Source organism: Pseudomonas caricapapayae (assembly GCF_001400735.1).
Classification (GTDB): domain Bacteria; phylum Pseudomonadota; class Gammaproteobacteria; order Pseudomonadales; family Pseudomonadaceae; genus Aquipseudomonas; species Aquipseudomonas caricapapayae.
The window spans coordinates 1-57,671 of record NZ_LJPW01000035.1 but is presented as its reverse complement, the minus strand read 5'-3'; the positions used below and the strand labels follow the sequence as shown (position 1 = coordinate 57,671).

At 59.4% G+C, this 57,671-nt stretch carries 50 protein-coding genes and 1 pseudogene (1 of these 51 running past the window's edge); 21 read left to right on the top strand and 30 right to left on the bottom strand.

Features of this window, described 5'->3' with window-relative positions; genetic code table 11:
- From ALO80_RS04300 to ALO80_RS04270, 7 genes are all read right to left on the bottom strand, one after another.
- Nucleotides 1-1,940, bottom strand: partial view of a sarcosine oxidase subunit alpha gene (locus tag ALO80_RS04300; RefSeq protein ID WP_055008061.1) — the 5' portion only. It extends 1,081 nt beyond the left edge of the window; the window shows 1,940 of its 3,021 coding nt (coding positions 1-1,940); it begins with the start codon at nucleotides 1,938-1,940; its stop codon lies beyond the left edge, outside the window.
- On the bottom strand, nucleotides 1,937-2,233 hold the full coding sequence (locus tag ALO80_RS04295; protein WP_054985721.1) for a sarcosine oxidase subunit delta: 297 nt from the start codon (nucleotides 2,231-2,233) through the stop codon (nucleotides 1,937-1,939). The genes ALO80_RS04300 and ALO80_RS04295 overlap by 4 nt, the downstream gene beginning before the upstream one ends.
- Before the next feature lie 15 nt (nucleotides 2,234-2,248).
- Complete coding sequence (locus tag ALO80_RS04290) at nucleotides 2,249-3,499, bottom strand: sarcosine oxidase subunit beta family protein (RefSeq protein ID WP_002555602.1); 1,251 nt, start codon at nucleotides 3,497-3,499, stop codon at nucleotides 2,249-2,251.
- A 17-nt stretch (nucleotides 3,500-3,516) separates the two neighbouring features.
- Complete coding sequence (glyA, locus tag ALO80_RS04285) at nucleotides 3,517-4,770, bottom strand: serine hydroxymethyltransferase (protein ID WP_055008060.1); 1,254 nt, start codon at nucleotides 4,768-4,770, stop codon at nucleotides 3,517-3,519.
- 269 nt (nucleotides 4,771-5,039) lie between these two features.
- Nucleotides 5,040-6,218: a choline ABC transporter ATP-binding protein gene (gene choV, locus ALO80_RS04280; RefSeq protein ID WP_055006002.1), complete on the bottom strand. Its 1,179-nt coding sequence runs from the start codon at nucleotides 6,216-6,218 to the stop codon at nucleotides 5,040-5,042.
- The gene (gene choW / locus ALO80_RS04275; RefSeq protein WP_174518942.1) at nucleotides 6,215-7,063 is read right to left on the bottom strand and encodes a choline ABC transporter permease subunit; all 849 of its coding nucleotides are present in this window, start codon (nucleotides 7,061-7,063) and stop codon (nucleotides 6,215-6,217) included. Before choW ends, choV begins: the two co-directional genes overlap by 4 nt.
- A 64-nt stretch (nucleotides 7,064-7,127) precedes the next feature.
- Nucleotides 7,128-8,075, bottom strand: coding sequence for a choline ABC transporter substrate-binding protein (locus ALO80_RS04270; protein WP_054985689.1), 948 nt, complete (start codon nucleotides 8,073-8,075; stop codon nucleotides 7,128-7,130).
- Nucleotides 8,076-8,856: 781 nt separating this feature from the next.
- On the opposite strand from ALO80_RS04270, the gene gbdR reads away from it, so the two are divergent.
- Nucleotides 8,857-9,960, top strand: a complete 1,104-nt coding sequence (gene gbdR, locus ALO80_RS04265; RefSeq protein WP_055005999.1) for a choline metabolism transcriptional regulator GbdR — start codon at nucleotides 8,857-8,859, stop codon at nucleotides 9,958-9,960.
- A gap of 187 nt (nucleotides 9,961-10,147) precedes the next feature.
- On the opposite strand, the gene ALO80_RS04260 is transcribed toward gbdR, so the two are convergent.
- Nucleotides 10,148-11,278, bottom strand: coding sequence for a methyl-accepting chemotaxis protein (locus tag ALO80_RS04260; RefSeq protein WP_408003273.1), 1,131 nt, complete (start codon nucleotides 11,276-11,278; stop codon nucleotides 10,148-10,150).
- Nucleotides 11,279-11,707 (bottom strand): annotated as a pseudogene (locus ALO80_RS32430) (MCP four helix bundle domain-containing protein); the annotation flags it as partial.
- A 486-nt stretch (nucleotides 11,708-12,193) separates the two neighbouring features.
- Between ALO80_RS32430 and ALO80_RS04255 the strand changes: the two are divergent.
- Complete coding sequence (locus ALO80_RS04255; protein WP_005763699.1) at nucleotides 12,194-12,427, top strand: hypothetical protein; 234 nt, start codon at nucleotides 12,194-12,196, stop codon at nucleotides 12,425-12,427.
- A complete protein-coding gene (locus ALO80_RS04250; RefSeq protein ID WP_055008058.1) occupies nucleotides 12,424-12,726 on the top strand; it encodes a cell division protein ZapA in 303 nt (100 codons plus the stop codon). Before ALO80_RS04255 ends, ALO80_RS04250 begins: the two co-directional genes overlap by 4 nt.
- Before the next feature lie 13 nt (nucleotides 12,727-12,739).
- On the opposite strand, the gene ALO80_RS04245 is transcribed toward ALO80_RS04250, so the two are convergent.
- Together ALO80_RS04245 and ALO80_RS04240 are read right to left on the bottom strand one after the other, a co-directional pair.
- Nucleotides 12,740-13,453, bottom strand: a complete 714-nt coding sequence (locus ALO80_RS04245; protein WP_055008057.1) for a 3'-5' exonuclease — start codon at nucleotides 13,451-13,453, stop codon at nucleotides 12,740-12,742.
- Nucleotides 13,450-15,384: a putative nucleotidyltransferase substrate binding domain-containing protein gene (locus tag ALO80_RS04240; RefSeq protein ID WP_055008079.1), complete on the bottom strand. Its 1,935-nt coding sequence runs from the start codon at nucleotides 15,382-15,384 to the stop codon at nucleotides 13,450-13,452. The genes ALO80_RS04245 and ALO80_RS04240 overlap by 4 nt, the downstream gene beginning before the upstream one ends.
- Nucleotides 15,385-15,616: 232 nt before the next feature.
- Between ALO80_RS04240 and ALO80_RS04235 the strand changes: the two genes are divergently transcribed.
- Nucleotides 15,617-16,063, top strand: coding sequence for a response regulator (locus ALO80_RS04235; RefSeq protein ID WP_054985684.1), 447 nt, complete (start codon nucleotides 15,617-15,619; stop codon nucleotides 16,061-16,063).
- Between the two features lie 77 nt (nucleotides 16,064-16,140).
- On the opposite strand, the gene ALO80_RS04230 is transcribed toward ALO80_RS04235, so the two are convergent.
- The 6 genes from ALO80_RS04230 to ALO80_RS04205 all read right to left on the bottom strand — a co-directional run bounded on the left by ALO80_RS04230 (nucleotide 16,141) and on the right by ALO80_RS04205 (nucleotide 25,492).
- Nucleotides 16,141-19,875, bottom strand: a complete 3,735-nt coding sequence (locus tag ALO80_RS04230) for a coiled-coil domain-containing protein (protein WP_174518941.1) — start codon at nucleotides 19,873-19,875, stop codon at nucleotides 16,141-16,143.
- Nucleotides 19,876-20,578: 703 nt separating this feature from the next.
- Complete coding sequence (locus ALO80_RS28985; protein WP_083493136.1) at nucleotides 20,579-21,016, bottom strand: hypothetical protein; 438 nt, start codon at nucleotides 21,014-21,016, stop codon at nucleotides 20,579-20,581.
- Nucleotides 21,013-21,465: a hypothetical protein gene (locus tag ALO80_RS04220; protein WP_162491659.1), complete on the bottom strand. Its 453-nt coding sequence runs from the start codon at nucleotides 21,463-21,465 to the stop codon at nucleotides 21,013-21,015. The genes ALO80_RS28985 and ALO80_RS04220 overlap by 4 nt, the downstream gene beginning before the upstream one ends.
- Nucleotides 21,456-22,382, bottom strand: a complete 927-nt coding sequence (locus ALO80_RS04215; protein WP_055008055.1) for a DUF6402 family protein — start codon at nucleotides 22,380-22,382, stop codon at nucleotides 21,456-21,458. The genes ALO80_RS04220 and ALO80_RS04215 overlap by 10 nt, the downstream gene beginning before the upstream one ends.
- Before the next feature lie 6 nt (nucleotides 22,383-22,388).
- A complete protein-coding gene (locus ALO80_RS28980; protein ID WP_083493135.1) occupies nucleotides 22,389-22,955 on the bottom strand; it encodes a PAAR domain-containing protein in 567 nt (188 codons plus the stop codon).
- Nucleotides 22,956-23,314: 359 nt separating this feature from the next.
- Nucleotides 23,315-25,492 carry a malate synthase G gene (locus tag ALO80_RS04205; protein WP_055008053.1) on the bottom strand — a complete coding sequence of 726 codons (2,178 nt, stop codon included), beginning with the start codon at nucleotides 25,490-25,492 and terminating at the stop codon, nucleotides 23,315-23,317.
- Between the two features lie 322 nt (nucleotides 25,493-25,814).
- Between ALO80_RS04205 and ALO80_RS04200 the strand changes: the two genes are divergently transcribed.
- Nucleotides 25,815-26,333 (top strand): glycine cleavage system protein R, encoded by a 519-nt coding sequence (locus ALO80_RS04200; RefSeq protein ID WP_055008052.1) that lies wholly within the window; start codon nucleotides 25,815-25,817, stop codon nucleotides 26,331-26,333.
- A 222-nt stretch (nucleotides 26,334-26,555) separates the two neighbouring features.
- On the opposite strand, the gene rarD is transcribed toward ALO80_RS04200, so the two are convergent.
- A complete protein-coding gene (gene rarD, locus ALO80_RS04195) occupies nucleotides 26,556-27,443 on the bottom strand; it encodes an EamA family transporter RarD (RefSeq protein WP_055008051.1) in 888 nt (295 codons plus the stop codon).
- Between the two features lie 199 nt (nucleotides 27,444-27,642).
- The gene (locus tag ALO80_RS04190; protein WP_055008050.1) at nucleotides 27,643-28,617 is read right to left on the bottom strand and encodes a serine/threonine protein kinase; all 975 of its coding nucleotides are present in this window, start codon (nucleotides 28,615-28,617) and stop codon (nucleotides 27,643-27,645) included.
- A gap of 194 nt (nucleotides 28,618-28,811) precedes the next feature.
- Here ALO80_RS04190 and ALO80_RS04185 point away from each other — a divergent pair, with 194 nt between their 5' ends.
- From ALO80_RS04185 to ALO80_RS04160, 6 genes are read left to right on the top strand one after another with little or no spacing between them, the layout of a single operon-like run.
- Nucleotides 28,812-29,831 (top strand): LacI family DNA-binding transcriptional regulator, encoded by a 1,020-nt coding sequence (locus ALO80_RS04185; RefSeq protein ID WP_054985675.1) that lies wholly within the window; start codon nucleotides 28,812-28,814, stop codon nucleotides 29,829-29,831.
- Nucleotides 29,815-30,816, top strand: a complete 1,002-nt coding sequence (locus ALO80_RS04180; protein ID WP_055008049.1) for an ABC transporter substrate-binding protein — start codon at nucleotides 29,815-29,817, stop codon at nucleotides 30,814-30,816. Before ALO80_RS04185 ends, ALO80_RS04180 begins: the two co-directional genes overlap by 17 nt.
- Nucleotides 30,816-31,685 (top strand): ABC transporter permease, encoded by an 870-nt coding sequence (locus tag ALO80_RS04175; protein ID WP_055008048.1) that lies wholly within the window; start codon nucleotides 30,816-30,818, stop codon nucleotides 31,683-31,685. Before ALO80_RS04180 ends, ALO80_RS04175 begins: the two co-directional genes overlap by 1 nt.
- Nucleotides 31,682-32,476, top strand: coding sequence for an ABC transporter permease (locus ALO80_RS04170; protein WP_055008047.1), 795 nt, complete (start codon nucleotides 31,682-31,684; stop codon nucleotides 32,474-32,476). Before ALO80_RS04175 ends, ALO80_RS04170 begins: the two co-directional genes overlap by 4 nt.
- Nucleotides 32,473-33,516: an ABC transporter ATP-binding protein gene (locus tag ALO80_RS04165; RefSeq protein ID WP_055008046.1), complete on the top strand. Its 1,044-nt coding sequence runs from the start codon at nucleotides 32,473-32,475 to the stop codon at nucleotides 33,514-33,516. The genes ALO80_RS04170 and ALO80_RS04165 overlap by 4 nt, the downstream gene beginning before the upstream one ends.
- Nucleotides 33,517-33,540: 24 nt before the next feature.
- Nucleotides 33,541-34,374 (top strand): phosphodiesterase, encoded by an 834-nt coding sequence (locus ALO80_RS04160; RefSeq protein WP_055008045.1) that lies wholly within the window; start codon nucleotides 33,541-33,543, stop codon nucleotides 34,372-34,374.
- Between the two features lie 195 nt (nucleotides 34,375-34,569).
- Here the strand turns inward: ALO80_RS04160 and ALO80_RS04155 are convergent, their stop codons facing one another.
- The 3 genes from ALO80_RS04155 to ALO80_RS04145 all read right to left on the bottom strand — a co-directional run bounded on the left by ALO80_RS04155 (nucleotide 34,570) and on the right by ALO80_RS04145 (nucleotide 38,303).
- Nucleotides 34,570-36,486, bottom strand: coding sequence for a PhoX family protein (locus ALO80_RS04155; protein ID WP_055008076.1), 1,917 nt, complete (start codon nucleotides 36,484-36,486; stop codon nucleotides 34,570-34,572).
- A gap of 81 nt (nucleotides 36,487-36,567) precedes the next feature.
- A complete protein-coding gene (locus ALO80_RS04150; protein WP_055008044.1) occupies nucleotides 36,568-37,332 on the bottom strand; it encodes a TOBE domain-containing protein in 765 nt (254 codons plus the stop codon).
- Nucleotides 37,333-37,568: 236 nt separating this feature from the next.
- Complete coding sequence (locus tag ALO80_RS04145; RefSeq protein ID WP_055008043.1) at nucleotides 37,569-38,303, bottom strand: ComF family protein; 735 nt, start codon at nucleotides 38,301-38,303, stop codon at nucleotides 37,569-37,571.
- Nucleotides 38,304-38,393: 90 nt separating this feature from the next.
- Here ALO80_RS04145 and bioB point away from each other — a divergent pair, with 90 nt between their 5' ends.
- From bioB to ALO80_RS28975, 10 genes are all read left to right on the top strand, one after another.
- Nucleotides 38,394-39,452, top strand: a complete 1,059-nt coding sequence (gene bioB / locus ALO80_RS04140; protein WP_002555574.1) for a biotin synthase BioB — start codon at nucleotides 38,394-38,396, stop codon at nucleotides 39,450-39,452.
- 64 nt (nucleotides 39,453-39,516) lie between these two features.
- On the top strand, nucleotides 39,517-40,707 hold the full coding sequence (gene bioF, locus ALO80_RS04135; protein WP_055008042.1) for an 8-amino-7-oxononanoate synthase: 1,191 nt from the start codon (nucleotides 39,517-39,519) through the stop codon (nucleotides 40,705-40,707).
- Nucleotides 40,700-41,431: an alpha/beta fold hydrolase gene (locus ALO80_RS04130; RefSeq protein WP_055008041.1), complete on the top strand. Its 732-nt coding sequence runs from the start codon at nucleotides 40,700-40,702 to the stop codon at nucleotides 41,429-41,431. Before bioF ends, ALO80_RS04130 begins: the two co-directional genes overlap by 8 nt.
- Nucleotides 41,424-42,236, top strand: a complete 813-nt coding sequence (gene bioC / locus ALO80_RS04125; protein ID WP_055008040.1) for a malonyl-ACP O-methyltransferase BioC — start codon at nucleotides 41,424-41,426, stop codon at nucleotides 42,234-42,236. Before ALO80_RS04130 ends, bioC begins: the two co-directional genes overlap by 8 nt.
- A 28-nt stretch (nucleotides 42,237-42,264) precedes the next feature.
- On the top strand, nucleotides 42,265-42,945 hold the full coding sequence (gene bioD / locus ALO80_RS04120) for a dethiobiotin synthase (RefSeq protein ID WP_055008075.1): 681 nt from the start codon (nucleotides 42,265-42,267) through the stop codon (nucleotides 42,943-42,945).
- 134 nt (nucleotides 42,946-43,079) lie between these two features.
- Nucleotides 43,080-43,376: a hypothetical protein gene (locus ALO80_RS04115; protein ID WP_054985662.1), complete on the top strand. Its 297-nt coding sequence runs from the start codon at nucleotides 43,080-43,082 to the stop codon at nucleotides 43,374-43,376.
- A gap of 348 nt (nucleotides 43,377-43,724) precedes the next feature.
- Nucleotides 43,725-45,530, top strand: a complete 1,806-nt coding sequence (locus tag ALO80_RS04110; RefSeq protein WP_055008039.1) for a phenylacyl-CoA dehydrogenase — start codon at nucleotides 43,725-43,727, stop codon at nucleotides 45,528-45,530.
- A gap of 415 nt (nucleotides 45,531-45,945) precedes the next feature.
- On the top strand, nucleotides 45,946-47,244 hold the full coding sequence (locus ALO80_RS04105; protein WP_055007161.1) for a GGDEF domain-containing protein: 1,299 nt from the start codon (nucleotides 45,946-45,948) through the stop codon (nucleotides 47,242-47,244).
- Nucleotides 47,245-47,412: 168 nt separating this feature from the next.
- Nucleotides 47,413-49,191 (top strand): acyl-CoA dehydrogenase C-terminal domain-containing protein, encoded by a 1,779-nt coding sequence (locus ALO80_RS04100; RefSeq protein ID WP_055008038.1) that lies wholly within the window; start codon nucleotides 47,413-47,415, stop codon nucleotides 49,189-49,191.
- Between the two features lie 399 nt (nucleotides 49,192-49,590).
- Complete coding sequence (locus tag ALO80_RS28975; RefSeq protein WP_002555565.1) at nucleotides 49,591-49,752, top strand: YqaE/Pmp3 family membrane protein; 162 nt, start codon at nucleotides 49,591-49,593, stop codon at nucleotides 49,750-49,752.
- A gap of 56 nt (nucleotides 49,753-49,808) precedes the next feature.
- Here ALO80_RS28975 and ALO80_RS04095 read toward each other — a convergent pair whose 3' ends face one another.
- The 8 genes from ALO80_RS04095 to ALO80_RS04065 all read right to left on the bottom strand — a co-directional run.
- Nucleotides 49,809-51,635, bottom strand: coding sequence for a S9 family peptidase (locus tag ALO80_RS04095; RefSeq protein WP_055008037.1), 1,827 nt, complete (start codon nucleotides 51,633-51,635; stop codon nucleotides 49,809-49,811).
- Nucleotides 51,598-52,767 carry a pyrroloquinoline quinone biosynthesis protein PqqE gene (gene pqqE, locus ALO80_RS04090; RefSeq protein WP_055008036.1) on the bottom strand — a complete coding sequence of 390 codons (1,170 nt, stop codon included), beginning with the start codon at nucleotides 52,765-52,767 and terminating at the stop codon, nucleotides 51,598-51,600. Before pqqE ends, ALO80_RS04095 begins: the two co-directional genes overlap by 38 nt.
- A complete protein-coding gene (pqqD, locus tag ALO80_RS04085; RefSeq protein ID WP_055007157.1) occupies nucleotides 52,760-53,044 on the bottom strand; it encodes a pyrroloquinoline quinone biosynthesis peptide chaperone PqqD in 285 nt (94 codons plus the stop codon). Before pqqD ends, pqqE begins: the two co-directional genes overlap by 8 nt.
- Complete coding sequence (gene pqqC / locus ALO80_RS04080) at nucleotides 53,041-53,796, bottom strand: pyrroloquinoline-quinone synthase PqqC (protein WP_055007156.1); 756 nt, start codon at nucleotides 53,794-53,796, stop codon at nucleotides 53,041-53,043. The genes pqqD and pqqC overlap by 4 nt, the downstream gene beginning before the upstream one ends.
- Nucleotides 53,797-53,804: 8 nt before the next feature.
- Complete coding sequence (gene pqqB, locus ALO80_RS04075) at nucleotides 53,805-54,716, bottom strand: pyrroloquinoline quinone biosynthesis protein PqqB (RefSeq protein WP_054985654.1); 912 nt, start codon at nucleotides 54,714-54,716, stop codon at nucleotides 53,805-53,807.
- An 88-nt stretch (nucleotides 54,717-54,804) separates the two neighbouring features.
- On the bottom strand, nucleotides 54,805-54,879 hold the full coding sequence (pqqA, locus tag ALO80_RS28970; RefSeq protein WP_003422658.1) for a pyrroloquinoline quinone precursor peptide PqqA: 75 nt from the start codon (nucleotides 54,877-54,879) through the stop codon (nucleotides 54,805-54,807).
- Between the two features lie 135 nt (nucleotides 54,880-55,014).
- The gene (pqqF, locus tag ALO80_RS04070) at nucleotides 55,015-57,327 is read right to left on the bottom strand and encodes a pyrroloquinoline quinone biosynthesis protein PqqF (protein WP_055008035.1); all 2,313 of its coding nucleotides are present in this window, start codon (nucleotides 57,325-57,327) and stop codon (nucleotides 55,015-55,017) included.
- A gap of 93 nt (nucleotides 57,328-57,420) precedes the next feature.
- The coding region (locus tag ALO80_RS04065) for a nitrilase-related carbon-nitrogen hydrolase (RefSeq protein WP_328586925.1) at nucleotides 57,421-57,671 on the bottom strand (251 nt) is incomplete at its 5' end.

Sequence of the window (57,671 nt, the reverse complement as noted above, 5' to 3'; positions counted from 1 at the left end):
CCGTTTTTCGGAAAGTACCAAGGGCGTTTCCACTGTCCGACATCCTCGAATTCGGCACCGTTTTTGACATGCCAGGCGTGCAGTGCAGTGAAACGCACCGGTTCGAAGATGTGCTTGCAATGACGTCCGGCGATTGCGCCGAAGGTCACCGGTGTGTAGTTGGGCCGAAACATGGTGGTGCCCATTTCCGGGATCGACACGTTCAGCGAACGGGCGGCGATGGCCAGGCCGTTGACGTTGCCCAGCTTGCCTTGGTCGGTGCCGAAACCCAGTGCGGTGTAGCGCTTCACGTGCTCGACCGACTCGAAGCCTTCGCGGGTTGCGAGCTCGATGGCGGCAGCGGTCACGTCGTTCTGCAGATCGACGAATTGCTTGGGAGCCCGTGCGGTGCCTTTTTCATGCGGCACCTGGAACAGCGCCAGCGTCGGCTCCTCGGTACGCACAAGCGCTTTGGGCATTACGCCTTCGACAACCTTGAAGCCCGCTTCGCTGGCAGCGCGCACGCCTCCTTCGAAACCATCGGCCAAGCTGTCAGCCAGGTTGTAGACACCGTTGACGCCGCCCACGCACACGCGTTTCTGTGGTGCTTCGCCCGGTACGAAACCCAGGATGTCTTCACGCCATACAGGCTTGCCGCCCAGGTGTGAGGCCAGATGCACAATCGGGCTGTAGCCACCGGAGCTGGCAATCAGATCGCATTCAAGCCATTCGCCAGGACTGGTCACGGCATGCGCCTTGACGTCGATGGCCGCGACACGGGCAGCACTCACGCGCTTGCTGCCACGGGCTTCGATCACTGCACTGCCGGTCAGGATGCGAATGCCTTTGGCCCGCGCCTCCTCCACCAGCGGACCGCGAGGGTTGTGCCGCGCATCGGCAATCGCGACCACTTGCAGGCTGGCGTCGAGCCAGTCCAGAGCGACGCGGTAGGCGTGGTCGTTATTGGTGGAAAGCACCAGTTTCTTGCCGGGCGCTACGCCGTAACGGCGAACATAGGTTGAAATGGCACCGGCCAGCATGTTGCCCGGCACGTCGTTGTTGCCATAAACCAGCGGCCGCTCGTGAGTACCTGCGGCCAGTACCACACGTTTGGCGCGCACGCGGTGCATGCGCTGGCGAACCATGCCGATGGGCGCACGATCACCGAGGTGGTCGGTCAGGCGTTCGTGAATGGTCAGGAAATTATGATCGTGATAGCCGTTGACCGTGGCACGGGGCAGCAGTGTCACGTTGCGCAGGCTTTTCAGTTCGGCCACCACCGTGGTCACCCACTCGGCAGCAGGCTTGCCGTCCAGGCTTTCACGACTGTCCAGCAGGCTGCCGCCGAACTCTTCCTGTTCATCGGCAATGATCACTCTGGCACCGCTGCGGCCTGCTGCCAGTGCGGCTGCCAGACCTGCAGGGCCTGCGCCGACGATCAGTACGTCACAGTGCTGGTTCATCGCGTCGTAGCTGTCCGGATCGTTCTCTGTCGGCGAGCGCCCCAGGCCTGCGGCCTTGCGGATGTACTTTTCGTAAGTCATCCAGAACGATTGCGGGTACATGAAGGTTTTATAGTAGAAACCCGGTGGCATCAGCTTGCCGCCGACTTTGCCCAGAATACCCATGACGTCGGTGTTGACGCTTGGCCAGCCATTGGTGCTGGTCGCCACCAGTCCCGGGTAGAGTGCCTGTTGAGTCGCACGTACGTTGGGGATTTGCGTCGCTTCGGTCGCGCCTATCTGCAGCACTGCATTGGGCTCTTCCGAACCCGCCGCGAAGATGCCGCGCGGGCGAGAGTATTTGAAGCTGCGCCCGATGATATCGACGCCGTTGGCCAGCAAGGCGGAGGCCAGCGAGTCGCCCTCAAAGCCCTGGTAGGTCTGGCCGTTGAAGGTGAAGTTGAGCACCTTGCTGCGATTGATGCGGCCGCCGTTGGGCAGGCGATGGGTCTGGCTCATACCATGTCTCCCCGGTCCGTGAACTGCGGCTTGGTACCAATCGGATAGGTTTCGAGAATCTCGTAGGTCACGGTATTGCGTGTCATGTTGAAGTACTGGCGGCAACCAGCGGCGTGTATCCACAGCTCGTGGTGCAGGCCGCGCGGGTTATCGCGGAAAAACATGTAATCGCCCCATTGCTCGTCGGTGCAGGCGGAAGGGTCCAGCGGACGCGGAATGTGCGCCTGGCCGGATGGATGGAATTCCTCTTCGGAGCGCAGTTCGCCACAGTGAGGACAGAAGATATGCAGCATGGTCGGGTTCTCCTGTTAGTGGGCTACGGCTGCAGCGCCGTGTTCGTCGATGAGCGCGCCGTTGTGGAAACGGTCGATGGAGAATGGCTTGGCAAGCGGGTGCATTTCACCCTTGGCCAGGCTGGCCGCAAACACGTTGCCCGAGCCCGGCGTGGCCTTGAAGCCGCCTGTGCCCCAGCCGCAGTTGAAGAACATGTTCGGCACCGGTGTTTTGGAAATGATCGGGCAGGCGTCCGGCGTGGTGTCGACGATGCCTCCCCACTGGCGGTTCATGCGCACGCGGGAAAGCACCGGAAACATTTCTACGATGGCCTGGATGGTGTGCTCGATCACCGGGTATGAGCCGCGCTGGCCGTAACCGACCCAGCTGTCGATACCGGCACCGATCACCAGGTCACCCTTGTCCGACTGGCTGATGTAGCCGTGTACGGCATTGGACATGATGACGCTGTCGATAATCGGCTTGATCGGTTCGGAGACCAGCGCCTGCAACGGGTGCGACTCGATCGGCAGACGGAAGCCTGCGAGTTTTGCCATGTGCCCGGAGTTGCCGGCGGTCACTACGCCGACACGTTTTGCACCAATGAAACCCTTGTTGGTTTCGACGCCGATGCACACGCCGTTTTCCTTGCGAAAGCCGATGACTTCCGTCTGCTGGATCAGGTCTACGCCCAGCGCATCAGCGGCACGCGCAAAACCCCAGGCCACCGCATCGTGACGAGCGACACCACCCCGGCGCTGGACCGTTGCGCCGATGATGGGGTAACGGGTGTTCTTCGAGCAGTCCAGATACGGGATTTCCTCCGCGACCTGTTTGCCGTTGAGCAATTCGCCATCCACGCCGTTCAGACGGTTGGCGCTGACCCGGCGTTCGGAGTCACGCATGTCCTGCAAGGTATGGCACAGGTTGTAGACGCCGCGCTGGGAAAACATGACGTTGTAGTTCAGGTCCTGTGACAGGCCTTCCCACAGCTTCATTGCGTGTTCATAAAGGTGGGCCGACTCGTCCCACAGGTAATTGGAGCGCACGATGGTGGTGTTGCGCGCAGTGTTGCCGCCGCCCAGCCAGCCTTTCTCGACCACGGCCACATTGGTGATGCCGTGCTCCTTGGCCAGATAGTAGGCCGTCGCCAGGCCGTGTCCGCCGCCGCCGACGATGACCACGTCATAGACCTTCTTCGGGGTCGGCGTGCGCCACATGCGCTGCCAGTTTTCGTGATGGCTGAGGGAATGCTTGAGAAGGCCGAAGCCTGAGTAATGCTGCATGTAAGGCTACTCCTGACTCAGCGATAAACCGGGAAATCGGCGCACAGGGTTGCGACCTGACTGGCGACGTTGGCCTCGACATCGGCGTCGCCGAGATTATCGAGAATGTCGCAGATCCAGCCTGCCAGTTCGACGCACTGGGTCACCTTGAAGCCGCGGGTAGTGACGGCCGGGGTGCCGATACGCAGGCCCGAGGTTACGAAGGGCGACTGCGGGTCATTGGGCACCGAGTTCTTGTTGACGGTGATGTGCGCACGGCCCAGTGCTGCGTCGGCGTCCTTGCCGGTCAGGCCCTGACGGATCAGGCTGACCAGAAACAGATGGTTGTCGGTGCCGCCGGAGACCACATCGAAGCCACGGTCGATAAATACCTGGGCCATGGCCTGAGCGTTGTCGATGACTTGCTGTTGATAGGCTTTGAAACCCGGCTCCATTGCTTCCTTGAAACATACGGCCTTGGCGGCGATGACGTGCATCAGCGGGCCGCCCTGACCGCCGGGGAACACAGCGGAATTGAATTTCTTCTCCAGCTCTTCATTCGCTTTGGCGAGGATCAGCCCGCCACGTGGGCCGCGCAGGGTCTTGTGGGTGGTGGTTGTGACCACGTCTGCATAAGGCACCGGATTCGGGTAGAGACCGGCGGCAACCAGACCGGCGACGTGCGCCATGTCGACAAACAGGTAGGCCCCCACCTTGTCGGCGATTTCACGGAAGCGCGGGAAATCCAGGGTCTTCGAGTAGGCCGAGAAGCCGGCAATGATCATTTTCGGCTGGCATTCGACGGCGATGCGTTCGACTTCATCGTAATCGATCAGCCCGTTTGCGGTGTCGATGCCGTACTGCACGGCGTTGTAGAGTTTGCCCGAGAAACTGACCTTGGCACCGTGGGTCAGGTGACCACCGTGGGCCAGGCTCATGCCCAGTACGGTGTCTCCCGCCTGGAGCAGGGCCAGATAGACCGCCGCATTGGCCTGGCTGCCGGAGTGCGGCTGGACGTTGGCATAGTCGGCACCAAACAACTGTTTTGCGCGTTCGATGGCCAGTTGTTCGACCTTGTCGACGTGCTCGCAGCCGCCGTAATAGCGCTTGCCGGGATAGCCTTCGGCATACTTGTTGGTCAGGCCGCTGCCTTGGGCCTGCATCACGCGTTTGCTGGTGTAATTCTCCGAGGCGATCAGCTCGATATGGTCTTCCTGACGCTGCTCCTCGGCGTTCATCGCCGACAACAGTGCGTCGTCATAACCCTGAATCTGGTCTTGCTTGCTGAACATCGCGGATCTCCCAGCGGCGGCGCGGCGCCTGACTTGTCGTTAGGGCCGAACAGAGCCCTCTGAGAGCGATGGTAGGGCCGGACCGAAGACGCCAAATGCCTATGGACGCCACACAAAGGTGCGTTTACGACATGGGGGACGGGGGAGCAGAAATAGCGAAAGAAGAGTGGCGCAATGACCAGGCCACAAACGAAAAAGCCCGCTCCCGTCTGGTGTCAGTCCAGAGCAGGGGAGCGGGCTTGCCGGTTTCAGGCGTTAACCTTCAGGCCTCAGCCGTGGTTTTTGCCCAGCAGGGCGTGATACAGCTCGGTGTCACCGAGAATGCCCACCACTTTATTGCCGTCCTGCAAAACCAGCTTGTTGCCGGTCTGGTAGCGGATCTGCAATGCGTCGCGCATGCCGATGTTGGAGTGCACAAGAGTGGGGCGTCTTTCCAGGGTGCCGACGTCCTGACCGGGGGCCCAGTTCTGCAGATCAAGTGGCGTGGCACCTTGCCGTGCACCTTTGATCACATTGCCCTCGGCCAGATCGAGCCACGAATCGCCGCTCGGGTCCAGGCATACCGATCCGTTGAGGTGTGTGCACTCATCGACCGTGCGCATCAGGCTGCGACCGCACAGCACATTCAGTGGATTGGTATGCGCAACGAAGGTCCGGACGTATTCGTCTGCCGGGTTGAGAACGATCTGCTCCGGCACGCTGTACTGAACAATGCGGCCGTCCTTCATGATCGCGATCCGGCTGCCGAGCTTGAGCGCTTCATCCAGATCGTGGCTGACGAAGACGATGGTCTTGCTCAGCTTGCTTTGCAGGGCGAGCAGTTCATCCTGCAAACCCTGGCGGATGAGTGGGTCGAGCGCCGAAAACGGTTCGTCCATCAGCAGAATGTCGGCGTCCATTGCCAGCGCACGGGCCAGCCCCACTCGCTGCTGCATGCCGCCAGACAGCTCGTCCGGCTTCTTGTTGCGCCACTGGGTCAGGCCCACCAGTTCGAGCTTTTCATCCACCAGCTTGCGTCGTTCCTTTTCGGGACGACCCTGCATCTCCAGGCCAAAGCTGATGTTCTCGCGCACTGTCAGCCAGGGCATCAGGGCGAATTTCTGAAAGACCATGGCAATGCGTTTGGTACGCATCATTTTCAGCTCGGCGGCGCTGCAGTTGGCAATGTTGATCTGCGAGCCTTCATGCTCGACGAACAACGAGCCGCGGCTGACGGTATTGAGGCCGTTGATACAACGCAACAGGCTGGATTTTCCGGAGCCAGACAGCCCCATCAGGACGCAGATTTCGCCTTTCTCGATGTCCAGGCTGGCGTTCTCGACGCCGACGATCTGTCCTGTCTTCTTGAGGATCTGGTCACGCGTGAGGCCTTCGTCCAGCAATTTCAGGGCTTCACGCGGGTCCTTGGCGAAGATGACGTCTACCTTGTCGAATTTGATGATGCTCATGCGTCGGACCCTACCTTGGCTTCAGGTTGTTTGCAGATACGGTCGAGCATGATTGCCAGCAATACGATTGCCAGACCGGCTTCGAAGCCGAGCGCGATATCGGCCGTGTTGAGTGCATTGACCACCGGTTTGCCCAGGCCGTCGGCACCGACCAGCGCGGCAATCACGACCATCGACAACGACAGCATGATGCACTGGGTAATCCCGGCGGCAATGCTGGGCATTGCGTAGGGCAGTTCGATGCGCGTCAGCAACTGGCGGCGCGACGAGCCGAAGGCCTTGCCGGCATCCAGCAGTTCGTGAGGCACATCGCGGATGCCCAGATACGTCAGGCGAATCGGTGCCGCAATGGCGAAAACCACTGTCGAGATCAGACCGGGCACCACACCCAGGCCGAACAGCGTAAGGGTCGGAATCAGATAGACGAACGTGGGAACGGTCTGCATCAGGTCCAGCAGCGGCCGGATGATGGTGTAGAACAGCGGCTTGTGCGCGGCAATGATGCCCAGCGGCACGCCGATGACGACACATACCAGCGTGGCGAAGAGCACCTGCGCCAGGGTTTCCATGGTCTCCTGCCAGTAATGCAGGTTGAGGATCAGCAGAAACGAAAGGATGACGAAAACCGTCAGGCCCCACTTGCGCTGGATGAAATGCGCGAGGGCGGCGATAAGGCCGATCAATACCAGCGGGTTGAACCAGGTCAGCGCGAAGGTGAACCCGTGGATCATCATTTCCAGTGTCGAGGCAATCGCGTCGAAGTAGTCGGCACCGTTTGCCGTCAACCAGTCGACGAATGAGGCGATGTACTCGCCCAGAGGGATTTTTTGATCAGTCAGCATGATATCGGGTGTCCGCTTGCGGGAGGTGAAGAGGGCAGCAGGCGGGCCAGGCCCGCCTGCTGTCGGCTTACTGGGTCAGCTTGGCCCGGGCTGCCTCCAGGCCTGGCTTGCCATCAACTGTGGTCACGCCTGCGAGCCAGGTGTCGAGCACTTGCGGGTTCTTCTTGATCCACGCCTTGGCGGCGGCATCAGGCTTCATCTTGTCGTCCAGCACATTGCCCATCAGGGTGCTTTCCATGTCCAGTGTGAAGGACAGGTTCTTGAGCAACTGGCCTACGTTGCCGCATTCCTGACTGTAGCCTTTGCGAGTATTGGTGTAGATAGTCGCCTGACCATAGTTGGGGCCGAAGAAGTCATCACCGCCGGTAAGATATTTCATCTTGAAACGGGTGTTCATCGGGTGCGGTTCCCAACCCAGGAACACGACATCGTTTTTGCGTTTCACGGCGCGATCGACCTGCGACAGCATGGCCGCTTCGCTGGATTCGACGACCTTGAAGCCTGCGTCTTTCAGGCCGAAAGCGTTCTTGTCGATCATGCTCTGGATCAGGCGATTGCCATCATTGCCGGGCTCGATGCCGTAGATCTTGCCGCCCAGTTCCTTCTTGAACCTGGCGATGTCGGCGAAGTCATGCAGACCCTTGTCGTAAAGCGCTTCCGGCACTGCCAGGGTGTACTTGGCGTTCTCCAGGTTGGCACGCACGGTTTCGACAGTGCCAGCTTCGCGATACGGCTTGATGTCGTTTTCCATGGTCGGCATCCAGTTGCCGAGGAAAACGTCCATGTTCTTGCCGTCCGCCAGCGACTTGTAGGTCACCGGTACGGAAATCATGGTGGTCTTGGTCTTGTAGCCCAGTGACTCGAGTACAGCGCTGGTGACCGCAGTGGTGACGGTGATGTCAGTCCAGCCTACATCGGAGAAGTTGACCGTATGACAGGCCTCTGGCTCGGCTGCCTGAGCGAGCACCGGCATACAGAGCGTGGCGGCCAACAGCAACGATTTGGAACCTTTCATGGGTGGACTCCTGTGAAGTTTTTTCTAGTCATCAGCAGGTGAGCGCTGACGCGGCTTATGGTTGGCGAGGCTTTTCGCGAAGCTCCATCACTGCGCCGGGCGATCGAGTCGGAACCGATCATGTAACAGGGAAAATCAAACGCCTACAGGGGGCGTCGTATCCAGTGCAGGCGGCGTCGTATCCAGTGTGCGCAAGGTCGCTTACAGATTCGTTGCATCGTACGCACGCCCGGTTGCAGTGTCGGAACTACTGAAAAACGGCCAGTACGTTACACAGTCGCTGCGCAGTTCGGCAGCGGTCGGTTGGCAGGTCGGTGCCTGCGCGAACGCGGTCTTTTGGAGGGGGGTAACGCCGACAAGTTCATTATCGGGTCGGATCTGGCAGTGGTTACGCGAGGTCGGGTGCCATTTCTGGTGGCTGCGCGTTTTTCGATCACGCTTCCTTCCAGCCGCCACTTTTTAGCGCGAACGCCTGCCCTCGGCCGGGTTTCCTTGGCATGTGCCTTGAGTAGCACTCGGCGTGCGAGGACCCCCTGGTCGTTTCCGTCGAGTGCTACCGAACTGCTCATCGAACTGCCCATGCTGCGGCCTCGCCGTCGCAAACAGGTACGTGGGTCGCAGCCGGTTAGACGCTTCGCGACGTCGTTTTCAGGTGTTCTTGAATGAGCGATCAAATTCCGGCATGGGATTTGCGACTGCATCACAAAGCCCTGCAATGACGAGGGCTATAAGAAGAGCCTGTCCTGGGGCCAACCATTGCCATATGTGAGGAGATAGTGTGATGACATCGTTCAATCAAGGGACTCAACCCCAGAACCGCGCGCCACAGTCCATCGGCTTTCTGCTGCTGGATAACTTCACCCTGATCTCCCTCGCATCGGCGGTAGAACCTCTTCGCATGGCCAACCAGTTATCGGGCCGCGAGCTGTATCGCTGGACCACGCTGAGCGTGGATGGCGGTCAGGTCTGGGCCAGCGACGGTCTGCAGATCACGCCGGATGCTGCGATGCACAAAGCCCCGGCACTCGATACCGTAATTGTTTGCGGTGGCGTCGGCATTCAGCGCACCGTGACGCGAGAGCATGTGAGCTGGCTGCAGGGCCAGGCGCGTCAGTCCCGTCGTCTGGGCGCAGTGTGCACCGGCAGTTGGGCGCTGGCGTGCGCCGGTTTGCTGGATGGTTTCGATTGCAGTGTGCATTGGGAATGTCTGGCGGCGATGCAGGAAGCGTTTCCACGTGTATCCATGAGCACCCGGCTGTTCACGCTGGACCGCAATCGTTTCACCAGCTCTGGCGGCACCGCGCCACTGGACATGATGCTGCACCTTATCAGTCGCGATCATGGCCGTGAGTTGTCGGCAGCCATTTCCGAAATGTTCGTCTACGAGCGCATTCGCAACGAACAGGATCATCAGCGCGTGCCGCTCAAGCACATGCTCGGCACCAATCAGCCGAAGCTGCAGGAAATCGTGGCACTCATGGAGGCCAATCTCGAAGAGCCGATCGACCTTGATGAGCTGGCAGTTTACGTTGCCGTCTCACGCAGGCAACTGGAGCGGCTGTTCCAGAAATACCTGCACTGCTCGCCGTCGCGCTACTACCTGAAACTGCGTTTGATCCGCGCCCGTCAACTGCTCAAGCAGACACCGATGTCGATCATCGAAGTGGCGTCGGTGTGCGGCTTCGTGTCGACGCCGCACTTTTCCAAGTGCTATCGCGAGTACTTCGGCATTCCGCCGCGTGACGAGCGCGTCGGCTCCAACACCGCCCAACAGGTTGCCATGATGCCAATCCCGCAGGCGCTGGTGCTTGCCCCGTTGTCCGGGCCTATGTCGGCACTGAGTCAGGCGCGTAACGAGTCTACGTTTGCGAGTGTGAGGCTTTAGTCGCCCTACGCCACAAGAGGACGCAGAGCGTCCAGAAAGGCATGCGGCGCGGAGCGCCGCACGATAGGGGTCATACAACTCTGGCGTGGTAATGCTGGTTGCGGCGCTCTGCGTCGCAAGAGGACGCAGAGCGTCCAGAAAGGCATGCGACGCGGAGCGCCGGCACGCTAGTTGAGTTTTCGCGTGTTTAAAGCGCGAAGCGCGACACCATGCTGTTGAGGTCCACGGCCAGGCGTGAAAGTTCGGTGCTGGCCGCGCTGGTCTGATTGGCACCGTTGGTGGATTGCGCCGACAGGTCGCGAATGTTCACCAGGTTACGGTCCACTTCGCGGGCGACTTGCGCCTGTTCCTCGGCGGCGCTGGCGATGACCAGGTTACGTTCGTTGATCTCTTCGACAGCGCTATTGATGGTATTCAGTGCCAGGCCCGCGCCTTTGGCGATATTCAGGGTCGATTCCGCACGTTCGGTGCTGTTGCGCATCGAGCCGACCGCCTGTTCGGTACCGCTCTGAATGCTGCTGATCATGCGCTCGATTTCGCTGGTCGATTGCTGGGTGCGGTGTGCCAGGGCGCGTACTTCATCGGCAACCACCGCAAACCCACGCCCGGCCTCACCGGCGCGTGCCGCTTCAATGGCCGCGTTGAGTGCCAGCAGATTGGTCTGATCGGCCAGGCCACGAATCACGTCGAGCACCTTGCCGATATCACGCGACTCATTGGCCAGGCTGATGATCAGTTCGGCAGTGCCTTTCACATCGCCGCTCATACGCTCGATAGCGCTGACAGTTTCCTGAACCAGATCGCGGCCGTCGCCAGCAGACGTCGCTGCATTGCGAGACGCTTGCGACGTGCTCACTGCGTTGCGGGCAACTTCTTCCACGGCGCTGGTCATTTCGTTGACCGCGGTGGCAGCCTGTTCGATTTCGTTATTCTGCTGCACCAGCCCGCGTGCGCTTTCGTCGGTAACGGCATTCAGCTCTTCAGCAGCAGAAGCCAGTTGTGTCGCAGATCCGGAAATACCCTGCAGGGTATCGCGCAGCTTGTTCTGCATGGTTTTCATGGCCAGCAGCAAACGACCGGCCTCATCGGTGCCGTCGACCTCGATGGGCCGGGTCAGGTTGCCTTGTGCGATGGTTTCCGCTGCATGCAGAGCTGTGGCAATCGGTGTGGTAATACTCTTGATCAGCATCCAGGCAAACACGATGGTCAGCAGGGTGGCAGCGATCAACAGTCCGATGACCAGATTGAATGCCGAGTCGTACTCGCTGGACGCGTCCTTCTTCACCTGATTCAACTGAGCCGTATTGAACTCAACCAGTTTGCTGAGCACAACATTCATCTGGTCGGAGTTGCTGAGCATCTCGTTGTTGAGCAAGCCCTGCAATTCATCGATTTTGTTGGCGCGGGTCAGCGTCTTCAGGCGCTCTTCGAGCTGGCGATACTGTCCCAGCAGTTGCACATACTGGTTGTACAGGTTTCGCTCATCGGGATCGCTGATGAGCTTCTCGTAAATCGTCTGGGCGTCACTGATCTGCTTGTTGCGCATTGCCATCAGCTCGATGGTCTTCTGCTGGGTTTCCGGATCCCGGTTGACGAGCAGCCGGTAAGACAACACCCGCAAACGAATACTCACTTCAGCGAATCGGTCGAGGCTCTTGATGCTCGGCACATTGTTGTCGGCCAGCACTTCGGTAGCGCTACGGATCTTGCTCATTTGTGACAGCGCAAAGATACCCAGAATCAGCATGAGTGTGCCGATCGTGGCAAATCCAAGAAACGCTCGAGGCGCTATGTTCATATTTCGCAGGGACATAGAAAGTTTCCAGGGTCAGGTACGCGATCCATGCGATTTAAAGACGGGGATAAAGCCGTGAATGGGGGGCCTATCGGTCATGCGACTAAAGTCTTGAGGCGGTAGGCACTTAAAACGCGTGACTTAATGATGACGGTCTTTCAGCAAGGGCCAGGCAATCTGCGCAAACCATTGAAAAGACTGGACGACGGCTTTTTTCGGATGGCAGTTTGCCCAGCAGCTGTGCGCATTTGTCGCAGTTCCGGGCTGTCTGACGAACAGCAGGAACCGGATTCCGAATACGTAGTCACAAGCCCCCTACGCGTTTACGTTATCGACATGTCAATGTGATGACAGATTAGTATCAAAGCCTGAGCGCTGGCATGCGCAGCGACTTTTCTTTATCGTACGCGCCCGTTGAAATTTGCTCGAGAAATCAAAATGTTGGAAGCCTCCCTTAGCCAATTGGAACAACTTGTCGGTGACCTGGTACAGCAGAACCAGACCCTTCAGGACACAAATGCGCAGCTCGGTGCCGAGCTGGCAAAAGCCAAGGACGAGAACGAGAACTTGCAACTGAGTCTGATGGAGCAGGAAGAGAAGCAGGGCAGCACTGCTGCGCGCATCCAGGCACTGGTTGACCGCGCGACCAGCGCAAGTGCTGTTGGCGCATGAACGTCGATGGCAGCGGTGTAACCGTTCTCACCATTCTGGGTAATGAGTACTCGGTCAAGGCCCCGGCTGGCGAAGACCTGACTCTCATGAAGGCCGCAGCGATGCTCAATGCGTCGCTGGCTGACACAAAGCGCAAATACCCCACGTTGATCGGTGACCGTCTGCTGGTCCTGGCCGCGCTGAACCTCTGTTCACAACAGATCGAGCTTGAGCAATTGCATAAGGTCGAGCTCAAGCGTTACCGCGAGCAGGTTGATGCGACGGTGGATGTGATCAGCAAGACCATTTCCCAGAACTGAGCGCAGTTCGCAGTCAAAACGAATGCGATTGTTTGCGTCTGCGCCATTGCCCAAGGCGCTCCTCCAGTAGCCGCGGGCTGTCGATCTGCTGGCGGCGGGCATGGCTGAACAGGATCAGCGCCAGTTCTGCGGTGACCAGTGCATCGGCACTGGCGTTGTGACGTTCTTCGGCATGCAGGCCAAAAAAACACGTCCAGTCGTCCAGCCCGGCATGGCGCAGGTTGGCGTGTTCGCACAGCATCGGGGCGATTTCGGCGGCGTCGAAGAACGGATGCTGCAAGCGATAGCCCAGGCTTTCTTTGAGTGCGCGTGACAGCATGTGCTGATCGAATGGCGCATGAAAGCCAAGAATCGGGCTATCGCCGACAAACTCCATGAAGTCCAGCAACGCTTCGGCCGGTTCGCTGCCTGCGGCAATCGCGCTGGGTGCCAGCCCATGAATCAGAACGGCCGGGCTGACCTTGTGGTCGACGCGCAACAGTGTGCGCTCGAACTGCTGGCCCAGATCGATGGCGCCGTCTTCAATCACCACCGCGCCGATAGACAACACCTGATCCCGGTTCATGTTCAGGCCACTGGTTTCAAGGTCCAGCACGACCCAGCGCTGTTGACGCAACGGCTTGTCGCTGAGGCTCGCGCAGACCGGCAACCTCTTGAGCCGATCCAGTTGATGCACGTGCAAGGGTGTTTTTTTGGGGCGTGGCTTGAGCCATTCGAACAGGTTCATAGCTGGTAACGCAGAGTCAGGCTGGTTTGCAGTCGCTGCGCCTGGCGAAACGATTCGCGCAGAATGCGCCGGTCCAGGTGGTTGAGTGTGTCCGGATCGATGCGGTTCGAGTAAGGAAGATTCTGGCGGCTCTGCAGCTGGTGTTGCTGCATACGGGTCTGCTGAATGAAGTGATATGCCTCCTCGTACGCTGCGCCATCCAGCGGGTCGATCACTTCACGTTCGACCAGCTGGCGCAGGCGCTCCTGGGTGTTGTTGACCCCGACGCCATTGGCCAGTGCCAGCAGGCGCGCGCCGTCGACAAAGGGCGTCAGGCCTTCGGTCTTGAGGTCCAGGGTATCTTTTTCACTGCCTTTGCGGGCCAGTACGAAGTCCTTGAAACGACCCACCGGTGGACGCTGGCGCAGCGCATTTTCGGCCATCATGCGCTGAAACAGCTTGTTGTCTGCCACCTGGTCAAGAATGCCGCGGCGCAGTTGCTCGCCGCCGCTTTCGTCCCCCCAGACCACGCGCAGATCGAAATAAATACTCGATGCCAGCAGGTTTTCCGGGGTCGCCTCGCGGATAAAGGCTGCGAAGCGCTGTGACCATTCCAGCCGGGACAGGCACAGGTCGGGGTTGCCGGCCATGATGTTGCCTTTGCACAGAGTAAAACCGCACTGCGCCAGGCTCTGATTGATGCGTTCGGCAATCGGCAGCAATAAGGTGCGGATCTGCTCTGCCTCTGCGGCATCGCGGGCTTCAAACAGGATGCCGTTGTCCTGATCGGTATGCAGTGTCTGTTCGCGACGGCCTTCACTGCCAAAGCACAGCCAGCTGAATGCAATGCCAGGGTCGCCTTTCTCGGCAAGCGTCAGCTCGATCACCCTGCATACGGTGTGGTCGTTGAGCAGGGTGATGATCTGCGTTATCTGTGTCGAAGAGGCACCGTGGGCGAGCATGCGGTCGACCAGTTGGACAATATCGCCCCGCAAGCCTGCGAGCGCTTCGATGCGTGGCGCATTGCGGATGGTTCGCGCCAGATGCACCAGATCGACCCGCTGCAAGGAAAACAGATCGCGCTCCGACACCACGCCGCACAATCGCCCGTCTCTGACCAGGCACACGTGGGCGATATGCCGTCCGGTCATGGCGATGGCTGCGTCGAACGCGCTGGCGTCCGGGCTCAGATGGAAGGGCGACAGGCTCATGGTGTGCCTGACCGGTGCGCTGAAATCGGCATTCACATCGGCAACCGCCTCACGCAGGTCGCGCAGGGTAAAAATCCCCAGTGGAGCCTGCCGCTCATCGACAATCACGATGCTGCCGACCTGCTGCTCATGCATCAGTTTCACCGCGTCGCGCATGGGGGTTTCAGGACTGCACATCACTGGATGACGCATGGCCAGTTCACCCAGCCGGGTGTTCAGGGAATACTGCGTGCCCAGGGTTTCTGCGGCACGTTGCTGGACCTGTTGATTGACTTGATCCAGCAGGCTGCTGACACCGCGCAGGGCAAAATCGCGAAAGGTTGTGGAGAGCGCGAACAACTTGATGAATGCCTGTTTGTTGAGTTGCAGGCAAAAGGTGTCTTCGCCAGCCAGATGCTCGGTGCGAGTGGCACGTTCGCCGAGCAGGGCGGCCAGCGGAAAACACTCGCCGGTGGTGATTTCAAATGTCGTTTCTGTGCCGCCTTTGGCAGAATGCGGGCGTTCACCGACGATTCGACCCTGCTTGACGATGTAAAAATGCTCCACCGGGCCATCGCCAGGCTTGATGATGCTTTCATCTGCCGCGTAGAACCGGAGCTGACATTGCTCGACAAGGTACGCCAGATGAGCGTTTTCCATCTGGTTGAACGGCGGGAATTTTTGCAGAAACTGCATGGTGCCGTGTATGTTCTGTAGCACGGCTGTCTTGCCTGCCTGGGTAAAAGCATCTGCCTTGCTCATGGCCTGTTCCGCGTTCTTGTTATTGGTGCTCATGGTCGGCCGCTTGCAGCCAGGTGCCCATTGGACGTAAGTCTTACGCATGAACCAGGTGACGGGGCCATGCCTGCCAGGGTGTAACTGATTTGACGAGCGCAATGGACTGCGAGCGAATACCGGCCAGGATGCCGACGAAATGCATCGCAGATTGACCCGTATCTGCGGTCGGATTAGTTCAGGGAATGATGAGACTGCAATGATTGACCACGATATTCTGAGCGATGACGAGCGCGATGCCCTCCATGAGGTCATGATCACGCCCGCCCGCGATGCACCGCAACGGGTCCTGATCGTCGATGACGACAGCGACGCGCGTGAGTTGCTGGCTGAAATTCTCAGCCTCAATGACATCAGCTGCATGACTGCACCCGGTGGTGACAGCGCACTCGCAATGATCCAGACGCGTCAGTCCATCGGACTGCTGATTACCGACCTGCGAATGGCTCCTTTCGACGGGCTGGATCTGATCCGCAAGGTCCGCGAATCAGATCGCGCCGAACTGCCGATCATTATCGTGTCCGGCGACGCCAATGTGCGCGACGCCATCGATGCCATGCACCTGAACGTGGTGGACTTCCTGCTCAAACCGCTTAATACCAAGCAGTTGGTAAAACTGGTGAAGCGAGAGCTGGGGATTGGTTGAAGCGCCACCGCCCAACCTGGTCGCTCGGATGCCAATGCCTGCATTGGCATGCCGACCAGCGGTGAGCGACCCTTGTTTCAAGGCGGCGGAAACTGCGCGGCGGTGCGTTGACCGTCGACATTGGAGAGCTTCTGCCAACGGAGCAGGTTACGCCAGCCGATAACGGTGGAGTCCCGGGCCCGCTCCCGGACGATCAATACCAGCGGCCGCCAGGTCTCTTTGGTCAGCAAAATATCGTCGATAGCCTGCCGGGCCTTTTCTGCAGCCTGCAAGTCCCCGCGCTGCAAAGCCAGTGCCTGAATGCCGCGGTAGCCGTCTATCTCGGCCCCGGCCCGGCCCTTCATCGAGTAGTTGACGTTGTATTGGCAATACTTGCTTTCCTTGCCCAGACGCTTGATCGTCGCTTCGAAGGTATCAAGCAGCATGGCTGCACGCAGGCGATTGTCCGGGGTGTTTTTATTGCCTGTCTCATCCGGCTCCAGGGTTTCGATACAACGCAGTAACCACAGATCGCGGTTAGCGTTGATCTCGGCCTGCATGTCGCGCGGCGTGGAGTAATGTCGGTCCAGATCGGCGTCCTGTTTGTCGCCAATCAGGAAGGGCGATATTTCGTTCTTTTCCAGCGCCCAGGCCAGGTCCCGGGACGCGCCCAGTTGCAAACCCAGCCCCTGACCCTGAACCCCATGATTGGCACCTTTTTCTGCTGGCGTGGCCGAGCTGGCAATCGGTGCGAAGTTCAGGTTGGCGGTGACCCCCGCCCGTTGCTGAGCGGTGTCACCCTTGGCGCCGACAACGCTGATGAATCCGCCGGTTTCCGTGCGTGTTTCCTTGATTCGATCCGCCTCTACGTACACCGAGGGTTCCGGCGTCAGGGTTTGAGAGGCTTGACTGGCGCCATCCTTGAAACGTACCGCCGGGACGCGCAATGCCACACGCGCCGCGACGTTGCGGGTGCTTGACGTCGCATCGATCTGGCTGACAGAGACCTCCGGGTTACGCGCCAGTATGGCTTCCAGCGGCCCGGCGTAACGCTGGCCCTTTTGCGGGTCGATGATGTCCCAGCGCACCATGCTGTCCAGAGCGTTAAGCATGTTGCCGCGCATTTCATCGTCCTTGTGACGGGTGCGAAAAAAGCGCATGAGGGTCGAACTGGTTTGAGTTTCCTGAGCGGTAACGCGGCCAGTGAGCGCAGCCTGTAGCCCCACACCTTCTGCAACCGCACTTCCTGCCGCCACACCGATGGTGGCCTCGGCAGCCTCGGTTCGTGCTTTGCCGAAGGACATTTCCATGCCCAGAATCGGCATGAACAGCTGGGCAAACGCTTCGTCACTGCGAGATTTCTCTGCCGAAAAGATCGGTGACACGATAGGCGATATCAAGCTGTAGGGCAGCGACGGCAAGCCTACGCCCAGCGTGCCTCCACCGCCCAGCCGCAGCCGGTCGCGCAGGCGACTTTCAAGAATGAACGGCTTGAAAAACGTCACGATGTCGCTTTTCGCGTTCAGGTGCCGAGATTTCAACAGCTTTATCGCCGCGCTCAAGTCCTGTTCGAGCACCTCTTCGACAGACTGAGCAGGTTGCAGCGCTGGCGGCAATATTTCGCGCAGGTGCTCATCAACACGATTGATTGCCTCGTAAACCGACAGCTTGCTGTTCGCCAGTTCGCGGTACAGCGGCGGCAGCTCTATGTGCTGAGCTTTGTGCAGTACGTTGACTGCGCGCTTGCCGTTCGCGTCCGGCTTATCCCATATCTGCGACAGCCGCTGCTGGTGGATGCGTGCCTTCAGCAGGCTTTGCATTGACTTGCCATCGCGTTTTTTCAGCGTCACCTGCGACAGGTGAGTGCCTTTCTTTTCCAGTGATTTCAGGTGATCAAGCATGGCGTGGGCTGCCGAGATTTCAAGTTGCAGTCCCGGTGCGCCCTTGGCGTTTTTCAGCGTCTCTTCCAGCCTGCTGATACGCGCGGAAATAACCTGATCAACCTGTTTTCTGGGCGATTGCAGGCCCATGCTTTCGCCCACCGAGTAGGCACGATCCAGTGTCGATTTGGCGAACGGTGTCTTGTTCAGCGTGGGGACCAGACGGCGCGGCAACGTGCTTTTCGCCGGGGCAGTTGCTGTTGTTTCCTGTGGGCTATTGGCCGCAACGGCGCGCATGACCCATTCCATCGTCGCTTTCTTCAAGCGCTGGTCATGTTGCGCATAGGGCGTGCCGGGAGCATTGCTGAAGTATCCGTTACGAACCGCGTTGTAGGCGGCATGATCGACATCGTCGAACGACTTCTCGTCTCCATCCAGCTTGCTGCGTGCCACCTGTTTGGCCGTTTGCAGCCAGGCTTTGACCTTGCTGTCGGGCTCATTTTGCTGCGCTTCGTCGGCATTCCAGAACACCCGTAAAGGTTTGGCCCGGTCAGCGACGATCGGCTCAGTACCGTCGCTGGAAAGCACCTGAAGAATCTCCATGCCGCGCGGCAAATTTGCCAGCTTTCGACAGAGGGCGAGGGTGTCCTTCTGCACGCTGTTGTTATTGGCGCTACGGGTCCTGACCGACTTCGACATCTCCTCGGCAACGCGTGGCCAATGTTCCAGCGGATGCTGGTTCAGTAAGTCGAGCACGCGGTTGGCCCGTGTGGCGTCGTTACCCGTCAACTCTGCCAGCGCCGACGTCACAACCTCGATAACCGCGAAGGCAGGCAACGGTGTCGGCGGGGGCGTGCCTTGCAGACGGTCGCCAATACGTTGCAGGGCCGTTTGAATCGCATCCGCGCCGGTTGCTGCGAAGGTATGCGCTTCGCTGATCTGGCTGGCAAGGTATTGCTCGCGGACGTTCTTGAGGGCGGTTTTGTCGATTCGTTCTTGGGCCTCGCCCTCTGCAGGCGCGATGACCTGTTCTGATGCGGGCAGTTTCTGATCAAGTGTCTTGAGTGCAAAGCGCTCGTCATTGACGATCGCGATTCGCTGATGAATCTCGCCCAGCTCGTCGTTTAGGCGCGCAACATCGGCATCGACCCGCACCAGTCTTTTTGCCAGTTGCTGATGCGTTTGCATGGCCTGTGAACGCGTTGCAAGCGTCTGTCCAATGGCGGTGTCCAGCCTGTCGGCTTCTTCCGAACCTTCGGGCGTCTCCTGTCGCTGGGCGCGCAACGCAGAAAGCTGCGTGTTGGCTTGCGCGGCCGTGTGCTCGGCCGCGGTCATGTCGTGATCGAGTGAAATCAGCTCACGAGTCTCTGCCACCTTGAGTTGCAGTTCGATTTCGATGGCAGCGTGCCGGTCGGCGAAACGGACATCCAGCGCCTGCATGCGTGTGCGCAACTCGCCCAGCCACTGCTGAGAGAACTCGGCTTTCTGTTCAATCTGATCCTGCCCCTCGCTCAGCGCGCCCAATTGCAGCACCTCCGTTCCCTGAATCAGCTCACGAAGTTGCTGACTGGCCAGGCGGGTGGTGGCGTCGGCTTGTTGAACGCGAGCCCTGGCGTGCTCCAGTCGTTCGGTCGACGAAGGCGGAGCGGCCTGTTCAAGTGATTCAAGATGTTCGCGCGCAGCGACCAGTGCGTGGGTGGCTGTGGCGAGCACCTTGCTCTGGTGATCGAGCCGGGTGCTCAGCTCTTTCACCGCCGCTGCGATGGTTTCAGGGCTTTGCTGTGAGTTGGTCCTGGTCTTGGCGTTGCTGCCATTGCTGGCGACTTCGCGCAGCGGGGCAGGCTTTAGCCACGGAAAAACCTTGGTGGTAATACGCCTTACCGTTGAAGGGGCGGGGCGCTCCCAGAGAGACGTCGGCGCCGCCTTCAGGTGGGTCAGCGCCGACTCCACCATGCGCTGCAGTTCATGCGCTTCCTTGAGCAACGGATCATGACTCTCCTCGTTCGATACCTGCTCACCTTCCTCCGGAATCCCGCTGCGCAAGGGCCGGTTGAGAGTACGACCGGTGCCGGGAATCCCGAGACTGAAATTGGTCTGACGTTCGGAAAGCTTGCCAGCGATGCGCGTCTTCAGCCCGTGTGCTTGCTGAACACCTGGCGCTGATTTAGGCGCAGCAGGATTGGCGACGGGGGCAGGCTCAGTCGCTCTTGCCGTGACCGGCGGTGGTGTGGGCTGCGATGTAGAGCCTGTTTCCACAGGTACAACCGGCGTAGCAGAACGAGTATTGATTCTTAAGGTCATGAGCGGGCTCCATCGGCTCAGGTAGCAAGTTCGACAGATCAATACAGGTGGTGGTAGTAATCGACACTGCACATTCGGTGGTGCGTAAAACGTATCTGAAGGTATCGCGCGTGACAGGCGGCACTGCTTCAAACTGCCAGGGCGACACGGGGAGGCGTGTTTGCTCTGGGCGAGGTGTGCGTGGCTGACCGCGGTTTGTGTCCTTTGGTGGGTCAGCCGGGGGCAGGTGCCTGAAACCGCCTCACTTGCTGTGATGGAGGTTTACGGACCTGTCTGGATGGGTGGTCGAAATGTGGGTTCGGTTCCGGTTTTTTGTTTTGATGAAAGCGGCGATGGGTTAGGGGTTGCCGGGAATTCAAGGGGCGGCGGGTTGATCGCCTATGCAATCGGGTGCGTTGGGGCCGATATAGATCATTCCTTCGTATACACCGGGCCGCAGTCGGTCACCCCAGAAAGTACCGCCGCCGCCCGTATGTCCAAAATCATACACTTCGCTTTCTCCCAGAAAAGCGTTGGTACGGTGGTCATATAGTCGGTCAAAGCCTGGAGCTATCCATTGAACAAACCACTGAGGTTTCTCAACTTTATCGGGAGTTCCCCATGGATGTAACCATGTAGGAAGCAGCCATGCTGGCGTATAGCTTTCGATTCGGTAACATTTGTTGGGGCTAATGATGACTTGATTTTCCTTTGTGGCTAAGCCCTTTTCCCACCATTGCGAAGCGGTCCAAAAGCTGAGTGCGATGGTGATGTAGGCTGCAAGAAAGATGATGCGCGTTGATAGCGGCTTCATTCTTGAGGCGTAGCACGTGTGGTGGGACGGTCCCCCATACAGTCAGAGACATTCGGGCCGATGGGGATCATTCCGGCGTAGACCATCCCTGACCCACCGCCCCAAGACATTGGCCCGCCTGCCGACTCCAGATCATAAATCTCGGTTTCCGAGATCAATTCGCCAGTGCGGTGATCGTAGAGACGGAAAAATGCAGGGTAGCCCCACCAAGGAAGCCACTTCGGTGGATGATCTTTATAGGGGTTGGCTTTTCTATGAAACATCATGGGCAAAATCCAGAACGGCTTGAACGTTTCAACTCGATAGCATCCACCCGGGCTGATATCAGGTTCGTTCAGGCTTTCCGCCAAGCCCTTTTCCCAGTACTCCGAAGCAGCCCATAGGCTTCCTGCGATAATGAAATAGGTTAGGAGGAATTTCATTGCTTGTGAGCTTGGTTTCAAGTCCATGTCCCCAGTTCAATGATCTGATCGAATTTTTTCCACAATACATCTGAGTAAATAAAAAAATCTCCGCCTTTACCTGTTTTATTTCGATATTCACGAAAGTTGCTATTGGTTATAGCTGCAAATGGTCCATCTTTGAGGCTTAGAATTAGATTTCCTTGAGGTGTCAGAGCTATGACAGTCTCCGCTTTGGTGAGTACGCGATCCTCTGTCCAAGTGCCCAGATATTGCAAGCCATTGAAGTCATAGTGGTCGCGAATATAAAACCCTAAATGTTCGATTTTGAAATAGTGCTTTGGCTGCCTGCTAATAAAGTGTTTTTTGCTAAAGGCCGTTCCCACAACGCCTACCTTAAGTGTTGCGAAACCTAATGCTCCGTACATATCGTCTACGACGTCCCATGTACTGCCAAATTCGGCGAAATTTATTTGAGCGAGGGTATCTAATTGGGTGGCTGTCATTGTTGTAGAACCCAACGTTAGCGATCCACCCCCTTTCCAACCAGCTTTTTCTAGTAAGCTATTAAGTTGATTGATCGCGTTAACCGTAGATATTCGGGACTCTGCAACTGCAACAGCTTCTCGACAACGCGAAAACTGCATTGCCCACGCCATCTTCACTATGTTTTCATCGCATTGGTCCGGAGGCAAGTCCATCGGATTAGGCTGAGTTCTCGGCTTTTTCCAATCCGTCGGCATCTCCCACCCCGGGCTATCAAACCATCGTTGCATTAACGCCGCAGCGGTATCCCAGCCCATGTTACGCATGGCGCCCGGAATGCGGGACAGGGCGAGGTTTTCGATGATGACTTGCTTGGGTGGTGTGTCCAAGGGTGCATAGGTGTGTGACACACCCTGTGGCAGGGCGAAGTAGGTATCGGGACCGACGGCATTGGTGCGCTGGAAATCATTCAGGGACATGTTCGTTTACTCCATTACAGGCCAAGGGGCGGAGGCGGCAAACTGCAGGGTCGAAGGGCTTGAGCTGCCATGTTTGCGGCTGTGGCCGTGCTCATCGAGGGTGCCGCGAGCCGTGCATTGGTTATGTTCCAGCAGCACATAATCCAGATGGCCAAGGCGATTGCGTTGGTGGGTGAGCATTTGAAAACGCTCGTCACACACGATTCGGTTTTGTCTGGAGGTCGACGAAGTGTAGGACTGAGCAAGTACGACGGGGGTATATGCCCGTTTCATTGGCGGGGTAGCGGGTATGTGTTCGGAGGAGGATTCTCTTTCGACCAGGAAAAAGTTCTGTTGGCAAGAAACCAGTCGTGCACCGCAGGTTGTCAGGTCACCTTCAAGCGCCAGTGGTTGGCCTTCTACGAGGTAGTCGTTCTGCCCGCTGATTATCTTGGTAGGGCCATGCAGCGGACAAATAACATCGCACCCGACATGCGCCGTGGGGAACCCACCAATGATATGGCTTTCGGAGCCTGTCATGACGTGTCCTCCATGATCCGTCATATCACCTACAACAATTGCCAATCGGTTCATGCAACTCTCCTTGAGCAGAACTGAAGTCATGGCCACTATTAACGCTCATCAATTTAAACAGCGTTGTTTAAGGGGTATGACTTTTGTTAATGCAATAGGAAGAGAGATAGCACTGTGTGTCGTGCGCGGAAATACCTTGTGGTTACGTTTTTATAATTAAAGACCGGACTTACCTATAATCAATCAGGCGTCTTACGCGGGGAATGACTTTTTCCCACAAACGGGATGAAGTTTGCTTTGCTTCTATGATGTATTGAGTTAGAAAGTATCTGGGTCGTTGAAACGAAAAAACGCGATGTTTACTCATCACCCTCCCGAAGAGGCAGCAAGCCGCCTCTTCGGTCCGGTGACTAAAAATCTTACACTCCGTTCTTGGCCTTAAACTCACGACGACGGCGATGCAGCACCGGCTCGGTGTAGCCGTTAGGCTGTCGCGTGCCTTCGATGACCAGTTCGACGGCCGCCTGGAAGGCGATGTTGCTGTCGAAGTCTGGTGCAAGTGGGCGGTACAGCGGGTCGTTGGCGTTCTGGCGGTCCACGACGGGGGCCATGCGTTTGAGGCTTTCCAGTACCTGAGTTTCGGTGACGATGCCGTGCCGCAGCCAGTTGGCCATGTGCTGGCTGGAAATGCGCAGTGTGGCGCGATCTTCCATCAGGCCGATGTCGTTGATGTCCGGTACTTTCGAGCAACCCACGCCCTGATCGATCCAGCGCACGACGTAGCCAAGAATGCCCTGAGCGTTGTTGTCCAGTTCGTTCTGGATTTCTTCCGGCGTCCAGTCGGTGTTCGGCGCGAGCGGTATGGTCAGAATGTCGTCCACCGAGGCCTGTTCGCGCTGGGCCAGTTCGGCCTGCCGGGCGAACACATCCACCTTGTGATAGTGCAGAGCATGCAGTGCCGCCGCAGTGGGTGACGGCACCCAGGCGGTATTTGCGCCTGCCAGCGGGTGGGCGATTTTCTGCTCCAGCATGGCGGCCATCAGATCGGGCATGGCCCACATGCCCTTGCCGATCTGTGCGCGACCTTGCAGGCCGCATTTCAGGCCGATATCGACGTTGGAGTTCTCGTAGGCCGAAATCCATTTTTCAGCTTTCATCTGCGCCTTGCGCACCACCGGGCCTGCCTCCATCGACGTGTGAATCTCGTCGCCGGTGCGGTCGAGGAAGCCGGTATTGATGAACACCACGCGCTCGCTGGCTGCCTGAATGCAGGCCTTGAGGTTGACCGTGGTACGGCGCTCCTCGTCCATGATCCCGACTTTCAGTGTGTTGCGCGGCAAGCCCAGCACCTGCTCGATACGCCCGAACAGCTCGTTGGTGAACGCGGCTTCCTGCGGCCCGTGCATCTTCGGTTTGACGATGTACATCGAGCCGCTGCGGCTGTTGCTTCGCGTGTTATTGCCGTTGAGGTTGTGGATCGCCGCGAGGCTGGTCAGCAGACCATCGAGAATGCCTTCCGGTACTTCGTTACCATGCTTGTCGAGAATCGCGTCGATGGTCATCAGGTGGCCGACGTTGCGGATGAAGAGCAACGAGCGGCCGTGCAGGGTGACTTCGCCACCTTGTGGCGTGGTGTAGACCCGGTCCGGGTTCATGGTGCGGGTGAAGGTTTCACCGCCCTTGGACACCGATTCGGCCAGGTCGCCCTTCATCAGGCCCAGCCAGTTGCGATAGACGACGACTTTATCGTCGGCATCGACGGCTGCAATGGAGTCTTCGCAGTCCATGATGGTGGTCAGTGCGGCTTCCATGAGGATGTCTTTCACGCCTGCCGGATCGGTCTGGCCGACCGGGCTTGCAGCGTCGATCTGCAATTCGAAATGCAGGCCGTTGTGCTTGAACAGCACGGCGAACGGTGCCGAGGCATCACCCTGGAAACCGACCAGTTGTGTATCGTCGCGCAGGCCGCTGTTGCTGCCGCCCTTGAGGCTGACGACCAGCTTGCCGTCGATCAGTTTGTAAGCTGTCGAGTCAGCGTGTGAGCCCGCTGCCAGTGGCGCAGCCTGATCGAGAAAAGCGCGGGCGAAGGCGATTACCTTGTCGCCGCGTACCTTGTTGTAGCCTTTGCCTTTTTCCGCGCCGCCTGCTTCGCTGATCGCATCGGTGCCGTAGAGCGCGTCATACAGCGAGCCCCAACGGGCGTTTGACGCATTGAGCGCAAACCGTGCGTTCATCACCGGCACGACCAGTTGCGGCCCGGCCATAGTGGCTATTTCTTCATCGACATTTTGCGTGGTGATCTGGAAGTCCGCTGCTTCCGGCAACAGATAGCCGATCTCCTGAAGGAAGGCTTTGTAAGCCGAGGCGTCGTGAGCCTGCCCGGCGCGCGACTGGTGCCAGGTATCGATCTTCGCCTGCAATTCATCACGTTGGGTGAGCAGTGCCTTGTTCTTTGGCGCAAGGTCGTGGATCAGTTGGTCCGCACCGGCCCAGAACGCGTTGGCATCGACGCCGGTTCCAGGGGTGGCTTCGTTCTGCACGAAGTCGAACAGGACTCTGGCGACTTGCAGGTCACCGACTTGAACGTACTCAGTCATTGCACTTGCCTCACTCTGCTCAGCAGGGTCGAGCACACTCGGGGAGCGCTCTGTTATTGATCTTGGTGTCATGTAGTGTGCGGTTCTGGATACTACATGAGCCGTCGTCGCGTGAAAACGTCGCTGAATATGTCACTAAACGACTGGATGCCCGCATCGGGTCACGATTCATATTCCTGGTGTTCCCGAAAGCGCTCAGGATTGTTCCATAAAGCGTGGCAAACGGTACACGATTTAGCGCTCACGAGCTGCCTCCGGTCCTGTCTATACTCGAGCGACCGACGCCGTTTTCAAATCACTTGCACAGTAAGAGGAATTGACCGTGGATCATCTCGTCGTAACGCTGGTTGCTCCGGACAAACCGGGCCAGGTCGAACGCATCGCGCGGTGCATCGCCGAACAGGGCGGTAACTGGCTGGAAAGTCGCATGTCGCGCATGGCCGGACAGTTTGCCGGGATCCTCAAGGTAGGTGTCGAGCCGGAAAAGTACGACGACCTGATCAAGGCCCTTAACGGGTTGTCCGCTCACGGCATCCGCATGCTGCTGGCCGACAGTGCGGTAGAGACAAACGACACGACCCGGCTGATCAGCATGAAACTGATCGGCAACGATCGCCCAGGCATCGTGCGTGACATCACCTATTTGCTGGCCGGGCAGGGCGTCAACGTTGAACACCTGATTACCGATGTCTCACCTGCGCCCATGAGCAGCGAGCTGCTGTTCCATGCCGAAGCGGTGCTGGGGGTGCCGGTGGGCTTGTCGCTGGATGATCTGCAGGCCGGGCTTGAGACGCTGGCCGATGATCTGATGGTGGAGTTGGTGCTGGGGGCTGAGGAGTAAGTCGGTTGCAGGTTATCCAGATTAACCGTGCACCTGCCTGTGGATAACCTGGGGGAATAGCCCTGCGCGCCTTGTCCGCCGTGACCTGGCGAGCATTGATCAAAAAACCAGCAGTTTCAATGGCTTGTGCACAGATAAGGTCAGCCTACCTGTGGATAACCGTTGGAGAACCCTTTGCAGGCCACGGGATGTATGGCCTGCAGAGAATTGTTTGTTTTTTGATCAGCCTTTGCTGCGGGATTTGAGCCAGATGTCGACGCTGTAGATCGCCAGTCCGGCCCAGATAAAGGCAAACGTAATGATGGTGCTGGTGGCCAGATGTTCGCCATAGACAAGCACGGCCAGCAGCAAGACCAGTGTCGGGGCGATGTATTGCAGAAACCCCAGTGTGGTGAAGGGCAGGTGCCGGGCGGCGGCGTTGAAGCAAACCAGTGGAATCAGGGTCACCGGCCCTGCTGCGGCGAGCCAGATGGCCTGGGTGGTGCTCCAGAATTCTGCCTGCGCGCTGATTGCAGTGGGGTTGAGCGTCAGCCAGATGAGCGCCGGCGGCACCAGCATCCAGGTTTCCACCACCAGACCGGGCAGGGCCGCCACGGGTGCTTTTTTGCGGATCAGGCCGTAGAACGCAAAGGTTAACGCCAGCGCCAGTGAGACCCACGGCAGGCTGCCAACGTGCCAGACCTGCTGGGCAACGCCAATGGCCGCGAAGGCGACCGCCAGCATTTGCAGGCGTCTGAGGCGTTCGCCCAGCAGCAACATGCCGAGCAGTACGTTGACCAGCGGGTTGATGTAGTAACCGAGACTGGCCTCAAGCATGCGCCCGTTATTCACTGCCCAGACGTAGACGATCCAGTTCGCAGCGATCAACGTGCCGCTCAATGCCAGCACGGCAAGGCGTTGCGGATTGTTGCGCAGGTCGCGCCACCAGCCGGGATGCTTCCAGAACATCAGCACAATCGAGCCGAACAGGGCCGACCAGAGCACGCGATGGATGATGATCTCGATGGCCGGAACGGCGGAGATGGCTTTGAAGTATATGGGGAACAGTCCCCAGATGATGTAAGCACTCAGGCCCAGAATGTATCCGCGGCGTGGATTGGCAGCTTGCATGGAGCGTCCCTTAAATACAGAAATTTCCGGTTTTATTATGGGGTGATGCGATGGTTCGTTTGAATCTTGTTCACGCAGGTGCGCTGATGCTTATACACATATCCGACTGATTCACGCCAAGTGGAGCTGCTCAAGAGCGGACGCAGAGCGTCCAGAACGGCATGCTCTGGGTACTCGAGGCAAGTGCGTGCAGCCAGCGTCAAAACAACTTCAGCGGTTCTTCATTCAGTGCTGCCATCTGCTCGCGCAGGGCCAGGATATGGTCGCCCCAGTAACGCTCCGTACCGAACCACGGAAAACTGTGCGGAAACGCGGGGTCATCCCAGCGACGGGCAAGCCAGGCGCTGTAGTGCATCAGGCGCAGGGCACGCAGCGGTTCGATCAACGCCAGTTCGCGCGGGTCGAAGTCATGAAATTCGTTGTAGCCGTCCATCAGCTCCGATAACTGGCCGAGACGCTCCTGACGATCACCGGCCAGCATCATCCAGATGTCCTGAACGGCAGGGCCAAGGCGACAGTCGTCCAGGTCGACGATGTGAAACATTTCGTCGCGGCACATCATGTTGCCGGGGTGACAGTCGCCGTGCATGCGGATGTTGGTGTGCGGCGTGGCGGCATAGACGTCTTCGACACGTTTGAGCAGGTCACGGGCTACCGACTCGTAAGCGGGCAGCAGACTGCGCGGGATGCAGTCGTTTTCCAGTAGAAAGTTGACCGAGTCATGGCCGAAGTTTTTCACGCCCAAGGCTTCACGGTGCGCGAACGGTTTGGTCGAACCAACGGCATGCAGACGCCCCAGCAACTGGCCAAGGCGGTACAGCTGATCCAGATTGCCAGGCTCCGGTGCGCGCCCACCGCGACGCGGGAACAGCGTGAAGCGAAAACCGGCATGTTCGAACAGGGTTGCGCCGTTATGCACCATAGGCGCAACGACGGGTACTTCGACCTCGACCAGTTCCGAGGTGAAGCTGTGTTCTTCAAGAATGGCTTCGTTGGTCCAGCGCTGTGGCCGATAAAACTTGGCGATCAGCGGTTGGCCGTCTTCGATACCGACCTGATAGACGCGGTTTTCGTAACTGTTGAGCGCCAGGATGCGTGCATCGCTGAGAAAACCAATGCTTTCAACGGCATCCAGGACCAGATCGGGAGTAAGTGTTGCAAACGGGTGAGCCATGACTACTCCTGCGCGCAGCAGGTTGCCGCGTCGGACCGCTGATGGTAACGCAGACCGGTCCCGGATCGCCAAGCCCCTTCCTTTTAATGTGCGGGCAGGCTCGTTTGTCATCAAAAAGTCATGACCTGTTAGTCATATAGCCATGTTCGCCGCCTAGAGTCGCCGTCAATGAGATCGATCTCAAGCGAGCGACAATGACAGATCTGAAGCAGGTTGCGCGTCTGGCCGGGGTTTCCCGGGCCACCGCTGCACGCGCCTTTGCAAGCCCCGACGTAGTGCGTTCCGAAACCCGTGAACGGGTATTCGCGGCCGCTCGTGCCTTGGGTTTTCGTCCAAACCGGCTGGGACGCCAGCTCCGTTTGCAAACCACCAACCTGATTGGCGTGGTGGTGCCCAACCTGCTCAACCCGGTGTTTGCCGAACAGTTTCAGGCCATGGAGCGGGCGGCGCGGGCGCGGGGCTATAACCTGCTGCTGGCAACCACCGACTACACCGCCGAGCGTGAAAGCGCCGTTGTTGAAGAACTGCTACGCCAGCGGGTCGACGGGCTGGTGCTGACGGTGACCGACGCCGAGCACAACCGTGTCCTGGAGGGCCTGGTCAGCGAAGACACGCCGTTCGTACTGGCTTATCACCAGACCCGCCATCCGGATTACAGCGCCGTGTCTGTGGACAACCGTGCAGGCATGGCGCTGGCGACCCGCTACCTGATCGATGCAGGCCATCGGCGCGTTGCCATGGTGGCCGGGCCGGCCATGCAGTCCGACCGCGCCCGTCTGCGCTATGACGGGTATTGCGACGCCATGGTCGAGCGAGGGCTTGCGCCGCTTCCAGTGATTGAAATGCCTGCCCATACCAATGCCGATTTTGCCGCGCTCGAACCGTTATTGCGCGGTCCGAATGCGCCCAGCGCGCTGGTCTGTTCCAACGACCTGCTGGCCATCAGCCTGATCGCCGAGTTGCGCCGCCATGGCTGGAGTGTTCCCGAACGCCTCTCGGTCATCGGCTTCGATGGCATCACGCTGGGCACGCAGATGCACCCGACGCTGTGCAGTGTGGTTCAGCCGATTGGCGAACTGGCACGCATGGTCATCGACCAGTTGCTGTCGCGGATTGCCGGCGCAGCACCGGTTTCTCATTGTCTGCCGTGCCACATCCGGCCCGGCGAAAGCACCCAGCCCTACCAGGAGATGCTTCATGTCACGCCTCAGTAAAACCCTTGCGGCATTGCTGTTATGCGGTGCGGCCAGCCTCGCCCAGGCCGCCGAAACCGCCATCTGCTACAACTGTCCGCCCGAATGGGCTGACTGGGGCACCCAGCTCAAGGCCATTGCCGACAGCACCGGTGTCCAGGTGCCGCTGGACAACAAAAACTCTGGCCAGGCGCTGGCGCAAATTGTCGCCGAGCAGGCCGCGCCAGTCGCAGACGTGGTCTATTACGGTGTGACCTTCGGCCTGCAAGCGCAGAAGGCCGGCGTGGTAGATACCTACAAACCCAAGCACTGGGACGATATTCCCGCAGGCCTGAAGGACCCTGAAGGACACTGGTTCGCCATTCATTCCGGCACGCTGGGCATCATGGTCAACGTCGACGCGCTCGGCGGTCTGCCGGTGCCGCAAAGCTGGGCTGATCTGCTCAAGCCTGAATACAAGGGCATGGTCGGTTATCTCGATCCTTCCAGTGCATTTGTCGGCTACGTTTCCGCCGTTGCGATCAATCAGGCCATGGGCGGCACGCTGGACAACTTCGGGCCAGCCATCGACTACTTCCAGAAACTGGCGAAAAATTCGCCCATCGTGCCCAAGCAAACCGCGTATGCACGTGTGCTGTCCGGTGAGCTGCCGATTCTGGTCGACTACGATTTCAACGCCTATCGCGCCCGTTACAAGGATAAGGCCAACGTTGCGTTTGTGATTCCGAAGGAAGGCACCATCGGCGTTCCGTATGTGATGAGCATGGTCGCCAAGGCGCCCCATCGGGCCAATGCCGAGAAGGTGCTGGATTACGTGCTGTCCGACGAGGGGCAAGCGCTGTGGGCCAAGGCCTACCTGCGTCCGGTACGTTCGAAGATGCCTGCCGACATTGCAGCGCAGTTTCTGCCGGACAGCGACTACGCCCGTGCCGGTGTGGTGGATTACCAGCACATGGCCGCCGTGCAGGAAGCTTTCGCCGCCCGCTATCTGCGTGAGGTGAAGTGATGTCAGCCTCGCCGGGACACGCGCTGGCTCTGCGCAAGGGTGGATTACTGTGGCTGCGGCTGCGCCCGACCGCTGCAGTGGCGCTTGCTCCGGCGCTGGCGGTACTGCTGGCCTTCTGGTTGCTGCCGTTGACCCACCTGATCGTGCTCGGTGCGCAAGGTGCTGATGGCAATGGCAGCGGTTACTGGCAGGTACTGAGCAGCGCTCAATACCTGGGCAGCCTGGCGCAGACCTGTCTGTTGGCGCTGGTCGTCACGCTCGCAGCGTTGCTGGTCGGCGGCATCAGCGGTGTGTTTCTGGCTCGCAACGCGTTTTTCGGACGCTCTGCGCTGGTGGCGTTGCTGACTTTTCCTCTGGCGTTCCCTGGGGTGGTGGTCGGCTTTCTGGTGATTCTGCTGGCGGGACGCCAAGGCATCTTTGCCGCACTCGGGCTGGAGCTGGCCGGTGAGCGATGGATATTTGCCTACTCGCTGACCGGGCTGTTCATCGGCTACCTGTATTTCTCGATTCCGCGAGTGATCCTGACCGTCATGGCGGCTTGCGAAAGCCTGGACCGCAGCCTTGAAGAGGCCGCTCATTCATTGGGTGCCGGTCATTGGCGGGTAGTGTGCGATGTGATCGTGCCAGGGCTGGCACCTGCGCTGGTGTCTTGCGGTGCGATCTGCTTCGCTACGTCGATGGGCGCATTCGGCACCGCCTTTACCCTTGGCACCCGCCTGAACGTTACGCCGGTAGCGATCTACAACGTATTCACCAACTACGCCAATTTCACCGTGGCCGCAGCGCTGTCGGTAATCCTCGGGCTGGTGACGTGGGCGGTGCTGTTGCTGGCCCGTCGCATGGTCGGCAAATCGGGAGTCGTCCTGTGAAACGTTCTCCACTGTTTGCTGCGCAGCTGGCGTTCACGCTGGTGGTCTGTGCCTTCATGCTGGTCCCGGTGGTGCTGTCACTGCTTGCCGGGCTGACCCGCAATTATTTTCTCGGCCTGTCGAGCGGTTTGACGTTCGACTGGCTGGTGCAGGTCTGGCAGGCCTACTCACCGACCGTCTGGCTGTCCCAGCAACTGGCCGTGGCGTGCGCAATGTGCGTGTGCGTGGTCGGGGTTCCGGCGGCGTATGCGTTGGTGCGCATGAACAATCGCTTCAGCCGGGCCTTCGAGGAACTGATGGTCTTGCCCGTCGCCATGCCCGGGCTGGCCAGCGCCCTCGCTTTATTGCTGACCTATGGCCAGTTCGGCAGTTTTCGCAGCAGCTGGCTGTTCATTCTGGTCGGCCATGTGCTGTTTACCCTGCCGTTTCTGGTTCGGCCGGTCATGGCGGTGATGCAGCGCCAACAACTGCCGGTGCTTGAAGAAGCTGCCGCCAGCCTTGGGGCCGGACCGATCAAACGCTTTTTCAGCGTGGTGGTGCCCAACTGCCGGGCCGGGATTCTCGCCGGCGTGTTAATGGTCGTGACCCTGTCGCTGGGCGAGTTCAACCTGACCTGGATGCTCCACACGCCGATGACCAAGACCCTGCCGGTCGGTTTGGCCGACAGCTACGCCTCGGCCCGGCTTGAAGTTGCCAGCGCCTACACCCTGCTTTTTCTGTTGCTGATTGTGCCGCTGCTGATTGCGTTGCAGGCCATCAGTGCGCGTCTTGCCCGTGGAGAGAGCCAATGAGCGGAACCACTATTCGCCTGAAAGGCTGCCGCAAGGCATTTGCCGACGGCACCGTTGCTGTAAAGGATCTGCACCTGACCATCGAACCCGGCGAAACGCTGGCGATTCTCGGTCCGTCCGGTTGCGGCAAGACCACCACCTTGCGGCTGATTGCCGGTCTCGAACGACCGGATGTCGGGCAGGTGCTGTTCGATGATCAGGATGTCACGCGTCTGCCCATCGAGCGGCGTGACGTGGGGATGGTGTTTCAGAGTTACGCGCTGTTCCCCAACCTGGATGTGGCCGGCAACATCGTGTACGGCCTGAAAATTCGCGGCGTATCGCCCGCCGAACGCAACAAGCGTTGTGATGAGTTGCTGGAACTGGTCGGCCTGACGGGGCATGGCAATCGCCGCGTCAACGAACTGTCCGGCGGTCAACGTCAACGAGTGGCATTGGCCCGGGCGCTGGCTCCGCGGCCCAGAGTGCTGTTGCTCGACGAGCCTCTGGCAGCGCTGGATGCACAGTTGCGTGAGCGCCTGCGCAGCGAACTCGACCAATTGTTGCGCGGGCTGGGCATCACCTCGGTATTCGTCACCCACGATCAAGGCGAAGCGATGGCCTTGGGCGACCGGATTCTGGTCATGGAAAAAGGCTGCGTATCGCAGTTGGCGACGCCCAGAGAAATCTATCAACAGCCTGCCAATGCCTTCGTCGCCGGGTTCGTCGGCAATCTCAATGCGTTCAGTGTGGTCGAACGCACACCTGCCGGTCTCAAGGTGAGTGGCGGCGAGTTGCCGTGGAGCGGTGCGGATCTGCCGGGCACGGTGTATTGCCGTCCGGAACATCTGCGTTTGATGCCGGAGCACGACCTTCTTCATAGCCATCTTCAGGGACGCCTGGTCGGACAGTTTTTTCAGGGCGCACAAAGTCGCTTGCTGGTCGATGTCGGTGGCCCTCAGCCGCTGTTGGTCGACAGTACCGACAACGTGATTCATGCCGCCAACGCGGTCATCGCCCTGAATGTCGAGCCGCAGGCGTTGTTCTCCCTGCATTCCTGACATTGCTCGCCTAGAGAGATTATTTTGAATCGTCCGTTTCTTATTGCCCAGATCAGTGACCTGCACCTCAAAGCCGATGGGCGTCTGACCTACGGCGTGGTCGATACCCTTGGCGCATTGCGCCGTGCCGTGGCACATATCAACGCCAGCAAACAGCAGCCTGACATTGTGGTGATCAGTGGCGATCTGGTGGACTTTGGTCGCGAGGACGAATACGCCGTGCTCAAGCCTGAACTGGAACGTCTGCACATGCCGTTTTATCTGGTGCCCGGCAATCATGATGACCGGCAGAACCTGTTGGCGGCGTTTGCCGATCAGGTGTATCTGCCGTTGTCGGCCGGCGAACCTCTGGACTGGGTGGTGGAAAAGTACCCGGTGCGCCTGATCGGTATGGATACGACCATCCCCGGCGAGCACGGCGGGCGACTGGATTACTGCCAGCTGGACTGGCTGAATGCGCAACTGTCGCGCCGTGCCGATGTGCCGACCATGATCATTCTGCATCATCCGCCGTTCATTACCGGTATCGGCCACATGGACCGTGAACCCTTCGGCAACGCGTCAGCGCTGGAGCGTTTGATCGCTCAGCACCCGCAAGTGGAGCGTCTGTTATGCGGACATTTGCATCGACCGATGCAGCGGCGTTTTGGCGGCAGTGTGGCGAGCATCTGCCCTGGCACCTCACATCAGATCGTGCTGGACCTCGACAAAGCCGCGCCTGCACATTTCAATCTGGAACCGGCAGGGTACGTACTACACCACTGGGACCCGGAGCAGGGACTGGTGAGTCATAACGCAGTGTTTGGCGATCACGAAGGGCCATACCCGTTCTACGATGTGAACGGGTTGATTGATTGAGTGAGCGTTCTGTGGCTGATTACTCCCACGCTCTGCGCTCGGCGTTCTACACAGAGTCCGCTTTTGATTCTGGCCGGAGGTCGTGGGAGTGGACTTGTCCACGAAGAAGCCGGTGCATTCTCCGAAAATGTATTGTTTGAACTACCGTCTTCGCGGACAAGTCCGCTCCCACAAAAATACACATTTTAAAGCCGATCAGGCACCGATAACGCCGCCGTCTTCGCGGGTAATTACCATCACCGATGAGCGCGGTTTGCCATTGGGCAAGTGCTCCGGGAAAGTAGAGCCGCCGTTTTCACCGGGATGCTGGATGCCGATGAACATCGTTTTATAGTCCGGCGCAAAGCTGATACCGGTGATTTCGCACCCGACCGGGCCCACCAGAAAACGGCGGATTTCGCCGCTGGCAGGGTCGGCGCAGAGCATCTGGTTGTTGCCCATGCCGGCGAAGTCGCCCTTGTTGCTGGAATCGCCGTCGGTCTGAATCCACAGGCGACCGGCTTCATCGAAGTTCAGACCGTCGGGGCTGTTGAACATGTTTTGCGCGTTGATGTTGCTCGACCCGGCCTGCGGTGTACCTGAATACACAGCCGGGTTGCCCGCGACCACGAACAGGTCCCACTCGAAGGTCATCGCCGAAGCGTTGTCGTCGTTTTCGTGCCAGCGCAGGATCTGTCCGTACTGGTTCTTGGCTCGAGGGTTGGGACCGCCGACAGGCTGGCCTTCCTCGCCGCGTTTGATGTTGTTGGTCAGCGTGCAATACACCTGGCCGTCCTTGGGGCTGACCACGATCCATTCCGGGCGGTCCATGCGCGTGGCCTTGACCACGCTGGCAGCCAGGCGTGCATGGATCAGCACTTCAGCCTGATTGTTGAAGCCGGCTGCCGCATCGAGGCCATTCTTGCCGTGGGTCAGTTCGATCCACTGGCCCTTGCCCTTCGGACGATCCGGGTTGCTGTCGCCGCTATCGAACTGCGCCACATAGAGCGTGCCGTGGTCCAGCAGGTTGCGGTTGGCTTTCGGATTCTGGTGATCGATCTTGTCGCGACTGATGAACTTGTAGATGAACTCGCCACGCTCGTCATCGCCCATATAAACCACGGCGCGGCCACCCTTGGTTTGGGTAAACGCCGCGTTCTCATGCTTGAAGCGCCCGAGTGCAGTGCGTTTGACCGGTGTGGATTTGGGGTCGAACGGATCGATCTCGACTACCCAGCCGTGGCGGTTGACCTCGTTGGGGTTTTTCGCAACGTCGAAGCGCGGATCGTGCGGGTGCCAGTTGATTTCCTTGCTGGCGGCAACCACGCCATAGCGCTTCATGCCTGCGTCGAACTTCTGTTCCGGATTGCTGCTGCCGAAGCAGTCGGTGAAGTTCTCTTCGCAGGTCAGGTAAGTGCCCCACGGTGTCTGGCCGCTGGAGCAGTTCTGAAATGTGCCGAGCGCCTGGGTGCCGGTCTTGTCGGCATCCGTTTTGAGCCAGCCGTGCCCGGCTGCCGGGCCACTCAGGCTGATCGGCGTGTTGCCATGAATACGACGGTTATAGCGCGAGTCCTGAACGAACTGCCATTTGCCATTGTGCTGCTGAACCTCGATGACCGACACGCCTTCTGCAGCCAGGGCCTTTTGCACTTCTTCAGCCGACTGCGGCTCCTTGCCATGATCGAAAAGGTAGCGATAGTTGGTGTATTCATTGTTGATCGCCATCAGCGCGCGATCCTTGTGGCCTGGCATCGGGAACAGACACATACCGTCGTTGTTGTCGCCGAACTGCACTTCCTGGGCCTGGGCAGTGCCCTTGCCGCTCGGGTCGAAAGCCGGGCCGCCTGCCTGCAAGGGCTGGCCCCAACTGATCAGCACAGATGAGTTGTAGCCTTGCGGCAGGCTGATGCTGTCGGCGGTTGCGGCAGGGATACTCTGGAAACCCAGCAATGTGCCGGACGCTGCGCTGACGCTGTTCGCCAGAACCGTGCGACTCAACAGGTTGCCACCCAGAAACATCGCTGCGCCGCACAGGGCACCTGCGCTGATGAAGCCCCGGCGGGTGAGGCCGATCCGGTCTGTGCCGATCATGTGTTGCAGATCGGTGGTCTGATTTTCTTCTAATAGTTTCATCATCACGGCTCCCTCGAATATGGCAGCCACCTTAGTGCGCACATATGACGGAATTGTGTCGCGGTAATGACTTGCCAGCGCTTACATCGGTATCCCGAGCAACACGAACGAAGCGGCGAATCTTGCCTGCACGGCAACGCCTGGTTTCAATTGCTGCGCATGCAGGTGCGCCGGTGTCGCCAGGGCGCACAATGTCTGGCCGCTCGGGAGTGTGATGCGTACTTCGCTCGGGCCGTCCTCCGCTTCGATCACACTGTCGATTTGCCCGACAAGGCAATTGTTTCCGTTTGTTTCTTCAGGGCCATCCGCGTGCAGTTCCAGCCAACCGGCCTTGATCAGCGCCACCACTTCGGTGCCGATCGCCAACTCAAGACGCAGGGTGCTGTCATGCGTGACTTGCGCGTCGATAAAGACCTCGTCAGCCAGCTGCAGGCGAACCTGATCGTTGTGCCCCTGACGGGTGATGTTGACGATCCGTCCCAGCAACTGATTGCGTGCGCTGGTACGCAAGGTCAGGCGATTGAGCAGGTCAAGGTCGCTGCTGTCTTCGGCCGCTTCAAGCACCTGCGCCTGCAATGCCTGCACTCGCTGATAAAGGCGCAGCACTCGCTCGCCTTCCTCCGACAACTTCGCGCCGCCACCGCCACGACCACCGATACTGCGTTCCACCAGCGGCTTTTGCGCCAGATTATTCAGCTCATCAATGGCGTCCCAGGCGGCCTTGTAGCTCAACCCCGCGCTTTTCGCGGCACGGGTGATCGAGCCTTGTTCGGCAATGTGCTGCAACAGCGCGATGCGTTGCGGGCGGCGGACCATGTGTTGCGTGAGTAATGGGGGCAGGGACATGGTGATCCGGGAATGGCTGGTCAGAATAGGGCAGTATGATCGCTCTTGTGCATGGCGTCGAAAAGCGCACGCGTGATGACTATCGTGCCAATGCTCCGCGTTGGCATGCCTTTCGTGACGCTCTGCGTCACCATTCTGCGCCCCACTGCATGCTCAAGGTCGGACGCGGAGCGTCCAGGGCTGCGCTACAGCGTGGGAGCGATGAGAGTCTCGAGGTTCCTGAGCATAGCGCCCAATCAATCGCCCGGCCTGGGCGTTCGCGCCAGGCAATACACGTCCACTCTTCGCGCGCCGGCGTTGTTCAGCAGGCGAGCAATCACCTCTGCCGTCGAACCGGTGGTCAGGACGTCGTCAACCAGCGCCAGGTGTCTGCCTTGCGCCCAGTCGGGATCAATGAGAGTGAAGGCATCGCGCAGGTTGCGCTTGCGTGCCTTGGCGTTCAGGCCTTGTTGTGCCGTTGTTTCCCGGTTGCGCAGTACATGGTGTTCGTCGACAGGGAGGTGCAGCTGTTTACCCAGCCACCTGGCCAGCATCGCTGCCTGGTTGTAACCGCGCTGACGCAAGCGTTTGCTGGCCAGTGGCACAGGTATCAAGTAATCGGGACGTGGCAGATCCTCCTCGAAACGATGTTGCAGAAACTGTCCACACAGTTCGGCCAGCAAGCGTCCCATCGGCCATTTGCCGTTGTGTTTGAAACGGGTGATCAGGCTGTCGACCGGAAAGTCGTACAGCCACGGGGCGATCACCTGAGCAAATCCGGGGAGCCGCTTGCAGCATTGCGCGCAGCTCAGCCCCGCCGCAGTCAACGGCAGTGCACAGTGCTTGCACTGCCTGCCGAGCCACGGCAGCTCGGCTTCGCACGGCACGCAGATGGGTAGGGGCACCTCGCTGCGCTCATCGCATAACAAACAGGATTGTTTGTTTTTTAACCAGATGTAAACCTCGTGCTGGTCGTTGGGTTGACAGCGCATGGCTCTTCCTTAAATATGCCCGACATCCGTGTAGCGCCTGTGGTCTTTACCGCCCTCGCGCATTGCCCAGAAACACCAAGGAGCCGCCCGATGAGCGCCAGCACCACCGCCACTTTGCGTCACGACTGGACTTTAGCCGAGGTCAGGGCGCTGTTCGTACAGCCATTCAATGACCTGCTGTTTCAGGCGCAAACGGTGCACCGCGCTCACTTCGACGCCAACCGTGTACAAGTCTCCACGCTGCTCTCGATCAAGACCGGCGCCTGCCCGGAAGACTGCAAGTACTGTCCGCAGTCCGGCCACTACAACACCGGCCTCGAGAAAGAAAAGCTGCTGGAAGTGCAGAAGGTTCTTGAAGAAGCGGCACGCGCCAAGGCCATTGGTTCGACCCGCTTCTGCATGGGCGCGGCGTGGAAGCATCCTTCCGCCAAGGACATGCCGTACGTGCTGGAGATGGTCAAAGGCGTGAAAGCCATGGGCATGGAAACCTGCATGACCCTGGGCCGTCTCGACCAGGAGCAGACAGAAGCGCTGGCGACCGCAGGCCTGGATTACTACAACCATAACCTCGACACCTCGCCGGAGTTCTACGGCAGCATCATCACCACCCGCACCTACAGCGAGCGCCTGCAAACCCTGGCTTACGTGCGCGATGCCGGCATGAAGATCTGCTCTGGCGGTATTCTGGGCATGGGCGAATCCCTGGACGACCGCGCCGGGCTGCTGATCCAGCTGGCCAACCTGCCGGAGCACCCGGAGTCGGTGCCGATCAACATGCTGGTCAAGGTCGCTGGCACACCGCTGGAAAACGCCGAAGACGTCGACCCGTTCGATTTCATCCGCATGCTCGCAGTGGCCCGTATTCTCATGCCGCAATCCCATGTGCGTCTGTCCGCCGGACGCGAGGCGATGAACGAGCAAATGCAGGCCCTGGCATTCTTCGCCGGTGCCAACTCGATTTTCTATGGCGACAAGCTGCTGACCACCGCAAACCCGCAAGCCGACAAGGACATGCTGTTGTTCTCGCGCCTGGGCATCAAGCCCGAAGCGGGCGAGGGGCATGCCGACGAAGTGCATCAGGCCGCCATCGAACAGGCGCTGGTCGAGCAGCAAAGCAGCTCGATGTTCTACGACGCCGCCTCTGCCTGACCCCATGAACGGGCCGCTTTGTTGCGGCCCGTTTTGAACTGTCATTTTCCGGACCGGGGCCTGCATGTCTTTCGATCTCCGCACGCGCCTCGACACCCGTCGCGCCGAACACCTCTATCGTCAGCGCCCGTTGCTGCAGAGCCCGCAAGGCCCGCAAGTGGTTGTCGACGGTCAGCCATTGCTCGCGTTCTGCAGCAACGACTACATGGGGCTGGCCAATCATCCCGATGTGATCGCTGCCTGGCAGGCGGGTGCCGAGCGCTGGGGCGTGGGTGGCGGGGCTTCGCATCTGGTGATCGGCCACAGTGCGCCCCACCATGAACTGGAAGAAGCGCTTGCCGAGCTGACCGGCCGCCCGCGCGCCTTGCTCTTTTCCAACGGTTACATGGCCAACCTTGGTGCTGTGACCGCCTTGGTCGGGCAGGGCGATACGGTGCTGGAAGACCGTCTCAATCATGCCTCGCTGCTGGATGCCGGTCTGCTCAGCGGTGCCCGTTTCTCGCGCTATCTGCACAACGACGTGACCAGCCTGACGGGCCGCCTGGAAAAATCCGTGGGCGATACGCTGGTGGTCACCGACGGGGTGTTCAGCATGGACGGTGATATCGCTGACCTGCCTGCGCTGGCCCAGGCTGCGAGGGCCAAAGGTGCCTGGCTGATGGTGGACGACGCCCACGGTTTCGGGCCATTGGGGGCCAACGGTGCGGGCATCGTCGAGCATTTCGGCCTGACTATGGATGACGTGCCCGTGCTGGTCGGCACCCTCGGCAAGTCGTTCGGTACTTCCGGGGCGTTTGTGGCTGGCAGTGAAGAGTTGATCGAAACCCTGATCCAGTTCGCCCGTCCGTACATCTACACCACCAGCCAGCCGCCTGCATTGGCCTGCGCCACGTTGAAAAGCCTGCAGTTGCTGCGTACCGAGCATTGGCGTCGCGAGCATCTGGCGCGGCTGATCCAACAGTTCCGCCACGGTGCCGGGCAGATCGGCCTGCAACTGATGGACAGCTTTACGCCGATCCAGCCGATCATGATCGGTGATGCCGGGCAGGCATTGCGGCTGTCGACGCTGCTTCGTGAGCGTGGCTTGCTGGTCACGGCGATTCGTCCACCTACGGTGCCTGCGGGCAGTGCCCGGCTGCGCGTGACTTTGTCTGCCGCCCACAGTGAGGCCGACGTGCAGCTATTATTGAACGCACTGGAGCAGTGCTATCCGCTGCTGGATGCAAGTCAGCCCTCGGAGCCTGTCCATGCGTGATCGTCTGATTCTGTTGCCAGGCTGGGGCCTGGGCGTTTCTCCGCTGGAGCCGCTTGCCGCTGCGTTGCATGGGCTTGACGAACATTTGCGGGTCGAAATCGAGCCGTTGCCGGATATCGAAAGCTGCGACCTGCCTGACTGGCTCGACGAGCTGGACGCCAACCTGCCGGACAATGCCTGGCTGGGCGGCTGGTCGCTGGGCGGCATGCTCGCGGCCGAGCTGGCGGCGCGGCGCGGCGAAGGCTGCTGCGGGTTGCTGACGCTGGCCAGCAACGCCTGTTTTGTGACCCGAGGAGCGTGGCCGAATGCGATGCCCGCGCAGGATTTCGACGCGTTTCTGGCAGGCTGCGCCGTTGACCCGGACGCAACCCTCAAGCGTTTCAGCCTATTGTGTACTCAAGGTGCAGAAGACCCTCGCGGACTTGCCCGATTGCTCAAGGCGGGTGCGCCGCACAGCTCCAGGACGGCGTTGGTCGACGGGCTGAAAATACTCCAGCAACTTGATACCCGCAGCGCGCTGCAAACCTATCGCGGCCCTCAGTTGCATCTGTTCGCCGGGCTTGACGCGTTCGTGCCCGCTGAGGCCGCAAGCGATCTGCTCACCCTGTTGCCGGATGTCGAAGTGGGCCTGATCGAACAGGCCAGTCATGCATTCATTCTGGAAAACCCTCACGGAGTAGCCGCTGCGATCCACGCCTTTCTGCACGAGCTGGACGATGACTGATCTTTCTATGCCCAAACCGCCCTCTGTTCTGCCTGACAAACGTCAGGTCGCCGCGTCCTTTTCCAAAGCGGCAGGCAGTTACGACAGCGTTGCCGAATTGCAGCGCAGCGTCGGCAACGAGCTGCTGTCGCGTCTGCCTGCGGAGCTCGTTCCGGCCCGCTGGCTGGATCTGGGGAGCGGCACTGGCTATTTCAGTCGGGCGCTGCATCAGCGGTTCGGTGGTAGCGAAGGCATCGCCCTGGACATCGCCGAAGGCATGTTGCGGCATGCGCAGCCATCGGGTGGTGCGCAGCACTTTGTGGCAGGTGATGCCGAGCACCTGCCACTGCGTGATGAGCGTTGCGGACTGATTTTTTCCAGTCTCGCCGTGCAGTGGTGCGCTGATTTCTCCGCAGTGCTCCGGGAGGCTCAGCGCGTATTGCAACCAGGCGGTGTGTTTGCCTTCGCCAGCCTGTGTGCCGGGACGCTGTATGAGTTGCGCGACAGTTGGCAGGCCGTGGACGGCCGGGTGCATGTGAACCGCTTTCGCCACGAAGCGGACTACCGTCAGTTGTGCGCCGCCAGTGGTCTGCGGGTTCGCAGTCTCGAGGTACGCCCGCAGGTTTTGCATTACCCCGATGTACGTAGCCTGACGCATGAATTGAAGGCGCTCGGGGCGCACAACCTTAATCCGGGACGGCCCAATGGCCTGACCGGGCGCGAACGGATCATGGGCATGGTTCAGGCCTATGAGGGCTTCCGCCAGAAAGGCGGGCTGCCCGCGACCTATCAGGTGATTTACGCGGTACTTGAAAAAGCCTTATGACTTCACGATGCAAGGACAGATTGTCGAGATGAGCACTGCCTATTTCATCACCGGCACCGACACCGATGCTGGCAAGACCACGGTGGCTGCCGGTTTACTGCATGCCGCGCGGCTGAAGGGTCTGACCACCGCGGCGGGCAAGCCTGTGGCGTCCGGCTGCGTGGTGACTGCAGAAGGGCTGCGCAATTCCGATGCGCTGGCGTTGCATGCCCAGTGCTCTATCGAGCTGAATTACGATGAGGTCAATCCACTGGCGTTCGAGCCTGCGATCGCGCCGCACCTTGCGGCGGTTGAGGCGGGTGTGGTGCTGACTGTCGATTCGTTGCTGCAACCCATGCGGCACATTCTGGATAAACGGGCAGATTTCACCTTGATCGAAGGTGCGGGCGGCTGGCGTGTGCCATTGGCCGGGCAGAGCAACCTGTCCGATCTGGCCATTGCGCTGGATCTGCCAGTGATTCTGGTAGTGGGCGTGCGTCTGGGCTGTATCAATCATGCGCTGCTGACCGTCGAGGCCATCGCCCGCGACGGCCTGCACCTGGCAGGCTGGGTGGCCAATGTCATCGACGCAGACACCTCACGGCTTGAGGAAAACCTCGCCACACTGGTCGAGCGTTTGCCTGCACCTTGTCTGGGGCGGGTGCCACGATTGAGCGAGGCAAGTGCCGAAAATGTGGCGCAATACCTTGAGCCGGGCCTGCTGCGCTGACAGACAAGGCAGTTTTGGTTTTCTCAAGACTCAGGCTATCATGCGGCCTAGTGCCATTAGTCTATTTGTCGAGTATTTCTGCGCAAATGCTGGTTCAATGGCACGTGTTCGTTTTTTGAACTGAGGATCGGCTTATGCAAATCACCATGAACAACACTCTCTACCCAGGCCTTAGCGCTATGCAGGTCGGGCAAGGTCGTGTGGATCAGGCGGCCACCCAGATTGCCAGCTCCAACATCGAAGTGTCGGGCAGAAGCCAGTCTTCCGACTTTCAGCTTGAAAACCTGCGCTCGGTCGACCGTAGCCAGCGTTCCGACCTGTCAGCCAACATTGTCGAGCTCAACGCTGGCAAGACTCAGGTCGAAGCCGGGGTTGCGGTCCAGAAGGCCAGCGATGAAGCGCTTGGCACTCTGATCGACACCTACGCTTAACGCCCTTCGTTTCAACGCCTCGTGTAAAGCCAGCGCCGTGCCACCTGTGCACGGCGTCATTTTCTGAATTGCCCTCCATCACCTTTCTGTATCGTCCCCCAACGCTGTCCGCCCTCGACTAAGCTTGCCCTTGCGGTTTTCACTACGCCTGATGCCCTTGCCTGATCGGCCTGCGGAGCAGCGTGGACGAATGGTGCGCGCTTAGCTATTGACAAGGTTTGGGCGTAAACGTATGTTTCAAACACCTGTTTGACCGCAAGGCATACGAGCTTGTCTGGTGCCTGAGGCTATGCTTTCAGCGACCGCCCGGTCATTCGTTCCAGGATTCATCAGCAGAGGTTTATCGCTATGCCTGACTACAAGGCTCCCTTGCGTGATATTCGTTTCGTCCGTGATGAGCTGCTCGGTTATGAAGCACACTATCAAAGTCTGCCAGCTTGTCATGAAGCCACTCCGGACACGGTCGACGCCATTCTTGAAGGGAGTGCCAGGTTCTGTGAACAGGTTCTGGCTCCGCTGAACCGGGTAGGCGACACCGAAGGCTGCACCTGGAGCGCATCAGGCGTGAAGACGCCGTCCGGCTTCAAACAGGCGTACCAACAATTCGTCGACGGCGGCTGGCCGAGCCTGACGCATGACGTTGCTTACGGCGGTCAGGCTCTGCCCGAGTCGCTGGGTCTGGCGGTGAGCGAGATGGTGGGTGAGGCGAACTGGTCCTGGGGCATGTACCCAGGGCTGTCGCATGGCGCAATGAACACCATTTCCGAGCATGGCACGCCCGAACAGCAGGATGCTTACCTGAGCAAACTGGTAACCGGCGAGTGGACCGGCACCATGTGCCTGACCGAATCTCACTGCGGTACTGACCTGGGCATGTTGCGCACCCGGGCCGAACCTCAGGCTGACGGGACCTACAAGGTTACCGGCACCAAGATTTTCATTTCCGCTGGCGAACACGATATGGCCGATAACATCGTCCATATCGTGCTGGCCCGCCTGCCGGATGCCCCGGCTGGCACCAAAGGCATCTCGCTGTTCATCGTGCCCAAGTTCCTTCCCGCTGCCGATGGCAATGTGGGTGAGCGCAACGCGGTCAACTGTGGTTCCATCGAACACAAGATGGGGATCCACGGCAACGCCACCTGCGTGATGAACTTCGACGGCGCTACCGGCTATCTGATCGGCCCGCCGAACAAAGGCCTGAACTGCATGTTCACGTTCATGAACACCGCGCGGCTTGGAACTGCGCTACAAGGTCTGGCGCATGCCGAAATTGCCTTCCAGGGCGGTCTGCAATATGCCCGTGATCGCCTGCAGATGCGCTCGTTGACAGGCCCGAAAGCACCGGACAAGGCCGCCGATCCGATCATCGTCCACCCGGACGTGCGTCGCATGCTGCTGACTATGAAGGCTTTCGCTGAAGGCACGCGTGCCATGGTGTACTTCACCGCCAAGCAGGTCGACATCGTCAAGTACAGCGAAGACCCCGAGCAGAAGAAAGCCGCCGACGCATTGTTGGCGTTCATGACGCCGATTGCCAAGGCATTCATGACCGAAGTGGGTTTTGAAGCGGCCAATCATGGCGTGCAGATCTATGGCGGTCACGGTTTCATCGCCGAATGGGGCATGGAGCAGAACGTTCGCGACAGCCGGATCTCGATGCTGTACGAAGGCACCACCGGTATCCAGGCCCTCGACCTGCTGGGCCGCAAGGTGCTGATGACCCAAGGCGAAGCGCTGAAGGGCTTTACCAGGATCGTCCACAAGTTCTGCCAGGGCAACGAGGGTAACGAAGCCGTGCAGGAATTCGTGACGCCATTGGCTGCGCTGAACAAGGAGTGGGGCGACCTGACCCTGAAAGTCGGCATGGCGGCCATGAAGGACCGCGAAGAAGTCGGTGCCGCGTCGGTGGATTACATCATGTTCTCCGGTTATGCCTGCCTGGCTTATTTCTGGGCCGACATGGCGCGTGTTGCGGCCGAAAAACTGGCTGCCGGCACTTCGGACGAGGCGTTCTACCGCGCCAAGATCCAGACGGCGCGTTTCTACTTCCAGCGTATTCTGCCGCGCACTCGCACGCATGTTGCCGCCATCCTGTCGGGCGCTGCCAACCTGATGGACATGAAAGAAGAAGACTTCGGCCTGGCTTACTAAGCTTCGCTGACGTCATGAAAACCGCCTGCTCGATGATCAGGCGGTTTTTTTATGGGTGCGTTTTAGCGCATTGCTGTATTCGAATTCCAACGAGACCTGAGAAGGCGCTCAGGCCCCGCGCATAGTCACAAAAAGTGTTTTCCTGGACACCTCTCGTTCCTCACGCTCCGCGTAGGAGTGCATTTCGTGACGCTCTGCGTCGTCAATGCCATCGCGATAAGAAAGCGCCTTTATGTGCGTCCCGAGCGGCATGCCAACGCATGGGCACGAGAAATCCCGCAATAAACATTTCCCGCTTCCTGCCGTTACAGAAATTAAGTTGTTTGTTGATCCTGCCGATGCATTGTTCGCTGGCGGAGGGCACAATGCCATCAAGTCAGTCACCCATTCAGATGCCGGGTAGGAGATAACCCTTTTGTTGCGTCCATCCGCTGCGCGATTGAGTCATTTTTTGCCTTCACTGGGCTTGCTGGTGGCGGGGCTCGCGGCTGCTTACGTCAAGGACCTGAACGTCTTCTTCACTTCGCTTTTCAATGTGCTGCCAACGCTGGTTCTGCTGTTGGGCGGTGCGTATTGCTGCGTCTACCGGCGTCAGCGCGAGCTGTTTCTGATGCTCACGGTGTACATCGCCTACTACCTGCTCGATACCCAGACTGACTTCTATCGGGACAACGGCAAGGTCCGTGATGATGCGGCGGTGATCTTCCATCTGGTCTGTCTGCTGTTGCCGGTGCTGTTCGGGTTGTATGCGGCGTGGGAGGAGCGAACGCATCTGTTTCAGGACATGGTCGCGCGGCTCGCGGTCCTGGTGGCGGTCAGCAGCGTGGCATTGGGTCTTGAACAAAGTTATCCGGTCGAGTTGCAGGTCTGGCTGGCAGACATCCGCTGGCCTGCGCTGCATGGTGCATGGATGAGCCTTATTCAGCTGTCCTACGCGATGTTTCTGGTGTCGTTCGGGGTGCTGATCTGGCAATACCTGGAGAAGCCGCGACCGCTGCACGCTGCACAGATTGTCGGTCTGCTGGGGTTGTTCTGGGCGTTGCCGAAAACGTTCATCCTCCCGTTCACGCTGAATATCCTGTGCAGTCAGGTCATGCTGATGATTGCCGCAGCCGTCGCCCACGAGGCTTATCAGATGGCGTTCCGCGATGAGCTCACGGGCCTGCCTGGTCGCCGGGCGCTCAATGAGCGCATGCAGCGTCTTGGGCGCAACTATGTGCTGGCGATGAGCGACGTGGATCACTTCAAGAAATTCAACGACACCCACGGGCACGACGTGGGGGATCAGGTACTGCGTCTGGTTGCCAGCAAACTGTCGAAAATCACCAACGGTGGCGGCAAGGCGTATCGCTATGGCGGCGAAGAATTCGCTATCGTGTTTGCCGCCAAGACTATCGACGAATGCATGCCGCACCTGGAAGCCATTCGTGAAACCATCGCCAATTACGAGATTCAGCTGCGCAACAAGGACAGTCGCCCGCAAGACGATCAGCAAGGCCGGCAACGCCGCAGCGGGGCTCACTCAGGCAGCGTGTCGGTGACGGTCAGCATTGGCGTTGCCGAGCGCCAGCCAGAGCATCGTACGCCCGAAGAAGTGCTGAAAAGCGCCGACCAGGCGCTGTACGCGGCCAAGGGGGCAGGACGTAATTGCGTGGTCGCTTATGGGCAGTTGAACCGGCGCGGTGCTGTGCGCACCACCGAAGCGGCTACCTGAGCACATTCTGGTATTTCCCGTGACCTGTCATGACTGTTGAGTCATGACACGACCCTATGTCTCTGAAATGTTGTTCGGGTAGACTCGTGAAACTCGACTGCTGATCTGCGTCGCTGCACGCACCTATCAGCCTCCAACAGAATTTCGCTCCGTTTCACGAGGTTTGCCATGGCTGACTACAAAGCGCCACTGCGCGATATGCGCTTCGTCCTCAATGAAGTCTTCGAGGTTTCCAGGCTCTGGGCGCAACTGCCGGAGCTGGCTGAAACAGTCGACGCTGAAACGGTCGACGCCATTCTTGAAGAAGCCGGCAAAGTCACCAGCAAAACCATCGCCCCGCTAAGTCGTAACGGTGACGAAGAGGGCTGTCACTGGAAAGACACGGTCGTTACCACGCCTGCGGGGTTCCCCGAAGCTTACCGGATCTACGCGGAAGGCGGCTGGGTCGGCGTGGGCGGCAACCCCGAGTTTGGCGGCATGGGCATGCCCAAGGTGGTGTCGGCCCAGGTCGAGGAGATGCTCAATTCTGCGAGCCTCGCGTTCGGCTTGTACGCGATGCTCACCTCCGGTGCCTGTGTGTCCATAAACACCCACGCCACCGAAGAGCTGAAGGCCAGATTTCTGCCCAACATGTATTCGGGCGTCTGGGCCGGATCGATGTGCCTGACCGAGGCTCACGCCGGAACTGACCTGGGCATCATTCGCACCCGAGCCGAGCCGCAGCCTGACGGTGCCTACAGGATCACCGGCAGCAAGATTTTCATTACCGGCGGTGAACACGACCTGACTGAAAACATCATCCATCTGGTGCTGGCCAAGCTGCCGGACGCACCGCCAGGGCCGAAAGGCATTTCACTGTTTCTGGTGCCCAAATTCATGGTCGGTGAAGACGGCAGCATTGGCGAGCGCAATACCGTCAGCTGTGGTTCGATCGAACACAAGATGGGTATCCAGGCCTCGGCGACCTGCGTGATGAACTTTGATGACGCCACGGGTTATCTGATCGGTGAGCCGAACAAAGGACTGGCGGCGATGTTCACGATGATGAACTACGAACGTCTGGGTGTCGGGATTCAGGGGCTGGCCTCAGGCGTGCGCTCTTACCAGAGCGCCGTCGAGTATGCGCTGGATCGCCTGCAGAGCCGCGCCCCGACCGGTGCGCAGAACAAGGAAAAGGCCGCTGACCCGATCATCGTTCACCCCGACGTGCGTCGCATGCTCCTGACCATGAAGGCCTTCAACGAAGGTGGCAGGGCGTTTTCCAGCTATGTCGCCCTGCAACTGGACATTGCCAAGTTCAGCCAGGACGATGCTGCACGCAAACGCGCCGATGATCTGGTGGCGCTGCTGACGCCGGTGGCCAAGGCGTTCCTGAGTGATATCGGCCTGGAGACCACCGTTCACGGCCAGCAGGTGTTCGGCGGTCACGGTTACATCCGCGAGTGGGGCCAGGAACAACTGGTGCGCGATGTGCGTATCACGCAGATCTACGAAGGCACCAACGGCATTCAGGCGCTGGATCTGGTGGGGCGCAAGATCGTCGGCTCGAACGGCGCGTTTTATCAGCTGTTTTCGGATGAAGTGCGCCAGTTCATCAACGACTCGGATGACGCTCTCAACGAATTTACCCAGCCGCTGGCAAAAGCCTTGAACATGCTGGATGAGCTGACTGGCTGGGTGCTGGACCGTTCGCGCAGCAACCCCAATGAAATCGGCGCGGCGTCTGTCGAGTACCTGCATCTGTTTGGTTACACCGCCTACGCTTACCTGTGGGCGATGATGGCCAAGGCAGCGCTCGGCAAAGAAGAACAGGAAGAGTTTTATGCGAGCAAGCTGGGTACCGCACGCTTCTATTTCGCACGTTTGCTGCCGCGTATTCACTCGCTGGACGCTTCGGTGCGCGCTGGCAGCGAATCACTGTTCCTGCTGAAGGCGTCACAATTCTGACTTGAAAAAGTCGTGTAAGCATTTGCTTACGCGACGTGGCGCAAATCGGCCTCTTCCCAAAAAAGGGATCCAAAGTTAATCTTTGTTCATGGACGTAGCGCAGGACGCGCAACAAGACATAACAGGGACACGTAGGGATGCCTGCCAGGATGGCGGGGTGAAAGGGAAATCAGGGAAACAGTCTGGAAAACCCCGCTTAGGCGGGGTTTTCTTTGTCTGCGTTTTAACGATTGGACTTCCCTGGCCGCAAAACTCCTGTCTTGCACGCATCATCGAGCGTGTAGCGCTCATCTCCCGAGAAAGAATAATGGCGTCGTGCCAGAGCCGGTTGAACCCTCACCGACGGCGAGGGTCGATTAGCTGTATGGCCAATCAGAGCCAATCAATCAGGAGCTTTTCATGGACATCATTCGTATCATTTTCGCCATTCTGCTGCCTCCGGTAGGCGTGTTCATGCAAGTAGGCTTTGCTGGCGCTTTTTGGCTGAATATTCTGCTGACCCTGCTGGGTTACATCCCGGGCATCATCCACGCGATCTACATCATCGTTTCGCGTAAGTAACACATTGTCGTACGCGGTGATCGTTCTCCCCATGCGGGAACGATCACACGGCGTGATCAGGCATCCAGCACTTCGCGATAAAAACGCCATTCCTTCTCCAGCGCATCTGCCAGGTTACTCGCCTTGCGGAACCCATGATGTTCGTCTGCGTAGAAGTGTGCCTGCGTCTTGATACCGCTTTCTTGCAGGGCCTTGAACATGGTGCGGGTCTGCTCTGGCACCACCACGGCATCCAGCTCACCCTGAAAGAAAATCACCGGCACGTTGATGCGGTCTGCATGCAACAGGGGTGTGCGGGCCCGATAGCGCTCGATGTCCTTGTCAGGATCGCCGATCAGCCAGTCCAGGTAATCGCCCTCGAATTTATGCGTGGCCCTGGCCAGCGCCACCGGATCGCTGACGCCGTACAGGCTGGCACCCGCGCGGAATACGTCGTGGAAGGCCAATGCGCAGAGCGTGGTGTAGCCTCCGGCACTGCCGCCGCGAATAAAAGCCTGTCGTTCGTCAATCAAACCGCGTTCGGCCAGATGTTTGACCACCGCACACGCATCCTCTACGTCCGCCACCCCCCAGGTGAGGTGCAGGCCTTGTCGGTACACGCGACCGTAGCCGCTGCTGCCGCGATAGTTGAGGTCTGCCACGGCAAAGCCCCGGTGTGTCCAGTACTGGATGCGCGGGTCCAGCACCGGGTAGCAGGCAGAGGTCGGGCCGCCGTGGATGAACACCACCAGCGGTGGTTTTTGCACGCCGGTCATAGCGGGATAGAAGTAGCCATAAGCCTCGGCTCCACCGCTGGGATAACACAACGTTTGAGGGCGACTGATCTGTTCGGGCGGCAACGGCGAACCTCCCCCTGCCAGCACCTGAACGCTGGCATCGTGGCGAGAGATGGCCACCACCGCCGAGGTGCTGATGGCTGATGCTGCGATGCAATACACGAACGCTTCGTCGATGGCGAGACTGCGGAAGCGGCTGTAACCAACGCTGAAATCTTCAACACCGCTATCGGCCTGACAAAGCCCCAGTACGCTTGCGCCGTCCTCAAACCAACTTGCCAGATAGCCATCGTTGATCGGCAACCAGGTGCAACTGCCCAGTTGCCAGGGCGCGGAAGCATGATCCGCCGGACGGGCGGGGAGTGGCGTGAACCCGGAAGGCGATTCGCCCCAGGGCTGCCAGAAGCCTGCACGATCGGTCAGGCAATACAGGCGACCGTGGGCATCGAAACGCGGCTGTTGCAGAGACTCTTGCGCACCGTTACCTGCCACGCACTGCGCAGAGGCCCAATGGCCATCGTCCTGTTTCGCGGCACACATCAACCGGGTGCTGGTCCACGGCTGATGCGGCCGTTGCCATTCGATCCAGGCCAGACGCTGGCCGTCGGCACTGATGATCGGCGACGCGTAGAAGTCGGCGCCCTCGGCGAGCAACTGGCGCTGCCCGTCAGTCAGGTCGATAGCGACCAGCCGATGCGTGTTGTGGTCCTCTTCAACGGCGAGAATCCGGCCACCGCTGAAGAACAGGCCGCCGTAGCGTTTGCTGCCCTCCGTCAACTGTACCGGCACGCTGGCGTCCAGCGCCTGACGGTACAGTTGCTGGTCACTCTCATTGACGAATACCACTGCGTCGTCAGCCAGACAGAACGAGCCGCCACCGTATTCATACACCCGGCTGCGAACGCTGAAGCCTGGAGGTGTCAGGCAGCGTTTGCTGTTTGCGGACCAGTGCCAGATTCGACAGGCCCCGTCTTCGGGTCGGTATTCGTTCCAGAACAGGCCTGCCGAGCTGGCGTCCAGTTCGGCAAAGTCGACGCCTGCGGCGACCGCTTGTGCGGCGCTCAGTCGTTCAGGAGGATTTTGCGATGAGTCGTGAGTTTCGGTCATTGCGAAAGGCCAGCTCTTCAATGGTTTGAGTAGCGGTTTCGGACTCGTCACGAGCCTGAGTGATGATTCCGTGATGGTAGGACTTGCTGCACACCGGGTCGGCATTGGCGGCGTCACCGGTCAGCATGAAGGCCTGACAGCGACAGCCGCCGAAGTCTTTTTCCTTCTCGTCACACGAGCGGCACGGCTCAGGCATCCAGTCGTAACCGCGAAAGCGATTGAAGCCAAACGAGTCGTACCAGATGTGCTGCATGCTGTGATCACGCACATTGGGAAACTGGATCGGCATCTGTCGCGCGCCGTGGCAGGGCAGCGCGGTGCCGTCCGGCGTCACGGTCAGGAAGATGTTGCCCCAGCCGTTCATGCACGCCTTGGGGCGCTCTTCGTAATAATCAGGGGTGACGAAGATCAGCTTGCACGGATGGTTTTCCGCTGTCAGCCGGTCGCGGTATTCATTGGTGACAGCTTCGGCACGTACCAGTTGATCTTTGGTCGGCAGCAGACCAACGCGGTTCAGGTGCGCCCAGCCGTAGAACTGACAGGTTGCCAGTTCAACGAAGTCCGCTTCCAGCGCGAGACACAGCTCGATGATCTTGTCGATCTTGTCGATGTTGTGGCGGTGGGTGACGAAGTTCAGCACCATCGGATAACCGTGCTTCTTTACCGCCCTGGCCATCTCGAGCTTCTGCGCGAAGGCTTTTTTCGAGCCGGCCAGCATGTTGTTGACCTGCTCGTCGCTGGCCTGAAAGCTGATCTGGATGTGGTCCAGCCCTGCTTCCTTGAAGGCGATGATCTTCTCTTCGGTCAGGCCGATGCCCGAGGTGATCAGGTTGGTGTAGAACCCCAGACGCCGCGCCTCGGCGATCAGCTCGGCGAGGTCCTGGCGCACCAGCGGCTCGCCGCCGGAAAAACCGATCTGCGCCGCACCCATTTCACGCGCTTGCTGCATGACCTTGAACCACTGCTCGGTGGTCAACTCCTGGCCCTGTCTGGCGAAATCCAGCGGGTTAGAGCAATAAGGGCATTGCAGCGGGCAGCGATAGGTCAGCTCGGCGAGCAGCCACAGCGGCAGGCCGACCTCGGGCGTGGGCGGAATAAGGGGGCCGTTGGGCACAGGGGTCATGTCAGACAAGATCGATCCAGTTTTTCTTTTTGGCACCTTCCATGAACTCGTCGACGTCCATGCCCAGTTCGGGAACGTTGGGGAATTGCTGATGAAGCTCATGGATAATTGCGGCGATCGTGCGTTGCCCATCGATCAGCCCGCCAATCAGGGCCGCGCTTTCATTGAGTTTGATCATGCCTTCAGGGTAAAGCACCACGTGGGCTTTTTGCGCAGGCTCGTATTGAAAGCGATAGCCTTGATGCCATTTGGGTGTCAAAGCCCGGAACTCCGGATCGTGCTTCATAGCGTAATCCCCTTATGCCAGACCTTCTGGTCTGTAACGCTGTGGTACGGCGGTCGGTTCAACTCGTAGGCCATGGACATCGCATCCAGCATGCTCCACAGGATGTCGAGTTTGAACTGCAGGATTTCCAGCATGCGTTGCTGGCCCTGGTACGTAGTGTAGTGCTGTAACGTGATCGCGAGGCCGTGTTCCACGTCGCGTCGGGCCTGACCCAGGCGGGTGCGGAAATACTCGTAGCCTGCCGGGTCGATCCACGGATAGTGCTGCGGCCAACTGTCCAGGCGCGACTGGTGGATCTGCGGGGCGAACAGTTCGGTCAGCGAGCTGCTGGCCGCTTCCTGCCAGTTGGCGCGGCGGGCGAAGTTCACATACGCGTCGACGGCAAACCGCACGCCTGGCAGGACCAGTTCCTGAGAGCGCAGTTGGTCCGGGTCCAGCCCTACGGCTTCGCCGAGGCGCAGCCAGGCTTCGATGCCGCCGTCTTCACCGGGCGCGCCGTCATGATCGAGCAGACGCTGTATCCACTCGCGACGAATCTCGCGATCCGGGCAGTTGGCCAGAATCGCCGCATCCTTGAGCGGAATGTTTACCTGATAGTAGAAACGGTTGGCGACCCAGCCCTGAATCTGCTCGCGGGTCGCGCGTCCTTCGTACATCGCCACATGGAACGGGTGATAGATATGGTAATAAGCACCCTTGGCGCGCAAGGCCTGTTCGAATTCAGCGGGGGACAGTGCAGTCGCGTCGCTCATGTCAGCTCCTAAAGCTCGATACTCATGCCATCGAAGGCAACTTCGACGTTGCGGCGAAGCAGCTCCGCGCGCTCCGGAGAGTCTTCGTCGAGAATCGGGTTGGTGTTGTTGATGTGGATAAGCACCTTGCGTTGCTCGGGGAAGCCTTCAAGCACTTCGAGCATGCCACCAGGACCGTTCTGTGCCAGATGGCCCATTTCCCGGCCGGTGCGAGTGCCAACGCCGCGGCGCTGCATTTCGTCGTCGTCCCACATCGTGCCATCGACCAGCAGGCAGTCGGCGTCGCGCATCTTTTCCGCCAGCGCTGCATCGACCTTGCCCAGGCCCGGCGCATAGAACAGCTTGCCGCCAGTGCGAGTGTCTTCGACCAGCAGGCCGATGTTATCGCCCGGATGCGGGTCGAAGCGGTGCGGCGAGTAGGGCGGCGCGGCGCTGCGCAGCGGGAAAGGCGTGAAGCGCAGGTTCGGGCAGGCAGGGATCACGAAGCTGCCTTGCAACTCGATACGGTTCCAGTTCAGACCACCGTTCCAGTGCTTGAGCATCTCGAACAGCGGGAAGCCGGTACTCAGGTCCTCATGAACCATGTCGGTGCACCAGACCTGATGCGGGCAGCCTTCGCGCAGGCTGAGCAGGCCGGTGGTGTGGTCGATCTGGCTGTCCATCAGCACGATCGCGCTGATGCCGGTATCGCGCAATGCCCGTCCAGGCTGCATGGGCGCAAAGCCTTGCAGCTGCGCGCGAATATCCGGTGAGGCGTTGCACAGCACCCAGTTGATCCCGTCGTCGGACAGCGCAATGGACGACTGGGTCCGTGCGTGGGCACGCAGGCTGCCGTCGCGAAAGCCTGCGCAGTTGACGCAGTTGCAGTTCCACTGGGGGAATCCACCGCCCGCAGCAGAACCTAGAATCTGGATGTACATGACAGCTCCCGGCACACATTCTGAAATAAAAAACAGCCATAACCATAAAAAAAGCCCCGGCGAACCGAGGCTTCACAGCGCACTGAAATCAACGGCTTGCGAAGTACATGGTGACTTCAAAACCGATACGCAGATCAGTGTAAGCAGGTTTAGTCCACGACATAAAAATCTCCTCGGATAAGTGCTGCGGTTGGTGACTACATCTTAGTGCATCGCTGAAGGCATACGTTCAGATAGTTAGGGAGCTATGTTACTCAATTTAGCCATTCTTCAGGATCGGAATCTGCAGAAAAGACCGTTACCGTTCAGGTAAGGATATCGGGATGGCCGCGCTGGCAGGGCGATTGGCCACGATCAGCCAGCCGCCAGTGGCGTTGATCAGTTGAGCCGACGCGGTGAGTAACGAGTGTGTATCCAGATTTGACAGAGCGCGTTGCAACGTCTCCGGGTGGCTGGCGTGATGCCCGGCCAGGTGCGCTTGCCACTGCATGTCTGCCAACTGCTGGTCGGGCAGGTTAAACAACTCGAACTGAGCTGAAAGGGCTTTTATCTGCTCAGGCAGATCGGCGTCGCGAATTAGCTCGGGCAAGCTGCCGATGAACGCTTCGATGTGTTCGAAAAGCTGCCCGGCGTTACACGTGGGCGACTGGACGCCGAACAGCAACCCGGTACTGCCGTTGATCTGTCGGATGCCGCTGAACACGGCATAACCCAATTGCAGTTCGACTCGCAGCCGCCGGTAAAAGGGTGCCTGTGACACGTGTGCGAGCAATCGCCAGGCGGCCTCATCTGCAAGGGAGGCCGTGGGGGCCGGGCAAAACACCAGCACTGCGTCTTCCGATGAAGACGATGCTTCAGTCGCCCAGCGTTTGCCAGAGCGAGTGACGGGCAGCCTGGGGGGGGCTGTTTGCCGAGTACCCGGTGCTGCATTCAACGCAGCGTCGATCAGGGACTGGCTGTCAGGGCAGAAACCCTTGGTGAAGCTGATCCAGCGCGACGTTGCCCATACGTCAGGCAGATCAGTGATCGCCAGCTGCGCAGCGTTGCTCAGGAAATGGTCGGCAAGCTGCTTGAGCAATTGGCGGATCGGAATCAGCGCGGGCTCTTCATGTGCCTGTGATGAGGGATCTGGGTGTTGCAGGCGATGCAGGCCATGTTCGATAACTGCAACCATTGGGGCTCGCAGGCCGTTCAATTGCAGCTGCCAGTAAGGGCCGTAAGCACTGAACGTCAGGACGACTCCGGCCTGACGGGCGTCTTCGATCAATGGCTTGAGCCCTGCATGGAGCATCCGCCAGAGGGCAGGCTGTGCGGAGGGCAGCTCCCAACGCAGGTAAAGCGCGGCTTCCTCGCTGTTCCCCGATGCCGCGCCAAGAAACGGGTTTGGTGCTGGCAGACGCCATTCGACTGGCTCTATGTCGAGGTCGCCGACCACCGTAGAACTGACCCGTGCGTCGGGTGTGAGCCATGCAAGCAGCGCACGTAACGCTTCTTTGCCTTGGTCGCTCAACTGCGCAGGCGTCTCGCGACAGTAATGATTTGCCAGGGCCAGCGCTCCGCTCATTTGCAGACGGCGTTGTTCCAGGCGCTGGTATTGCTCGATCAGCGCAGGCCAATGCATCTTGAAAAAATCGAGCCAGCTGAAAAACAGGTTGCGGATGGCGGGAGCGTCCGCGCTGGCGCCTTGGCACTCGATATCAAGCAACAGCTGCCCGCCAAACTGATACAGCGGTGCGGCTTTCAGCGAGTTGACGAGGCCCCGTTCGACCAGCTCCGCAATCAGGCCGCCCGGCTGTGCTGCATTGAGCCAGTGACAGAAGAACGCCACCGCCTCGTCAGCCCTGTCCGGCAGATTCTCGCAGGCAAACAGCAGGTGGCTTTGATCGCCAATTTGCTGCAGACGGCGCGCAATCAGTGGTGGAGGCGTGCGCTGTTGGACCTTCATCCCATTGGCGAATAACGCGCCATGACTCGTTGCCAACGCTTCCAGCTCAGCCACCGATTGCGGCCCGCTCAGGCACAGGGTCATCTGACCGGCCTGATAGAAGCATCGATAAAAGTCCTTCAGTGCTTGCTGGAATGCAGGATTGGGCACTGACAGGCTGTAACGATTGCCCGCGTGAAAACCGCGCAGTGGATGCTGTGGGTTGACCGGTGTCAGCAGGCGCGCCTGATCGCGTGATGCGCTGTCGCCGACCCAGGCGATGAATTCGGCATGCAGCACTTCACGCTCGCGTAGCTGGTCTGCGATGGCCATGCGCGGCCGGGCGAGCATGTCGCACAGCCGCTCCAGTGCCTGGGCGAAGACTGCCTGCGGCAGTTCGAAGAAAAAGTCGGTGGTACGTTCACGGGTACTGGCATTGACCTGGCCGCCGTGGCGTTGCACGAATGCCATCAGGTTTTCCCCGGCAGGGAACCGCTTGGTGCCAAGGAAAAACAGGTGTTCCAGAAAATGCGCCAGCCCCGGCCACGCCTGCGGCGCATCGTGGCTGCCTGCTGCCACGCGCAATGAGGCCGCACAGCGCTTGAGCCGCGGCTCGTGACACAGCACCACATTCAGGCCGTTGGCCAGCGTAAGGCGTCTGAGTTCAGCGGAGTGTGCGGCAGGCATCAGGGGCATCCGGAAAGCGTTGCGAAGCAAAGCATCATGCTAGCGGATTAGCTGACCCGTTCGCGAGCCTCCTGCTCAAACCCGCGAAACAGATCAAGTCAGCGGCGCATAAAGTGCAGGCCGACGGTCCACGAAGTAGTCGTTCGCAGTTCTGGCCTGGGCCAGCAGCGCCTTGTCCAGCGTGCCGACCAGCAGTGCTTCGTCCTGACCAGCCAGCACCGGGCGGCTGCCGTCCGGTGCGCAGAGGCTGCTGAGCCCGCAATAACGAATCTCGCCCTCGCTGCCGCAGTAGTTGGCGTACACCACATAGCAGTGGTTCTCGAATGCCCGTGCGCGCACGGTCA

Bases quoted from the DNA above. Each gene is read 5' to 3' on its own strand.
- ALO80_RS04295 (WP_054985721.1), bottom strand. From the start codon at position 2,233: ATGCTGCATATCTTCTGTCCTCACTGTGGCGAACTGCGCTCCGAAGAG.
- ALO80_RS04290 (WP_002555602.1), bottom strand. From the start codon at position 3,499: ATGCAGCATTACTCAGGCTTCGGCCTTCTCAAGCATTCCCTCAGCCAT.
- glyA (WP_055008060.1), bottom strand. From the start codon at position 4,770: ATGTTCAGCAAGCAAGACCAGATTCAGGGTTATGACGACGCACTGTTG.
- choV (WP_055006002.1), bottom strand. From the start codon at position 6,218: ATGAGCATCATCAAATTCGACAAGGTAGACGTCATCTTCGCCAAGGAC.
- ALO80_RS04270 (WP_054985689.1), bottom strand. From the start codon at position 8,075: ATGAAAGGTTCCAAATCGTTGCTGTTGGCCGCCACGCTCTGTATGCCG.
- gbdR (WP_055005999.1), top strand. From the start codon at position 8,857: ATGACATCGTTCAATCAAGGGACTCAACCCCAGAACCGCGCGCCACAG.
- ALO80_RS04255 (WP_005763699.1), top strand. From the start codon at position 12,194: ATGTTGGAAGCCTCCCTTAGCCAATTGGAACAACTTGTCGGTGACCTG.
- ALO80_RS04250 (WP_055008058.1), top strand. From the start codon at position 12,424: ATGAACGTCGATGGCAGCGGTGTAACCGTTCTCACCATTCTGGGTAAT.
- ALO80_RS04245 (WP_055008057.1), bottom strand. From the start codon at position 13,453: ATGAACCTGTTCGAATGGCTCAAGCCACGCCCCAAAAAAACACCCTTG.
- ALO80_RS04240 (WP_055008079.1), bottom strand. From the start codon at position 15,384: ATGAGCAAGGCAGATGCTTTTACCCAGGCAGGCAAGACAGCCGTGCTA.
- ALO80_RS04235 (WP_054985684.1), top strand. From the start codon at position 15,617: ATGATTGACCACGATATTCTGAGCGATGACGAGCGCGATGCCCTCCAT.
- ALO80_RS04230 (WP_174518941.1), bottom strand. From the start codon at position 19,875: ATGGTGGAGTCGGCGCTGACCCACCTGAAGGCGGCGCCGACGTCTCTC.
- ALO80_RS28985 (WP_083493136.1), bottom strand. From the start codon at position 21,016: ATGAAGCCGCTATCAACGCGCATCATCTTTCTTGCAGCCTACATCACC.
- ALO80_RS04220 (WP_162491659.1), bottom strand. From the start codon at position 21,465: ATGGACTTGAAACCAAGCTCACAAGCAATGAAATTCCTCCTAACCTAT.
- ALO80_RS04215 (WP_055008055.1), bottom strand. From the start codon at position 22,382: ATGTCCCTGAATGATTTCCAGCGCACCAATGCCGTCGGTCCCGATACC.
- ALO80_RS28980 (WP_083493135.1), bottom strand. From the start codon at position 22,955: ATGAACCGATTGGCAATTGTTGTAGGTGATATGACGGATCATGGAGGA.
- ALO80_RS04205 (WP_055008053.1), bottom strand. From the start codon at position 25,492: ATGACTGAGTACGTTCAAGTCGGTGACCTGCAAGTCGCCAGAGTCCTG.
- rarD (WP_055008051.1), bottom strand. From the start codon at position 27,443: ATGCAAGCTGCCAATCCACGCCGCGGATACATTCTGGGCCTGAGTGCT.
- ALO80_RS04190 (WP_055008050.1), bottom strand. From the start codon at position 28,617: ATGGCTCACCCGTTTGCAACACTTACTCCCGATCTGGTCCTGGATGCC.
- ALO80_RS04185 (WP_054985675.1), top strand. From the start codon at position 28,812: ATGACAGATCTGAAGCAGGTTGCGCGTCTGGCCGGGGTTTCCCGGGCC.
- ALO80_RS04180 (WP_055008049.1), top strand. From the start codon at position 29,815: ATGTCACGCCTCAGTAAAACCCTTGCGGCATTGCTGTTATGCGGTGCG.
- ALO80_RS04175 (WP_055008048.1), top strand. From the start codon at position 30,816: ATGTCAGCCTCGCCGGGACACGCGCTGGCTCTGCGCAAGGGTGGATTA.
- ALO80_RS04165 (WP_055008046.1), top strand. From the start codon at position 32,473: ATGAGCGGAACCACTATTCGCCTGAAAGGCTGCCGCAAGGCATTTGCC.
- ALO80_RS04155 (WP_055008076.1), bottom strand. From the start codon at position 36,486: ATGAAACTATTAGAAGAAAATCAGACCACCGATCTGCAACACATGATC.
- ALO80_RS04150 (WP_055008044.1), bottom strand. From the start codon at position 37,332: ATGTCCCTGCCCCCATTACTCACGCAACACATGGTCCGCCGCCCGCAA.
- ALO80_RS04145 (WP_055008043.1), bottom strand. From the start codon at position 38,303: ATGCGCTGTCAACCCAACGACCAGCACGAGGTTTACATCTGGTTAAAA.
- bioB (WP_002555574.1), top strand. From the start codon at position 38,394: ATGAGCGCCAGCACCACCGCCACTTTGCGTCACGACTGGACTTTAGCC.
- bioF (WP_055008042.1), top strand. From the start codon at position 39,517: ATGTCTTTCGATCTCCGCACGCGCCTCGACACCCGTCGCGCCGAACAC.
- ALO80_RS04130 (WP_055008041.1), top strand. From the start codon at position 40,700: ATGCGTGATCGTCTGATTCTGTTGCCAGGCTGGGGCCTGGGCGTTTCT.
- bioC (WP_055008040.1), top strand. From the start codon at position 41,424: ATGACTGATCTTTCTATGCCCAAACCGCCCTCTGTTCTGCCTGACAAA.
- bioD (WP_055008075.1), top strand. From the start codon at position 42,265: ATGAGCACTGCCTATTTCATCACCGGCACCGACACCGATGCTGGCAAG.
- ALO80_RS04115 (WP_054985662.1), top strand. From the start codon at position 43,080: ATGCAAATCACCATGAACAACACTCTCTACCCAGGCCTTAGCGCTATG.
- ALO80_RS04110 (WP_055008039.1), top strand. From the start codon at position 43,725: ATGCCTGACTACAAGGCTCCCTTGCGTGATATTCGTTTCGTCCGTGAT.
- ALO80_RS04100 (WP_055008038.1), top strand. From the start codon at position 47,413: ATGGCTGACTACAAAGCGCCACTGCGCGATATGCGCTTCGTCCTCAAT.
- ALO80_RS28975 (WP_002555565.1), top strand. From the start codon at position 49,591: ATGGACATCATTCGTATCATTTTCGCCATTCTGCTGCCTCCGGTAGGC.
- ALO80_RS04095 (WP_055008037.1), bottom strand. From the start codon at position 51,635: ATGACCGAAACTCACGACTCATCGCAAAATCCTCCTGAACGACTGAGC.
- pqqD (WP_055007157.1), bottom strand. From the start codon at position 53,044: ATGAAGCACGATCCGGAGTTCCGGGCTTTGACACCCAAATGGCATCAA.
- pqqC (WP_055007156.1), bottom strand. From the start codon at position 53,796: ATGAGCGACGCGACTGCACTGTCCCCCGCTGAATTCGAACAGGCCTTG.
- pqqB (WP_054985654.1), bottom strand. From the start codon at position 54,716: ATGTACATCCAGATTCTAGGTTCTGCTGCGGGCGGTGGATTCCCCCAG.
- pqqF (WP_055008035.1), bottom strand. From the start codon at position 57,327: ATGCCTGCCGCACACTCCGCTGAACTCAGACGCCTTACGCTGGCCAAC.